Origin of the sequence: Hephaestia caeni, from assembly GCF_003550065.1 — a bacterium.
GTDB lineage: Bacteria > Pseudomonadota > Alphaproteobacteria > Sphingomonadales > Sphingomonadaceae > Sphingomonas > Sphingomonas caeni_A.
In genome coordinates this window covers 1-57,553 of the sequence record NZ_QXDC01000005.1, presented here as the reverse complement: position 1 = coordinate 57,553, position 57,553 = coordinate 1, and the positions used below count along the sequence as shown (strand labels likewise).

Here is a 57,553-nt window from a genome sequence, read left to right as displayed (position 1 = left end):
CTGCATCAGGCTGAGGATACCCTCCTGCATCCGCGCGCCGCCGCTGGCGGTGAATATGACATAGGGGCAATTGTCGGCGATCGCGGCTTCTACGCCGGCGACGAACGCCTCGCCGACGGCGAGCCCCATCGAACCGCCCATGAACGCGAAATCCTGGACGCCGACGATCGCCTTGCGGCCTTCGATCGTGCCGCGCGCTGTAATGAGCGCGTCCTGTTCGCCGGTGCTGGTGCGCGCGGCCTTGAGGCGATCGACATAACGTTTCGAATCACGAAATTTGAGCGGGTCCTCGGTGACCCTGGGCGTGGGTAGTTCGCTGTAGCTGCCCTCGTCGAACAGATAGGCGAACCGATGCGTCGGCCCGATCCGTTCATGGTGATCGCATTTGGGGCAGACGTAGAGGTTGTCCTCCAGTTCCTTGGTGAACACCATCTGGCCACAGCCCTTGCACTTGTACCAGAGATTCTCGGGTGTCTGCGCCTTGGGGACGAAAGGGAGCGCGTTACGGACGCGGGTGAGCCAGCTCATGGACGTTCCTTGTGGGCGGCACGGATCGCGGCCGCGAGGTCTGCTACATAGGCGCGAACGGGGCCGGGCGCATCCTCGCCGTGGCGCGCGATCAGATCGACGATCGCCGAGCCGACGACGACGCCGTCGGCGACGCGGGCGATTGCGGCCGCCTGTTCAGGAGTGCGGATGCCGAAGCCGACCGCGACGGGCAGGTCGGTCGCGGCTTTGAGGCGGCCGACCGCCTCGGCGACCGATGCCTGCGCCGCCTGCTGCTTGCCTGTAATACCCGCGACCGAGACGTAATAGATGAACCCGCTCGCGCCCTCGAGCACGGCGGGCAGCCGCGCGGCGTCAGTGGTGGGCGTGGCGAGGCGGATCGGGTCGATTCCCGCCGCCCTGAGCGCGGGGCCGAGCGCGTCGTCTTCCTCCGGCGGCACGTCGACGCAGATCACGCCGTCGATCCCGGCGTCACGCGCGGCGGCGGCGAACCAGTCCGGCCCCCGGCGCAGCATCGGATTGGCATAACCCATCAGCACGAGCGGGATATGCGGGTGGCGGGCGCGGAAATCACGGGCGATCGCGAGGATGCCCGCGGTGGTGGTGCCCGTGGCGAGGCTGCGCAGGTTCGCGGCCTGGATCGCGGGGCCGTCCGCCATCGGATCGGTGAAGGGCATGCCGAGTTCGATCACGTCGGCGCCGCCCTCGACCAGCGCATCGAGGATCGCCGGCGTGGCGGCGGGCGAGGGATCGCCGACGGTGACGAAGATGACGAGCGCGGGACGGCCTTGCGCAAAGGCAGCGGAGAGGCGGGTCATAAAACCCTCTCCCCTTCAGGGGAGAGGGAAGAGCCGCGAAGCGGCGACGGGAGAGGGGCAGTGTCGATCAGAATCTGCAAGTGCTGCACCACGCCTTCGAGATTTGTCATGACGTCTGAGTTCGTGAAACGGACCACGCGATAGCCTTCGGATTGGAGGAAAGCGGTGCGGCGGGCGTCATAATCCTGCTGCGATACATGGGTGTCGCCGTCAATTTCGATCACGAGCATGGGTGCGCGCGAGGAAAAGTCGGTGATGTAGCGGCCGATCACCTTCTGATAGCGGAACTTGATTCCGTTGAATCGCTTTGCTCTCAGCACGTCCCAGAGTCGCAATTCGGGTTCTGTCGGCTCTCGGCGCATTTTCTTGGCGTGGGCGATGAGGCGTGGGTCACGCATGCCCCTCTCCCAACCCTCTCCCCTGAAGGGGAGAGGGCCTTTTGCTGTTCATATCGCCACCCCCAGCGCGTCGGCGACGGTGAATATGTCCTTGTCGCCGCGGCCCGAGACGTTGACGACGATGATCTGATCGTCGCGATATTCGCGTGCCTTGGCGGGCAATGCGGCGAGGGCGTGCGAACTTTCGAGTGCGGGAATGATGCCTTCGGTGCGGCAGCAGAGCTGAAAGGCGTCGAGCGCTTCGGCGTCGGTGATCGGGATATAGTCGACGCGGCCGCTTTCGTAGAGCCAGCTATGTTCGGGGCCGATGCCGGGATAGTCGAGCCCGGCCGAGATCGAATGCGCCTCGGCGATCTGACCGTCCTCGTCCTGGAGGAGATAGGTGCGGTTGCCGTGGAGCACGCCCGGCACGCCGCCGTTGAGGCTCGCGGCATGTTCGCCGGTCGCGATCCCGCGCCCCGCCGCCTCGATGCCGAGCATCGCGACCGCGGCGTCGTCGAGGAAGGGGTGGAACAGGCCGATCGCGTTCGATCCGCCGCCGACCGCGGCGACAAGCAGATCGGGAAGGCGCCCTTCCGCTTTCAGAATTTGCGCGCGGGTTTCGGTGCCGATCACCGATTGGAAATCGCGAACCAGCTCGGGATAGGGGTGCGGGCCGGCGGCGGTGCCGATGATGTAGAAAGTGTCGTGGACGGTCGCGACCCAGTCTCTGAGGGCTTCGTTCATCGCGTCCTTGAGCGTCTGCGCTCCGCTCGTGACGGGCTGCACCTCGGCACCGAGCAGCTTCATGCGGAAGACGTTGGGCTTCTGCCGCTCGACGTCCTTGGCGCCCATGAAGATCGTGCACGGCAGGCCGAAGCGTGCGGCGACGGTGGCGGTGGCGACGCCGTGTTGCCCCGCGCCCGTCTCGGCGATGATCCGGGTCTTGCCCATGCGGCGCGCGAGCAGGATCTGGCCGATGCAATTGTTGATCTTGTGCGCGCCGGTGTGGTTGAGTTCCTCACGCTTGAAGTAGATTTTGGCGCCGTGGCCCGCGGGCGCGTCCTTGCGCAGCGTCTCGGTGAGGCGCTCTGCATAATAGAGCGGGCTGGGGCGGCCGACATAGTGTTCCAGAAGATCGTCGAACTCGGCCTGGAAGGCGGGATCGGCCTTGGCGGCACGATATTCGCGTTCGAGATCGAGGATCAGCGGCATCAGCGTCTCGGCGACGTAGCGACCGCCGAAGGTGCCGAAATGCCCGCGCGAATCGGGTTGCTGGCGCAGGCTGTTCGCCCGCGCGGGGGGCTGGGTGCGGAAGGAATTGGCGGTCATGATCGGTTCGCGGCTTTAAGGAATGCGGCGATCTTGTCCACATCCTTGACGCCGGGCGCGGATTCGACGCCCGAGGAGACATCGACCAGCCGCGCGCCGGTGCGCTCGATCGCCTCGGCGACGTTGTTTGGGGTGAGGCCACCCGACAACGCCCACGGCAGCGGGTGGCGGACGCCGTCGAGCAAGGCCCAATCGAAGCGCAGCCCCATCCCGCCGGGGACGGGCGCATCGTCAGGTGTCCTGGCGTCGTAGAGCAGGCGGTCGGCGGCGTCGGCGTAACGGCGGCCCGCATCGAGATCGGCGCGGGTCTTGACGGGGATCGCGGCCCAGACCTCGCGGCGCGTGCGGGCGCGGATTGCGGCGGTGCGGGCGGGCGAGGTCTTGTGGAGCTGGATGCCGTCGAGTTGAGCGGCGGCGATCGCGATATCGAGCAACGCGTCGTCGGGATCGACGAACACGCCGACTTTGGCGACGTGGCTCGGCACTCGCCCGGCGAGCGCGGCTGCTCGATCGGGCGTGACGTTGCGCGGGGAGGGCGGGAAGAACACGAAGCCGACATGGCTCGCGCCGCCTGCGATCGCGGCGGCGAGCGTATCCGGCGTCGAGAGGCCGCAGATTTTCGCGCTGGTCATGGCCGAGCGCTTAGCGCGCGGGGCGGCGGGGCGATAGGGGGCGGGTCAGAAGCTCGCGCCGTCGACCTTCTGGAGCGTCAACGCGTCGAGATCGATGCCGGGGACGCAGCGCAGGTTGATCGCGCGCACCTCGCTGCCATCGGGCGCTTTGCCCTCGGCGAAGGGCTGCGCGCCACAGATCGCGCAGAAGCGGTGCGTGATCGCGTGTTTGTTGAAGTGATAATCGGTCAGCGCGTCCTCACCCGAGGTCAGCGTGAAGACCTCGGCGGGCAGGAACGCGAGCAGGAAGCTCTTGCGGCGGCAGTGTGAGCAATTGCAGCTCAGCGCGGTTTCGGGCGCGTCGGCGTCGACCGTGAACGTTACCGCGCCACAGTGGCAGCTACCGTCGAAAGCCATCGGCGATCCTTTTTGCGTATCAGAGAGTGGCGCCGATCTCGCGTGCGGCGAGATCGGGATCGGGGGCGAGCGTGATCGGGCGGCCGACGACGATGATCGAGGCGCCCGCGTCGAACGCGGCGCGCGGTGTGACGACGCGCTTCTGATCGCCGGCCGCGCCATTGGCGGGGCGGACGCCGGGCACGACGAAGAACCCTTTGGGCCACAGCCGGCGCGCCTCCGCGACCTCGGCGCCCGAGCAGACGATACCGTCGATGCCCGATGTCATCGCGAGTTCGGTGAGGTGCAGCACTTGCTCGCCTGGTGCGCGATCGACGCCGATCGCCTTGAGATCGCGGTCGTCGAGGCTGGTCAGCGTCGTCACCGCGACCACCTTGGTGCCGAGCGGCGCGGCGGCCTTGGCATCCTCCAGCATCGCGCGGCCGCCGGCGGCATGGACGGTGAGGATCGCCGGTTCGAGCGGACGCAGCGCCTGGATCGCCTTGCCGACGGTGTTGGGGATATCGTGGAACTTGAGATCGAGAAAGATCGGCAGGCCGATCTCGTGCATCTCGTGGACGCCCGCGCGCCCGTTCGCCATGAAGAATTCGAGCCCCAGCTTGATCCCGCCGACATGGTGGCGGACGCGCGCGGCGATCTCCCTGGCCTTGTCGAGCGACGGCGTGTCGATCGCGACGTAGACGCGCGCCGTCATGCGGCCCCCGGCGGCAGGAGCGGCGGGGCATCGATATCGTCGGCGCGGGGCGCGGGCGTCACGGGTTCGGGCACCGGCGCGGCGACGGTTTCGCGCACCGCCGCCAGCGACCGTTCGGCCGCCGCCAGCCGCTGCTTGAGCCGCCAGCGCACCGCGTGCTGATAGGCGAGCGTCGGCAGCAGCCCGGCGAGGAAGCAGATCACGACGAGGATCGGCAGCTTCACATCGGCGACCAGATCGTTCCAGAGGCGGACGTGGGCAATCTCGTTCCAGTTGCCGAACACGAACGCCGCGAGGAGCACGGCGATGAGGAACCAGAACAGGCCCTTCAGAAACTGCATCGGGGGGCGGGCCTCCACATTCAATCAAACCGGCGCGCGAGCCTATTACGGCGGACGCGATTTGACCAGAGCCCAGGCAGCAGGGCGGTGCGGGCGTGGAAGCCAGTGACGTCGGCGCTACGTTCCCCCTGACTTGCCCTTCCCCGATTGCGGACATTGACGGGGCCGACGGATGCGGCGCGACGGCGCCGCGCGGCCGCCGTGCGGTCGCTTGCCCCTCACCCAGCTTCGACTAGGCGGCAAAGCCGCCAAGTCTGCGCAACCCTCTCCCACAAGGGGAGGCGTTTATCCCCTTCGGATACGTAAGCGCCGAAATACCCCTTCTTCCCACCCCGGCGAAGGCCGGGGCCCAGTTGCGCGCCGCCCGATGCTGGACCCCGGCCTTCGCCGGGGTGGTGAATGAAAATACGTATCCGAAGGGGATAGTCACCCAAGGGGAGAGGGGGTAACGGGTGCGGGTCGTGCGCAGGCGCTACGGCGCGCCGATTTCCTGACGGAGCGTGTCGATCAGGTTGCCGACGGAGCCGAGGCGATCCTGCTCCTCGTCGAGGATGGCGTGGAAGGCGGCGCGTTTGATCGCCGCGACCCGGCCGGGTTGCATCCGTGCGGTGGCGGGCAAGGTCGAGACGATGATGTCGATCATCCGCTCGGCGCCGTGGAGGCGGCCCCAGAGGTAGTCGTTCTCACGATAGGCGCGGCTGAAGAAGGCGCCGAAGCTGTTGAACTGGATGCCTTTGAGCGTCGCCTCGGCACCGCCCTCGCGGATCGAGCGGGCGTCGTCGGGGGCGATCCGATCGACCTGGATGGGATCGAACTCGCCGAGCCCGTCGCCTTGCAACAGCGGCAGCGTCGCGACGTCGTAATAGGAAAAGCCCAGATAGGTGAGCAGCAGCGGCCGGCGCGCCTCTTTGGGCAGCGCCGCAAGCGCGCCGGCGAGGCGTTCGTCGGTGACGTCGTCGAGATGGCGCAGATCGAGCGATTCGGCGAGGCGATCGAGCAGTGGCGCGGCGTCGTCCTTCAGCCGGCGCGCGTCGCCGCGCAGCCGCAAGTGGAAATCGGTGCGCTTGCGATCGAGATAGGCCGATAATGATTCGTACAAGGCCTCGCGGAACGGCGTGATGAGCGTCTCTTCATGGGCTTCCTCGATCTCGCTCAGCCGCCGCGCGACCAGCCGCAGCCGGCGGATGCGGAAGCCGAGATCGAAATCGCGCAGGAAAGCGATGGTGGCGTCGCTCGCGCCGCCGACGAAGGTCGGGCCGCCATCGCCGAAGCCGCGCGTGCGCACCGCGTGTTCGGTAAGGTCGCGTACCCGGTGCCAGCGATCCGGCCCCGTTTCGCCGCCGACCTGATAGAGCAGCAGCGCGATCGTATCGATCACGCTCGCGATCTTGAGCTGGCCGTAGCCGGCATAGCTGTAACCGGCCTTGCGCCCGGCGCCGATCTGCGCGCGGCGGCGCCAGCCCGCGAGCCGCGCGGCGGTGGGCCGATCGAAGAACAACGTATGGCCGAACAACGCCTCGATCTCGCCTTCGACCTCGGGCGCGATATCGGCGATCACGCTGCGCATCTGCTCGATCCGGCGCGAGCGTGCGGCGATCGCATCGAGATTGTCGCGGATCGGCTGCTTGCGCGGCAATTCCGAGATCGCGCCGAGGATCGTCTGGAAGAAGCCCGGCGTCCGGGCCTCGGAGCCTTCGGCGAGGTGGATCTTCATGCCCGGCGAGGGATCGATATAGACGAAGCGGCGATCGACCGGGCGCCGGGCCGGGCGTTCCCGCAGCGCGTCGATCGCGGGCTTGAAGGGGGCGTTGGCGAGCACCGATCCGTCGATCAGCGCGGCTTCCTGCGTGACGCCCGCGGCCGCCTGGCGCGGCAGCACGCGGCGCAGGAACGCGGCACGGCTCGGCCAGGCCTGGTCACGTTCGGCGAGCACGCCATCGAGTTCGCCGACGGTGAAGGGCGGGAAAGCGCCGGGAAAGCTCGATGTCGCGCGCGCGGCGAAGGCGAGTTCCGCCGCGTGGCCGAGCGCGTCGCCGCCTTCGCCGTGATCGCTGAACGGAAAGACGAGGCGATGCTCGGTCTCGATCACCTCGGGCGGCGAGTTGAGCCGCAACCGTTCGGGATGGCCGCGAAAATCGGTGACGGTCACGAACAGATCGAGCGGCTGGCGATCGGGCAGCAGGCGCGGGCCGACCGGCGCCGCCGCCATCGCGGCGAGCGCATCGAGCAGCATCCCGGTGAAGCGCGCGCCCCCGAACGGCGGCTCGAACCAGCGCGAACGGACGAAATGCGAGAGCTTGGCGCGGACTTCGTCGCGCGTGGCCGATTCGGTCACGTCTTCGAGATCCTGTTCGGATCGGCGCGCCGCCATCCACGCGAGCGGCAGCGCCCACACCTTCGAATAGCGCGACGATGGCGCGGCTTCGGGATCGATCAGCGCCTCGACATCGGCCTTTTCGAACCACAGGTCTGTGAGCGGTTCGAGGCTCTGCCCGGTCGCGATCGCCTGCGCGAGGAAGACGCCGTTGATCCCGCCCGCGCTGGCGCCCGCGACGATATCGATCAGGACACGCAGCCGCAGCTTCTGTTCGACCTCGATCTCCTCGAGCAGCGCGCGATAGACGCCCTGGCTGCCTTCCCCCGCCGTGTCGCCCGCGATGAACGCCTGGCTGGCGCGCGCGACCCGCCAGATTTCCTTGGTGATGCCGTGCATGTAGACGGCGAGGCTGATCCCGCCATAGCAGACGAGGGCGAGGCGGATTTCCTTTTCGCGCATATGGCCGCCACGTCCTTTCCGTTCGTGCTGAGCCTGTCGGGGTGCGGCTCGTTCGTTGCCGGGGTTTAGGAAGAAGTACGGTCCTTCGACAAGGCTCCCCTGAGCTTGTCGAAGGGCTCAGCGCGAACCGGGTTCGGATTTGCGCTCCAGCGTCGCCCAGATCGGCAGATGGTCGGAGGCCTTGCGCGCGGCGGGGCTGAAATGCACGCCGGCATCGGCGACGATCAGATCGCTCGACACCATGATCCGGTCGAGCCGTGCGATCGGGCGGCGGGCGTGGAAGCTAGGGCCGGTCTCGGCGAAGTGATAATCGCGCCCGAAATCGCGCAGGCAGCCCGCCATCGCGCTCCATTCGTTGAGATCGCCCATCAGTACGGTGGGATAGCGATCGGTGCTGACCTCGATATGCGCGATGATCGCCGCGGCCTGGCGGCGGCGCCACAGCCCCGAAAGATCGAGGTGCATCCCGATCACGCGGACGGTCTGGCCGCCGAGATCGATATCCGCCATCACCGCGCCGCGCGGTTCGAGCGCGGGCAGGTGGATCGGCTCGCAATCAAGGATCTCGGCCTCTTTGCGTACGAGGATCGCGTTGCCGTGCCACCCCATCGAGGCCGCGCGCGTTCCGAACGGCACCGCCTTCCACGGGCTGTGATCGGCGAGTAGATGGGGGGTGAGAACCTGGCTGCGCCCGCCGAAGCGGCGATCCGCCTCTTGCAGGCAGATGATGTCGGCATCGATCTCGCACAGCACGTCGAGCGTGCGATCGGGGCGGCGGCGGCGATCGGTGCCGATCCCCTTGCGCATGTTGTAGCTGGCGACCTTGATCATTCTGGGCTGGTAACGCTGTTCCGATTGTCGAAGTTTCACACAGACTCTAGGAAACCCGCATGAAGGGAATCGTCCTGAGCGCCGGCAACGGCTCGCGTCTGCTACCGCTGACGCGCGATATGCCCAAGTGTCTGGTCGAAGTCGATGGACGGTCGATTCTCGACTGGCAACTCGCCGCGCTGGCGGGGGCGGGGGTGACACGAGCGGTGGTGGTGGTCGGCTATCGCGCGCGGCGGGTGGGCGCGCATCTCGATGCTGCCGCGCCGCCGCTGCCGGTCGATCTCGTCTACAACCCGTTCTGGCGCGTCGCGAGCAGCATCGGCAGCGTGTGGGCGGCGCGCGACCATCTCGATGGGCCGTTCGTGCTGATGAACGGCGACACGGTGTTCGAGCCGCCGGTGATCGCGGGCGCGATTCGCGATGCGGGCGCGGGGCTGGGGCTGCTCGTCGAGCCGCTCAAGGGGCACGAGCAGGACGACATGCTGGTCGAGGCGAGCGACGGGCGGGTGCGCGCGGTCGCCAAGACGCTCTCGGCCGAGCATGCCACGCACCGCTCGCTCGGCGTGGTGCTGGCGCCGCGCGACGAGGATGCGGCGGCCTATCGCCGTGCGCTCGACGAGGTGATCGCCGCGCCCGACGGGACGCAATCCTATCATCACGATATCGTCGACTGGCTGGCCGGGACGGCCGGCGTTGGCGCGATTTTGCGGCAGCCGGGGGTGTGGCAGGAGATCGATCGCCCCGCCGATATCGCCCGCTGGACGCGCGGGCATCGCCACGCGTGACACGCCCCGTCGCTTTCCTCTTTCTCGGCGAAACGCTGCTTATCCCACATCTTTACCCGATCGTGGAGGCGCTGGCCGAGGCGGCGCCCGATCTGCCGATCGATCTGTGGGTATCGACGTCGCTCCACGAGGATTTGATCGGGGGCTGGATCAGCGACGCGGGGATCGCGTCGGTGCGGATTCGGCGCGCGCCGGGTTTCCGGTTGCTGGCAGGCTATGAGAATGGCCGCAATCCGCCGCTACCGGGCAAGCTGCCGATGCTGCTGCGGCTCGCGCCGCGGCTCAACCGCGCGGCGCTGGTGGTGTCGGCCGAGCAGACCAGCCTGTGGCTGCCGCGGCTGCTGCCGATGCGGCCGAAGTTCATCAACACGCTCCACGGCGCGGGCACGATGATGACGCGGGGCGACAAGCGGCGCAAAGCGGCGTGGAAGACACTGGTGCCGGCGGAAGGCGAGCGCGCGGCGCTGGCCGCGCACGGGGTCGATCCGGCTTCGGTTGTCCCGATCGGCTACGTCAAGGCCGCGTTCCGCCATCGCAGCGCGGCGCGCGCGCTGTTCGCCGACGCGCGGCCGATCGTGCTTTATGCACCACACTGGCAGCAGCACCGCTCATCGTGGTGGCAATGGGGGGTGGCGGCGATCGAGACCGTGCTGGCGAGCGGGCGCTACAATCTGATCTTCGCGCCGCATCAGCGGCTGGTGGAGAAGGCGCCCGAGGTTCGCGAGGTCGCCCACCGAATCGCGGGGCTTTCCAACGTTCATTGTGATCTCGACAGCTTCGCGATGGTCGACGGCAGCTATACCGCTGCGGCGGATATCTATCTTGGCGATACGTCGAGCCAGGTCGTCGAATTCCTGATGCGGCCGCGGCCGTGCGTCTTCCTCGATCCGCTCGGTGTCGCGTGGCATGACGATCCCTCCTACGCGATGTGGGCGGCGGGCGAGGTGGTGACCGATATCGAGGCGCTCGATGCGGCGCTTGGCCGTGCGCCAGCGCTTCACGGCGGGTTCGACGCGGCGCAACAGGCGTTCGCCGGGGCGCAACTTGGCGATGCGAGCGGCGCGGCGGCGGCACGCGCTGCCCGAGTCATCCTCGACGCGCTCGCTCAACAGGCCTATCGCGCCGCGCAATGACTACAGCAATCCCACAAGCGGCCGCGGCGATTCTGCCGATCGGCGACAATCCGACGCTCCTTTGGGGCATGACCGCGCGCGAACGGCTGCGGCGCATCGCCGCCGCGCACAAGCTCGCCTTCGATGCCGCCGCGCCGGGCAACGTGCTGCTTGCCAGCCTCGATTATGTGTTCGACCCCGCGTGGGTGGCGCATCTCGCCGACAAGCCCGGTACGGTGGTGACGCGCGACGGGGTGCCCGTGCTCGCGCATGTCGCCACCGACGCGCAAGGGAGCGCGGTGATCGCGGCGATGCAGGCGCGCAAGCGGTTGCGGCCGGCCGGTGGGCTGACGCTGCTGCCCGCCGAGGACGAAGCGGGCATCTTCAACGAGGCGCTGCGCAAGCGCGAGCGGCCGTTCGCCGAGCGGCTGGTGCCCGAGAACGTCCCCGCGATCGAGCGCGCGAGTTATGCGGGTGCGTACAAGGGCGTCACCGATCTGCTCACCAAATATCTGTGGCCGACCTGGGCGTTCCACCTGACGCGTCTTGCCGCGCGGTTCGGCATATCGCCCAACCAGGTCACTGCGGTCGGATCGCTGCTGTGCATCGTCGCCACGATCGCCTTCTGGACCGGCTGGTTCTGGACCGGGCTCGCCACCGGCCTTGCGTTCATGGTGCTCGACACCGTCGACGGAAAGCTGGCGCGGTGCACGATCACCTCGTCGGCGCTGGGCAATGCCTGGGATCACGGGGTCGATCTGGTCCATCCGCCGATCTGGTGGTGGGCCTGGGCGGTCGGTTGCGCCGCCTATGGACGTCCCTTGAGCGATACGATGTTCTGGGCAGTGATCGGCACGATGCTGTTCGGCTACGTCGCGCAGCGGCTGATCGAGGGCGCGTTCATCGTACGTTTCGGGATGCATATCCATGTATGGCGCCGATTCGACAGCCGGTTCCGGCTGATCACGGCGCGCCGCAATCCCAACATGGTGATCCTGTTCGCGCTGCTGCTGATCGGCCGGCCCGATTGGGGGATCATCGCGGTTGCGGGCTGGACGCTGATCTCGCTCGTCGTCCATCTCGTCCGACTCTTCCAGGCCGTGGAGGAGAAAGCGAGCGGGCACGAGATCAGGAGCTGGCTCGCCTGACGCCGACGGCACGACGTCGTCGGCACGAGGAGGTTGACGTGCGCGTGCATCGGTTGGTGGTTATGCTGGGGGGCTTTGCGGCGATCGCGCTGGCGACCCAGCCCGCGCGCGCCGCGGATGCGTGCGACGGCGTGGCCGGCACGGGCAAGGCCAAGCTGACGGTCGTCGCCGAGGGCGTGCGCAGCGCGGCCGGCGAAGTCGCCTTCACGCTCTACGACGACGACAAGAGCCGCTTCCTCGCCAAGGGCGGCAAGGCGGGCCGCGTGCGGACGGCATCGATCGCGCCGCGCACCTCGGCGTGCTTCTGGGTGACGCCGGGCCATTATGCGGTCGCGATCTATCATGACGAGAATGGCGACCGGAAGTTCAACCGCACGCTGACCACGCCGAAGGAGGGTTTTGGCTTTTCGAACGACGCGCCGACGACGTTCGGGCTGCCGTCGTTCGCCAAGGTGCGTTTCGTCGTGCCCGAGGGCGGCACGACGATACGGATCAGGATGCGCTACGCACGCTAGGGTCGATCGACATTCAGTCCATATCGGCCTGCAAATGGCGGTTTCCCGCGCTTCCGGTGCTCACGTACTGAAAGTACGCTGCGCTCCGGGTCACGGAAAACCACCATTTTCGACTCAACCTGAACTGAATGTCGATCGGCCCTGGAGTGGCGGGCGGCCGCGCCCGGTCTTGTCAATGGCCGTAATCCCGCCCATTTCTTAGGCCAAGGAACGAGCGCTCCCACCGTAGCGTATGTGGGAACGGTGACAATCATGATACAGGCGGTTGATTCTTGAGCAATGGACCTCACGCTTATGCGCGATTTGACGGCGGCGCGCTGATCGCGCGCGCGCGCCATGACGATCGCGTGGTGCGCCCCCTGGTGCTGTCGCGACCTTCGCCGGTCGTGCTCGCGCCGGGGCTGCACCCGCTGCCGCGTGTCGGCGTGGTCAGCAACCCCAAGAGCCACCGCAACCGCGCGCGCGCGCGCCGCGTGCTCGAGCTACCCGGCGACGTGCGGTTCGAGACCCCGGCGAGCTGGCCCGCGCTCAACGAGACGCTCGAACGGTTCGCGGCCGAAGGCGTCGACCTGCTCGTCGTCGATGGCGGGGACGGCACCGTGCGCGACGTGATCAGCGCGGCACCGGCGGCGTTCGGCGATCGGATGCCGCGCATGGCGATCCTGCCCTCGGGCAAGACCAACGCGCTCGCGCTCGATCTCGGCGTGCCGCTCGACTGGGCCGTGGCCGATGTCGTCGAGGCGGCGGCGCGCGGCCAGTTCGTTCGCCGCGCCCCGATCGAAATCTATCGCGACGGCGGCGGCCAGCCCGATGTGCGCGGGTTCCTGTTCGGCGCAGGGGCGTTCGTGCGCGCGACGAAGGTGGCGCAGCGCACGCATCGCTTCGGCGCGTTCAACGGTCTTGCGGTCGGCCTGTCGCTGGCGCTCGGCATCGCGCAGACCTTGTTCGGGACCGCAACCAATCCGTGGCGCGTGGGCGAACGGATGCGGCTCAAGGCCGACGGTGACCGTCTTGTCGACCGGTCGTTCTACCTGCTGTTCGCCTCGACGCTCGAGCGGTTGCCGCTGCACCTCAAGCCATTCGGTCGCCGCCGCGCGGGGCTGAAGCTGCTCGCGGTCGATGCGCCGCCCAAGCGGATGGCGCTGACGGTGCCTGCGCTGCTCGCGGGCTCCGAGGCGGCGTCGCTCGATCGCGCGGGCTATCGTCGCGCCGATCTGCACGCGTTCGACCTGTCGCTCGAAGGCGGGTTCATTCTCGACGGCGAACTATACCGGGGCGGCGACATCACCGTCCGCGCAGGGGCGCCGATCGATTTCGCGGTGCCGTGACGGCGCTCGGCGCCCTTGTCACGCACGAACTCGGCGTCGAGACCCCGCCAGCCGTTGCTACCGCCGCGCGCCTCCTGGCCGAGGCGGCGGGCGGCGTCGCGGTGCTGTTCTACGGATCGGTGTTGCGGACCGGCGACCTTTCGGGCGTGATCGATTTCTACGTGCTGACCGAGCGCGTGGGCGGGGGCAGGGTGCGCCGGCTGGCGAACCGCTGGCTGTGGCCCGAGGTCAGCTATCACGAGATCGCGGTGGGCGGCGAGACGATCCGCGCCAAGGTGGCGACGATGCCGCTCGATATTTTCGCGCGCGCCGCCGCCGGGGAGACGCTCGACACGACAATATGGGCGCGGTTCGTCCAGCCCTCGGCGCTGGTGTGGGTCCGCGATGACGCCAGCGCGACGCGCGTGCGTGCCGCCGTGGCGGCGGCGGCGGTGACGGCGGCGGGCTTCGCGGCGATGCTCGGGCCGACCGAGGGCGCGCCGCGGGCCTTCTGGAAAGCGCTGTTCGCCGAAACCTATCGCACCGAGTTCCGGGTCGAGAAGAAGGGCAGGGAGGATCAGATTCTTACCTTCGATCCCAAACACTTCGATGCCTTGTTGCCCGCGGCGTGGGAGGTAGCCGGGATCGGCTTCGAGGCCGGCGATGAAGGACTGAAGCCTCGGCTTGCACCCGATCGAGCGCGCGCGCTCAAACGGGCGTGGAAGGCGCGGCGGCGGATGGGCAAGCCGCTCAATTTCGCGCGATTGCTCAAGGCGGCGTTCACCTTCGACGGCGCCGCGCGCTATGCGCTATGGAAGATCGAGCGGCATACCGGGCTCGCGATCGCGCTGACGCCGTGGCGCGAGCGCCATCCGATCCTTGCCGCGCCCGGCGTGCTGTGGCGCGTCTGGCGGACGGCCGGATCGCGGTGAGCTTCAACGCGCTGGTGCTGGCGGGGTCGCGTGGCGGGCCAGATCCGGTCGCGGCCTATGCCGGGGTGTCGGACAAGGCGTTGATCGAGATCGACGGCGAAACGATGCTCGCGCGCGTCGTCGGGGCGTTGCGGGCGGCGGGCGCGGCACGGATCGGCGTCTCGGCGTCGGCGCCCGCCGTGATCGAAGCGGCGCGCGCGCTAGGGACGGAGATCGTGCCGGCCGCACCGGGGCCGAGCCAGAGCGCGGCGGTGGGGCTGGCGGCGCTCGGCACGCCGCTGCTGCTCACCACCGCCGATCACGCGTTACTGCGCCCCGAATGGGTGCGCGATTTCCTGAACCATGTACCCGCCGATGCCGATGTCGCGGTGCTACTTGCGCGGCGCGAGGCGATCGAGGCGGCGGCGCCCGCGACACGGCGGACCTATCTGCGCTTCGCCGATGGCGATTGGTCGGGGTGCAACCTGTTCCATTTCGCGAGCCCGCGCGCGGTGGCGGCGATCGATCTGTGGCGGCACGTCGAGGCAGATCGCAAGCGGCCGTGGCGGATCGTGCGGCGGCTCGGGCCGGGGTTGCTGCTGCGCTATCTGGTGCGGCGGCTGACACTGGCCGACGCGGTCGCGCATCTCGGGCGGCGCGCCGGCGTGGCGGCGCGCGTCGTGGCGGCGGAGGATGGGCGCGCTGCGATCGATGTCGACAAGCCCGACGACCTCGATCTGGTGCGTCAGCTCGTCGCGCGGGGCGGCTGATCGTCGGGCGATGAGCGCGTGCTGCGGGCGTAGCGGATGACCGCCGCGCCCAGCAGCAATGCGCCGGCGACCGACCCCGCAAGCACCCCGATCCCCGCGCCGACTTCGCCCATGCGCGGCAGCAGCGCGACGGTCGTCACCAGCAGCACGATGACTGCGGCGGTGCGCGCGACCATCGCCGTGCCGGCGCGATGGACCGCCATCAGCACGGGCTCGAAACTCACCGTCGCGAGATCGACGCAGCCCGCCGCCGCCAGCCAGAGCAGCAGCGGCCCGGCATCGGAGAAACTGTGTCCGCCGACGAGCACGAGGATAGGCTTGCCCGCCACCGCGACGATCGCGAGGATGACGAGCGCGGCGGCCGACGACGCCCAGAACAGCCGCGCGAGCATCCGCGGCAGGCGCGCCGCGGCGGGGGAGCGGACCGCGCGCACGATCTCGGGAAAGGCGGCGCGCGCGAGCAGTTGCGACAGCTTGGCGAGCGCCTGCGCGATCTGGAAGGCGAGCCGGAATGCGCCCGCCGCCGCCGGGCCGACATAGCCGCCGACGAGCAGCAGCGGCACATGCTTGGTCGACAGGCTGAGGGTGGAGCTGGTGTTGGTGCTGAGCGTGAAGCGGACCAGCCCCGGATTGTCGGCGAGCAGCCGCCGATCGGCGGGAGGGCGCCTCGTGAGCAGGCCCAGATCGCCGGTGCGCGCGAGGATGATCCAATACGCCCCCGCCGTCACCAGTTCGGCCGCCGCCCAGGCGAGCAGGAAGCCCTCCACCGTCGGCAGCAGCGCGAAGGCCAGACCCGCGCCGACGAAGCGGACGAGCGGCGTCATGCTGTCGGCAAGCGCCGAGAGCGAAAAGCGATCGCGCAGCCGCAGGATACCGAGCGGAGTCGACCGGATCGTGACGAGCTGGACGACCGCGAACAGCAAGGTGGCCCGCATCAGATCGGGGGTGATGCCGAAATCGCCCCCCCAGACGGCCAGGATCAGGATCGCGAGGCCGATCCCGACCAATGCGCTCAGCACATCGAGCCCCACGCAGGCACGCAGCAACGCGGCGAGGCCGATATCGTCACCGCTGTTGAGGTGATCGACCCCGTAGCGCACGACGATCTGCCACGTCTGGAACCCGACGAGCAGCGCGATCGCCTGCGAGGCGCCGGTGATGAGCGCGAAGCGGCCGAAATCGGCGGCGCCGAGCGTGCGCGTCGCGACCCCGAGATAGACGAGCGACAACACCGCGAGCACGCCCCGGCTCGCGAGCAGCCAGCCCAGATTGCGCGCCGCCGCGCGCACCCCTCGGGGCAAGCGGGCGAAGCCGCGGGTCGAGTGGTCGTTGTCCATGCGCGAAGGCCGACTAGAGGCGTATCGCCCGCCGGGCAAGCGAGCGATCGCCCGCTGCGCCGAACCGAACGTCCCGCGTCACGGCAGCAGCACCGTCGCGCCCTCGGTTGCGCCGGCTTCGAGCGCGCGGTGCGCCTGGGCGATATCCTCCAGCCTGAAAGTCCGGCCGATGCCTGCTGTGATCGCGCCGCCGGCGAGCATCGCGAACACGCGGTCGATCACCTGCTGGCGCTCGTCGCGCGTCACGACGTAATCGAACAAGGTCGGCCGGGTGACGAACAGCGAGCCTTTGCTCGCGAGCGTGCCGAGCGCGACACCATCGACCGGCCCGCTTGCACTGCCGAAGCTGACGATCAGCCCGCGCCGCGCCGCGCAATCGAGCGACTGTTCCCAGGTTGCCCGGCCAACGCCGTCGAAGATCACAGGGCAACGCTTACCGCCGGTGATCTCGCGCACGCGCGCCACGACATCCTCGCGGCTGCGGTCGATGACATGAGCCGCGCCTGCCTTGCGGGCGCGGACGGCCTTGGCGGGGTTGCCGACGGTGCCGATCACGATCGCGCCGATCGCGTTGAGCCAGCCGGCGAGCAACTGCCCGACGCCGCCCGCCGCGGCGTGGACGAGGACGGTCTGGCCGCGCTCCACCTTCGCGCAGCGTTCGATCAGGAACTGGGCGGTCGAGCCCTTGAGCATCAGCGCGGCGGCGCTCGCGTCATCGACGGTGTCGGGAAGCGTGGAGAGATGCTCGGCGGGGAGATTGCGATGCGTGGCATAGGCGCCGCGTTCGGGGCCGAAGGTCGCGACGCGATCGCCTTCGGCAAGTCCAGTCACCCCCGGCCCCACCGCTTCGACCACGCCGACGCTTTCCGATCCGAGCCCGGTGGGGAGCGGCAGCGGATAGTCGCCGCGCCGGTGATAGATGTCGATGAAGTTCAGCCCCACCGCCGTGGTGCGGATGCGGACCTCGCCGGGCGCGGGAGCGGGCAGATCGATATCGACCCACTGCATCACCTCTGGGCCGCCGGTGTGTTCGATACGGACGACGCGTGCCACGGAACCTCCTCGATGCGTGCCGGCTTCGGAAACGTCGCCGTGCGTTGCCGCTTGCAACGAATCGGCATCCGCCGCAACATACCCGATGTTCGAACAATCGGAGGCGAGGATGAAGCGCTATCCCAAGCAGTATATCGACGGCGCCTGGGTGGAAAGCGAGGGCGGCACGCGCCACGAGGTGATCAATCCGGCCACCGAACAGCCCTGCACCGAAATCACGCTCGGTTCGGCCGCCGATGTCGACAAGGCGGTGGCGGCGGCGCGGCGCGCTTTCGAGAGCTTCTCGCAGACCAGCGTCGAGGCGCGGATCGCGCTGCTCGAGGCGATCATGGCCGAATATAAGAACCGCAGTGCCGATATCGCCGAGCGAATCGCGACCGAAATGGGCTGTCCGATCTCGATGGCGGCGACCGCACAGGTCGGCTCGGGGGTCGGTCATTTGATGGCGGCGATCGCGGCGCTCAGGGATTTCCGGTTCGAGGAGCGGATCGGCGCCAACCGGGTGGTGCACGAACCCATCGGCGTCGTCGCGCTGATCACGCCGTGGAACTGGCCGATGAACCAGGTGCTCGCCAAGGTCGCGCCCGCGCTGGCCGCGGGCAATACGATGATCCTCAAGCCCTCGGAGGAAGCGCCGGGATCGGCCGCGATCTTCGCCGAGGTGATCGACAAGGCCGGCGTACCCGCGGGCGTGTTCAATCTGATCCAGGGGGATGGGCCGGGTGTCGGCACCGCGCTGGCGCGGCATCCCGGTATCGACATGGTGAGCTTCACCGGATCGACCCGCGCCGGCATCCAGGTCGCGAAGAACGCCGCCGATACGGTGAAGCGCGTGCATCAGGAACTCGGCGGCAAATCGCCCAACGTGATTCTCGAAGGCGCGCCGCTCGACAAGGCGATCCCGGCCGGGCTGATGGGGGTGCTGATCAATTCGGGGCAGAGCTGCATCGCGCCGACGCGCGTGCTCGTCCACAAGAGCCAGCACGATGAAGCGGTCGCGATCGCCAAACAGGTGATGGAGGCGACCGAGACCGGCGATCCGATGACCGAGGGGCGGCATATCGGCCCGCTCGTCAACAAAGCGCAGTGGGAGAAGGTTCAGGGGCTGATCGCCAAGGGGGTCGAGGAAGGCGCGACGCTGGAGGCCGGCGGCCCCGGCCGCCCCGAGGGCGTCGAGACCGGCTATTTCGTCAAGCCGACATTGTTCTCGAACGTCCGCAATGACATGAGAATCGCGCGCGAGGAGATTTTCGGCCCCGTCGTCACGATCATTCCCTACGAGAACGACGAAGATGCGATCCGCATCGCCAACGATACCGATTACGGCCTGTCGGCGGTGGTGTCGGGCGATCCGGCCAAGGCGAAGGCGTTCGTGCCGCGGCTGCGGGCGGGGATGGTCTATGTGAATACCGGCAATCCCGATCCTGGTCTGCCGTTCGGCGGCTACAAGCAATCGGGCAACGGGCGCGAATACGGCAAATACGGGCTTGCCGAGTTCATGGAGGTCAAATCGGTGATCGGCGATCTGGGCTAGCGCGGGGTTGCGTTCACGCGTGCGGAGGCGATAGTCGGGCGCCCGCAGACGATGCGGGAGGCCATCATCACCGATTACATTCCGACGACATTCGATTTCGCGCCGATCCTCGAATCCGCGCTCTGGCTGTGCGGCCTGTTCGTGGTGGCGGCGATCGGGAGCTGGATCGCGCGGCAAATCGTGCTGCGCGCGATCGCCCGGCTGCTCGACCGGCTGACGATCGACGATGCGATGCCGTCGATCCCCAAGGTGGTCGGGCGGCTGGCGCGTGCGGTGCCGGCACTCATCGTCGGCGGCGGCATCCATGTCGTGCCGCATCTGCCGGCGGAGGCGCGGGCGGTGGTGTCAGCGATCGCGGGCGCGTTCGTCGTGGTGGCGATCACGCGCGCGTTCAGCGCGGTGCTCGATTGCGTGAACGAGGTCTATCTCCGCCGCCCGGACGCCGCGCAGCGGCCGATCAAGGGCTATCTCCAGGTCGTCAAGATCATCGTCTGGTGCGCGGCGGCGGTGCTGATCATCTCGATCCTGATTGGCCAGTCGGTGCTGTTGCTGCTGTCGGGGCTGGGGGCGATGGCAGCGGTGCTGATGCTGGTGTTCAAGGATACGATCCTGTCGCTGGTGGCCTCGGTGCAACTCACCTCGAACGACATGGTGCGCGTCGGCGACTGGATCGAGATGCCGCAATACAATGCCGACGGCGACGTGATCGATATCGCGCTGCACACGATCAAGGTGCAGAACTGGGACAAGACGATCACCACCGTGCCGACGCACAAGCTGATCGCCGAATCGTTCCGCAACTGGCGCGGCATGCACGAATCGGGCGGGCGGCGGATCAAGCGATCGCTGATGATCGACCAGAACAGCGTGCGCTTCCTCTCGGCCGACGAGATCGCCGAGGCGCGGCGCTTCACGCTGCTCCATGCCTATCTCGACGAGCGCGGGCGGGAGATCGAACATTGGAACACCGGCCGCGACGCGCCTAACCGGCGGCAGATGACCAATATCGGCGTGTTCCGCGCCTATGTTGCCGCCTATCTCGCGGCGCATCCGGGCATCAACCAGGAGATGACGCAGATGGTGCGCCAGCTCGCGCCCGGCCCCGCCGGCCTGCCGCTCGAACTCTATTGCTTTACCGCCAGCACGGCGTGGCGCGATTATGAGGCGGTGCAGGCGGATATCTTCGACCACCTGCTGGCGGTGATGCGTTCCTTCGGCCTCAGGCTGTTCCAGCAGCCGAGCGGGCAGGATCTGGCAGCGGCACTGCAACGCGACTCGGCATAATCACGTCACCGGCCAGAAGAACAGGATCAGCGGCGTGCCGAACGCGATCACCAACAGCGACAGCGGCGCGCCGAGCCGGGCATAATCCTGGAATTTGTAACCGCCCGGCCCCCAGACGAGCGTGTTGCACTGGTGCCCGATCGGGGTGAGGAAATCGCACCCCGCGCCGACCGCGGTCGCCATCAGGAAGGCATCGGGATGATAGCCGAGATCGCGGGCGAACACCGCCGCGATCGGCGCCATCACGAGCACGGTGGCGGCGTTGTTGAGGAACGGCGTCACCGCCATCGCCACCGTCAGGATCATCGCGACCGCGCCCCAGGGCGGCAGCCCCGACGCGGTGCCCGACAGCCAGGTCGCGATCAGATCCGACGCGCCGGTGGTGCGCAGGCTTTCGCTCACCGGGATCAGCGCGCCGAGCATGATCAGGATCGGCCATTCGACATGTTCATAGGCCTCGCGCACCGGCAGCGCGCCGGTAGCGATGACGAGCCCGGCGGCAGCGAAGAACGCGACCGCCACCGGCACCAATCCGCCTGCGGTCGCCGCCATCGCGACGCCGAGGATGACCACCGCGAGCAGCCCCTTGCGCTTGCTGCCCAGCCGCAGCGGGCGTTCGGCGAGCGGCAAAGCGCCGAGATCGCGGAGCTTTTCGGGGAGTTCGTCGAGCGCGCCCTGGAGCACGACGACGTCGCCCGCGCGCAGCACGGTGTTGCCCAGACTCTTGACCAGCCGTTCGCCGCGCCGCGACACCGCGATCAGATTGACGCCGTAGCGTTCCTGAAGCCTCAGGCGCCCGGCGGACTGCCCGATCAGCGGCGATTCGGTGTTGATCACCGCCTCGATCACGCCGATCTCGCTGCCCTTCTTCTCGTCCTTCTTCTTCTTTTTGTCGCGATCCTGGCCGGTGAGCGCGAGCTTGTCGCGCGAGATCGCGCGTTCGAGCACGTCGGGCTCGCCGCCCAGGATCAGCGTGTCGCGCTCGCGCAGCACGGTGTCGGCGAGCGGGATACTGCGCATGCCGGCGCGCAGGATGCTCGTCACGGTGATTTCGTGATCGTGGCGCGCGACGAACTCGGCGATCGTCTCGTCGATCGCGGGCGAGCCTTCGGCCAGCGTCGCCTCGGTGACGTAGCGCTGGACGTCGAGCGCCTCGCCCATCGTCGGCGTCGCGCGGCGATCCCGCGGCAGCAGGCGATAGCCGAAGCGCAGGAAGACGAGCCCCATCAGCAGCAGGCACAGCCCGACGGGCGTGTAATCGAACATGCCGAAGGGCTTGCCGATCATATCCTCGCGCACGCGGCTGACGATGATGTTGGGCGAGGTGCCGACCAGCGTCATCAGTCCGCCGAGCAGGGCGGCGAACGACATCGGCATCAGGAAGACCGAGGGCGGCGTCTTGTTCTTCTTCGCCATCTGGAACGCGGCGGGCATCAGCATCGCCAGTGCGCCGACATTCTTGACCAGCGCCGACGCGAACCCGACCGAGGCGGTGAGCACGACGAGCTGGGTGCTGACGCGCTTGACGCGGCGCGAGACCAGGGCCTGCGCGCTTTCGATCACCCCCGATCGCTGGACCGCGCCCGACAGCACCAGCGCCGAGCCGACGATGATGACGAGATCGTCGGAAAAGCCCTTGAACGCTTCCGCAGGGGAGACGATGCCGAGCGCGAGCGCTGCGAGCAGCGCGAGGATCGCCACCACATCATACCGGAACCTGCCCCAGACGAACATCGCCATCATCGCGACGAGGGTGACGACGGAGAGGATCTGGGGCAGCGTCATTCGGCCTCGCGGATGGAAAGGGTGGCGGCGTAACTATCCAGCGCCACACTGTTTCCCTCGCCGCCCCCACGCAAGCGATTCAGGTGTGTTGGTTGGAGGAAGACCGCGCCGGGCGAGCGGGCCGGCGCCGCAGAATCGGATATCCTCAGCGGCAGACGACTTGCTGCTGGTTCTGTTCGACCGCGCGCCCCGCCAGCGCGCCCGCAGCACCACCCAGAAGCGTGCCGAGGATGCGCGAATGACCGCCGTCGATGACATTGCCGAGGATGCCGCCCGCCGCGCCGCCGACGATGAGGCCGGTGGTGCCGTCGTTCCGCTTGCAATAATAGCGGCCGTCCTCGCCGGCATAGACGCGCTCGTCGGGGCGCATCACGCGCGACTGATATTGCGCGCCCGAGCGATAATCGCGCGCGGGATCGTAGCCGTTCTCGTCGCGGTCATAGGCATCGGCACCATAGCGATCGTCATAGGAGGGATAGGGAACGCGCGCGGCGGCGCCGCGGTCGTAATAGCCGTTGCCGCGGTCGCGCTGCTGCGCGGCGCGATAGCGATCGAAGGCATCCTGAAAGCGCGCCAGCTCCGACTGGAAGCGCGTCTGCGCCTCGGCGAAGCGCGCCTGTTCCTCGATCGACTGCGCCGAGGCGGGCAATGCCGCGGCGGCGGCGAGGGCAGCGGTGGCGAGGATGAGGGGCTTGAGCATGAAACGACGTCCTTCTTGTTCGGGGGCGATGCGGGCGAGTCAATCTCGCGGCGGGCTAACGGGGGCTGAACGGGCGTGCGGCGAACCGGCGGATTGCCGCAGGAATCGGGCGGGGCGAGCGTTCTGCGCAGTGGCTTTCGACGACGCCAAAGTTGTCGGTTCGGCGGGGCGCGCGGCGATGGAAGGTGAGGCGAAGGTTAGGCCAAGAGGCGTGCTTGCGATCGGGGTAGGCGTGGCGTGCGGGGAGCGTGCGCATGGGGTGAGGCGCGATCGAGACGGGCCGGACGAGCATCGTTTGCGAGTTAAGCATAAATGGGGCTTGTAGGACAGCGGACACGAATGCCGACGCCGTGGCGTAATGGTTCATCGGCGATATAGGCTTGCAAAGCGTAAATTGACGGTTGACGATACGCGCGGCTTCGAATAGGCTCCATGCGTGGAGATCGGCAATATCCGACACAAGGCGTTGCGATCGTTCGCGGAGACGGGAAAGGCCAAGGGATTGCCAGGTAATCTGGTCGATCGGTTGCGTAACATGCTGGCCTATCTGGTCGCGATCGACGCGGTCGAAGAACTGTGGATTCCGCCCAATTTTGGCGCGCATCTGCTGACCGGGGACCGTGCGGGAATTTGGTCGCTGACGGTAACCAAGAACTGGCGGATGACGTTTCGCATCGGCGAGACGGGGGCGATCGAAGACCTCGATCTGGAGGATTATCACTGATGACGATCACGCTGCATTCGAGCTTCGCGGTACACCCCGGCCCGTGGTTGCGCGCTGAATTAGTGGAGCCGCACGGGCTGAGCGTCACCGAGACAGCAGCGAAGCTTCACGTTACGCGTCAGGCAATGAGCAACCTGCTCGGTGGGCGGGCGGGGTTGTCGGCGGAAATGGCGATCCGCTTCGAAAAGGCATTCGGGGTGCAGGCCGACACGCTGATACGGATGCAGGCCGCCCACGATCTGGCGCGGGCGCGGGCCGGCGAAGATGCGATCGAGGTGGAGCGGGTGGCGGCATAGGCTCTGGATTCCCGCCTTCGCGGGAATGACGGGGCTGGGGTTAGGCCGGGTCACCCCAGGCTCACGAAGCTATCCATCACCCGCTTCCTGCCGGCTTGTTCGAAATCGATCTCGAGCTTGTTGCCTTCGATTTCGGCGATTTCGCCATAGCCGAATTTCTGGTGGAAGACGCGCATGCCGATCGCGAGGTCGTCACGGCCCTTGTTGCCGAGGCTGACGGCCGAGGCGCGGGCTTCGACGATGCGGGTGGGCTCGCGGGTGAAGGTGCGGGGCTTGAAGCCGCCGCCGGGGTTCTTGAGGTCGATACCCGCCGCGCGTTGCCAGCCGGGGCCGCGGCCGGTGCCGCGGGCGACGTCGGCGAAGGGATCGGCGCGCTCGGACCAGTTGGCGCGCCACAGGCTCTCGCCGCCCGACATCGTGCTTTCGCTCTCGATATGCTCTTGCGGAAGTTCCCCGACGAAGCGGCTGGGGATGCTGCTGGTCCACTGGCCGTAGATGCGGCGATTGGCGGCGTGGAGGATGGTCGCGCGGCGGCGCGCGCGGGTGATCGCGACATAGGCGAGGCGGCGTTCCTCCTCGAGTGACGCGAGACCGCCTTCGTCGAGCGCGCGTTGCGAGGGGAACAGCCCTTCTTCCCAGCCGGCGAGGAAGACGGTGTCGAATTCGAGCCCCTTGGCGGCGTGGATCGTCATGATCGTGACCTTGGCCTCGTCGGTAGTCGCGTCGTTGTCCATGACGAGGCTGACGTGTTCGAGGAAAGCGCCGAGGGTTTCATATTCCTCCATCGCGCGGACGAGTTCGGTGAGGTTTTCGAGGCGGCCGGCGGCCTCCGCGCTCTTGTCCGCCTGGAGCATCGCGGTGTAGCCCGATTCGTCGAGGATGATCTGGGCGAGTTCGGGGTGGGGGAGAGGGGCGCCATCTACCCCTCTACCGTCGCTGCGCGCCGGTCCCCCTCCACCACCCGGCGCCGCCGGGCGGTCCCCCTCCCCGAGCGAGCTCGGGGAGGAACTGGCGATGTCGCGCCATCGGACCAGGTCGGCGACGAAATTTCCGAGGCTGCGGCGGGCTTGCGGGGTCAGTTCGTCGGTGTCGAGGATGCGCGCGGCGGCGATCGAGAGCGGGACGCCTTGCGCGCGGGCGAGTTGATGGATGCGGGCGATTGCCTTGTCGCCGAGGCCGCGCTTGGGCGTGTTGACGATGCGTTCGAAGGCGAGATCGTCTGCCGATTGGTGGACGAGGCGGAGATAGGCGAGCGCGTCGCGGATCTCGGCGCGCTCGTAGAAGCGGAAACCGCCGACGATGCGATAAGGCATGCCGATCGCGATGAAACGGTCTTCGAACTCGCGGGTCTGGTGTTGGGCGCGGACGAGGATGGCGGTGTCGTTGAGGCTGGCGCCCGCGCGTTCGGCGGCCTCGATCTCCTCGCCGACGCGGCGGGCCTCCTCGGGGCCGTCCCACACGCCGACGACGCGGACCTTGTCGCCGGCGTCGAGTTCGGTCCACAGCGTCTTGCCGAGGCGCCCGGCGTTCTGCGCGATGACCCCCGAGGCGGCGCCGAGGATGTGCGGGGTCGAGCGGTAATTCTGTTCGAGCCGGATGACAGAAGCGCCGGGGAAATCCTTCTCGAATTTGAGGATATTTTCGACCTGCGCACCGCGCCAGCTATAGATGCTCTGATCGTCATCGCCGACGCAGGCGATGTTCTTGCGGCTCTGCGCGAGCAGGCGCAGCCAGAGATATTGGACGGCGTTGGTGTCCTGATATTCGTCTACCATGATGTATTTGAAGCGCGCCTGATAGTGCTCCAGCACGTCGCGGTGCGTCTTCAGGATGACGAGCATGTGGAGCAGCAGATCGCCGAAATCGCAGGCGTTGAGGGTTTTGAGCCGCTGCTGATATTGCGCATAGAGCTCGCCGCCGCGACCGTTGGCGTAGCGTTCGGATTCGCCCGCGTCGATATCGGCGGGGGTGAGCCCCTTGTTCTTCCACTGATCGATCAGCCCGGCGAGCTGGCGGGCGGGGAAGCGCTTTTCGTCGAGATCGGCGGCGGTGATGAGCTGCTTCAACAGGCGGAGCTGATCGTCGGTATCGAGGATCGTGAAATTGCTGTGGAGCCCGACCAGTTCGGCGTGGCGACGGAGCATCTTCGCGCCGATCGCGTGGAAGGTGCCGAGCCACGGCATGCCCTCCACCGCCTCGCCGACCAGCCGGCCGACGCGCGCCTTCATCTCGCGCGCGGCCTTGTTGGTGAAGGTGACGGCGAGGATTTCGCTCGGCCAGGCCTTCCGGGTGTAGAGCAGGTGGGCGAGGCGCGCGGTGAGGCACGCCGTCTTGCCTGTGCCCGCGCCGGCGAGGACGAGCAGCGGGCCTTCGGTGGTCAGCACCGCCTCGCGCTGGGGGGCGTTGAGGCCGTTCAGGTACGGCGGATCGGCAGGCGTTGTCGGACTCTGGGGCACTGGCAGACTCATCCGTGAACAGGTAGGGAACGGAGACGAGAGGAGCAAGCATATGATCGAAGGCGGATGCCAGTGCGGCAAGGTTCGATATGCGATTGAGGGCACGCCGGTGCGGCATGCGGTGTGCACGTGCCGCGATTGCCAGCGTGCGGCGGGCGCGCCGCTGGTCGCGTGGGCGGTGGTCGATGACGACAAGTTGCGCGTCACCGGCGAGATGGCCAGCCACAATTCTTCCGGCGACGTGCAGCGGCAGTTCTGCCCCAATTGCGGGACGGGGCTGTTCTATCGCAGCGAAAGCATCTTTCCCGGGCAGGTCGACGTGCAATCGGCGACCTTCGACGATCCCGATGCGGATCCGCCGACGATCCGGGTACAGCTTGCCGAGGCGCCCGCGTGGCTGGCGGGGTTGAACGCGCTGCCGGGGCACGCGCGTTATCCGGGGTGAGGTTCGTTCTCAGGCGCGGTCGCCCTCACCCCTCTCCCGCTGGGAGAGGGAAGGGGCCCGCGAGGCGCAGCCGAGGGGGAAGGGTGAGGGCGCTTGATAGCCGGGGACGATTTCAGCTCGCGCCCCACGCCTCGAAGGGCATGCCGAATGCTTGCGCCACGGCGTGGTGGCGGATTTTGCCGGCGGAGACGTTGAGGCCGGCGGCGAGGTGGGGATCGGCCTTCATCGCGGCCTCGGCGCCCTGATTGGCGAGCTTGAGGACGAAGGGCAGGGTCGCGTTGTTGAGCGCGAAGGTGGAGGTGCGCGCGACCGCGCCGGGCATGTTGGCGACGCAATAATGGATCACGCCGTCGATCTCGTAGACCGGATCGTCATGGGTGGTGGCGTGGCTGGTCTCGAAACAGCCGCCCTGATCGATCGCGATATCGACGAGCACCGCGCCGCGCTTCATCGTCTTGAGCATGTCGCGGGTGACGAGCTTGGGCGCGGCGGCGCCGGGGACCAGCACCGCGCCGATCACCAGATGCGCCTTTTCGACCGCCGCGGCGATCGCCGCCTTGCTGGCGTAGGCGGTCTTGATCTGGCTCGAGAAGAACATGTCGAGTTCGGCGAGGCGATCGTTGTCGATGTCGTAGATGGTGACGTCGGCGCGCATCCCGACCGCCATCTGCGCGGCGTTGACCCCGGCGATGCCGCCGCCGAGGATCGCGACGCGCGCGGGCGCCACGCCCGGCACGCCGCCGAGCAGCACGCCGCGCCCACCGGGCTCCTTTTCGAGATAATGCGCGCCCACCTGCACCGACATCCGCCCCGCAACCTCCGACATCGGCTTGAGCAGCGGCAGCCCGCCTTTGGGCGAGGTGACCGTTTCATAGGCGATGCAGGTCGCGCCCGATGCGATCAGCCCTTCGGTCTGGGGCTTGTCGGCGGCGAGGTGGAGGTAGGTGAAGAGCAGATGGCGCGGCTCGATAAGCGCGATCTCCTGCGGTTGCGGCTCCTTCACCTTGACGATCATGTCGGCGGCGGCGAACACCGCGCGCGCATCGGGCAGGATCGTGGCGCCGACATCGACATAGTCCTGATCGTCGAAGTCGATCCCCGCGCCCGCGCCCGCCTCGACGACGACTTCATGGCCCGCGGCGATCAGTTCCGCCACCGAGGGCGGGGTGAGCCCGACACGATATTCGTGGTTCTTGATTTCCTTCGGCACGCCGATCCGCATCGTCTCTCTCCTGTCGCTTCCCCGACGATCGCCGGGCGTCGCGTTGGAGAACGCACCGCCCCGTCACCGGAGCCGTTTACCCTGTGCCGTTCCCAAAAAGGAAAGGAGGCGCGGGCCGGGCGGCGGTTCTCATTGATGCAGAGAATATCGCGTCGCGAGGTAAGAATCTCTGCAAAGTTGATTGCTTTATAACAAATCGACGCATGGATTTGCGATTGATCCGTGTTAGGATGCGAGAAGGATGCAAATCGATCGGATCGACCGCCATATCCTCGAACTGCTCGCCGCCGACGCGCGGATGGCGGTGAGCACGGTCGCGGGCGCGGTGGGGCTGTCGCAATCGGCGGCGACGCGGCGCATCCAGGCGCTCGAGGCGGCGGGAATGATCGAGGGCTATACCGCCCGGCTCGGCGCGCGGCGGCTGGGCTTCGCGGTGACGGCGCTGGTCGATATCACGCTGGGGACGCAGATCGAGGAGGATCTCGCGCGGTTCGAGGCGGCGGTGGGGGCGATCGACGGCGTGGTCGATTGCGCGCTCGTCTCGGGTGCGCAGGATTACCGGCTGCGGATCGTTTGCCGCGACCTCGACGATTACGAACGGCTGCACCGCGAGCATCTGGGGCGGCTGCCGGGGGTCACCACGATCAGCTCGCGCTTCGTGCTGCGCCCGGTGCCGACGCGCAGCGAGGCGGATGCGTTGTTGGGAGGGGGAGGGCGGCAGGGCTGATAAAGGGTGGCCTGACCCTAGGGTCCGGACCCATTGATTGCACGGTCGTGACGGAGGCGGGAAAGATGGCGCGAGAAGGCGCGAGTGCGGGTCATAGCAGCGCTATGGCCCAATCGAGCAACGCCCTCGCGGCGCTTTCCCGCCCCGCCCTTCGGGTGTCGCCATGCAGGCCCGTGGCAGCGTCGACGCGTCTCGACGGGGGGAAATCCCCGCCTTCGTCGCTTCTCCTCGCCACGAACCCGCATCGCGACATCACGATCCGCGCAATCAATGGGTCCTGACCCTAGAATTCTCCCGCCACGCCGACGCGCAGTGCGTTGTTGCCGTGGCCGCCGTAGGCGAAGCCGGCGGTGACGGCGAGGGGGGCGTCGGTGGCGAAGCGGTGGGCCATCGCGCCGCCGATCGCTTGCGCGTCGCGGAACAGCCCGCCGTTGAGCGCATAGCTGGTGCGGCCCGGCTCCGAGGGCATCGGCGCATAGCCCATCGCCATCGCCGCGGCGATGCCGGCGCGCGCGTCGCGGCGATCGCGGCGGAGCGCGTTGTCGAGCGCGAGGATGTCGCTGGGGCCGAAATCGGAGAGCGCGAGATTGCCGCCCGCGTCCGAGGTGACGAAGCCGACCGCCCCAGATTGCGCCGCGCTGCTCGCCGCCGAGCCGATGCCGGCGAACGTGTAGGTTGACGCGGAGGAGCCGAGCGCGACCTGGCTCGCGCGTGTTGCGTGGGCATCGGCGCCGATCGCGATGCTGCCCGCCGCGCCGGCGACGGCGTTGCTGCCGAGCGCGATCGCCGCGTCGCCGTTGGCGATATTGTTGCTGCCGATCGCCACCGCGCCGGTGCCGGTGGCGGTGTTATTGTCGCCGAGCGCGACTGCGCCCCGGCCGATCGCGCTGTTGGGATCGCCGATCGCGACCGCACCCTCGCCTGAGGCGATATTGCCCGCGCCGATCGAGACCGAAGCGCCGTTTTCGGCAAGCGCACCGGTGCCGATCGCCACCGACGAATCGCCGCTCGCATCGGCGCCCGACCCAAGCGCGATCGCATTCGCGCCGGTCGCGGTCGGGCGCGCGCCCGCGCCGTTGATCGCGAGATAATCGGTGCGCGCCAGCGCTTCGTTCGCGGTCTGCTGCGCGGCGGCGGCGTTGGCGACGGCGCTGTCGGCGACCGATCGGGCGAGTTCGGCATTGGCCCCGGCGGTGTCGGCGGCCTGTTGCGCGGCATCGGCGCGGACGCGCGCGTCGTCCGCCGCATTCTGGGCATTGGCGGCGTTGGCGAGCGCAAGATCGGCGGTCGCCTGGCTGGCATTGCCGGCGCTGAGCGCACGATCGGCGAGCGCGTGCGCGGCGTCCGCGCGTTGCTGCGCGGCGGCCGCCTCGCTGCGCGCGGTGGCGGCTTCGTGCGCCGCGCCGTCGGCGGTCGTCTGCGCGGTCGCGGCGTTGGCCAGCGCATTGTCGGCGGTGGTCTGCGCTGCGGCGACGTTCTGATTGGTCGCGTTGAGTTGATCCCCCGTCACCGCATCGGTCGAGCCTGCCGCAATGACACCCGCACCGAGGCCGGTCAGCACACGCGGCCCCGCGGTTCCGCCGAAATCGACGATGTTGCCGTCGGTGGCCGCACCGACGGTGATGGCGCGGCTTGCCGGATCTTGCTGGACGAGACCGATCGACCCGCCGGCGATCTGGCCCTGGAGCGTGGAGATCGCACCGCTGTTGCTCGCCACCTGCCCGCCGAGCGTGGCGATTGCGCTCGTGTTCGTCGTCACTTGTCCGCCGAGCGCGGTGATTGCGCCCGTGTTCGTTGCCACTTTTCCGTCGAGCGTGGTGATCGCACCGGCAACGGCGGCGACGTTCTGGTTGGTCGTGTTGAGCTGGTCGCCCGTCACGGCGTCGGTCGATCCCGCCGCCACGGTGCCGTTGGCAACATTGACGATGCGGCGCTCGGCGCCGGTCTTGCCGACCGACACGGTGTTCGTCTGATCGGCGACCGAACCTTGCCCCAGCGCCACGGCGCCGGAGGCGGAGGCGTCGGCGCCCTGCCCGAAGGCGGAGGCGCTGGCGGCACTGGCTTGGGCGTCAAAGCCGACGGCGGTGGCGTTGGTCTGCCCGGCGGCGCCTGCGCCCGCCTGTGCATTGGCGCCAAGTGCGGTCGTACCGGAGTTGGTGAAGCCGTTGAAGAACGTGCCCCCGGCTTTCGCGTTGTAGCCGTTCGCGGTGCTGGACTCGCCCGCGGCGATGGCGGATGTCCCGATAGCGGTGCTGATGATCCCCGAGGCGAAGCTGGTCGTCCCGACCGCGGTGCTACCGTCGCCCTTGGCGCGCGCGCCGGTTCCGAAAGCGCTGGAGTAGATGCCCGTCGCCTCCACCGTTTCGCCGGCGTCGATGGCGCCGTTGAGATTGGTGTCGACCCAGCCGCCGACCGCCGTGCTGCCGTCACCCAAGGCCTTCGCACCCTGTCCGGTGGCGGTGCTGCGGGCGCCGCTTGCCGTTGCATTGGTGCCGACCGCTACGCTCCCGGTGCCGGTGGCACTCGGCGCCACGTACCCAATTGTGTTGTTGTTGGCGATTGGCACGCTGGCGATCGCCGTATTGAGCTGGCCGAGATTGACCGCGTCGGTGGCGCCGGTGCCGTTGGCGACGTTGACGATGCGGCGCTCGGTGCTCGCCGCGCCGACCGACACGGTGTTCGCCTGATCGGCGACCGAACCCTGCCCCAGTGCCACTGCGTTCGTGGCGGAAGCGTTCGCGCCTTGCCCGAAGGCCGAGGCGTTGGCGGCATTGGCGAGGGCGCTTTCGCCGACGGCGGTAGCGCTGGTTTGCCCGGCGGCGGTGGTGCCAGCCTGCGCGTTGGCGCCGAGCGCGGTCGCGCCCGCATTGGTGACGCCGTTGGAGAAGAGCCCGCCTGCCGCGGCGCTGGCGCCGTTTGCAGTGCTGTTGGTGCCGAGCGCGAGCCCGAAATTGCCGGTTGCGGTGCTGCTGGTGCCCGAGGCTTTGCTCAGCACGCCGGTTGCGGTGCTGTTCGCGCCCGTGGCTTTGCCGAACGCGCCGGTCGCCGTGCTTCCCGAGCCCGAGGCTTCGCTGCCCACCCCGGTTGCGGTGCCGCTGTCGCCGGTGGCGGCGCTTGCCTGCCCGGTTGCGGTGCTGTTGGCGCTCGAAGCCTTGCTGCCCGATCCGGTCGCGGTGGCGCCGGTGCCCGAAGCTTTGCTGCCCTGTCCGGTCGCGGTGCTTCCAATTTTCGATGCCACGCTGCCTTGCCCGGTCGCGGTGCTGCCGGTTTCGGACGCCTGGCTGCTCTGCCCCGTCGCGGTACTGTTGCTTCCGCTTGCGGTGGCGCCCGTTCCGATCGCGAGGCTGTTGGAGCCTGTGGCGTTGCCGCCCGAAACCGATTGCGCGCTGGCCGGGGTCGCCGCGAACCCCATCGCCAGCGCGCCGGCCGCGCAGCCGCGCAGCAGGAAGCGGCGGCACCGCGTCGATTGCCTGGATACCGGATCGGTAGCGGCCCGATCGATGAAGGTCGGCATGGCTCAATTCTCCCCGGCTCGTGTCTGTTGAAATGGGCCGGGAGATGGCACGACCGCCGCCGCGGCCGTTAGGCCGGGTGTTTCATCGCGTTCGTCCGATCGTCTCAGAGACGATTGACGGGTGCGATGGCGGCGCTAGAATTTCGTCTCCTGGGGAGGGCTAAGGGGTGAGCCGCGACGGGGGGCTTGATTGGCACGGCGCGCGTTTTACGCGCGTTACGACCGATGTCGCGCCGGCCGGCGAGCGGTTCGATTTCTGGCATGCGCTGTTTCCGGGCATCGAGTTGCGCCACACCGTGCGTGAACACGGCTATGGCGCAGCGGCGCTCACCTGCGCGGGCGACGACGGCATCGCCTTCACCGATCTTTCCTGTGCCCCCACTGCGTCGCGCTTCTTCGACGGGCGGCTCGATCACATGCAGCTTTGCCTCGTCACGGAAGGGCAGTTCGGCTTTACCCACGGCAGCGACGAACGCGAGCAGCTCGGGCCCGGCCCGGGGCTTTACCTGTTCGATTGCCACCGCGCGGCCCAGACCTATTCGGAAGCACGCTATCGCGCGTTCCACATCACCTTGCCGCGCGCGCTCGTCCATCGCACGATGGGCGCCGATCCGATCGGCGGCGACCGATCGTTGCGTACGCTTCCCGATACGCCGCTCGGGCTGCTGCTCAAAAGCCAGCTCCACGCGCTTTCGGTCTATGGGCCGGCGATGGACGCCGAGGAAACGGCGGCGGCGATGGACGCGATGAGCGGCCTCACGCTTGCCTATCTGAACCGGTTCAACCCCGCGCGCGCGGATGCCGGGGACGGCGCGCTCGACGACGCGATGTTCGCCGCCGCGTGCCGCTATATCGACGCCCGCAAGGACCGGCCGGACCTGACCGCCGCGACGATCGCGCGCGCGATCGGCTGCTCACGCGCGGGGCTCTACCGGATGTTCAACCGGCGCGGCCTCGCGGTCAGCGACCATGTCCGCCAGGTCCGGCTCAACCACGCCCGCCGGCTGCTGCGCGAGACCGCGCTCGACATCGGTGAGGTCTCGCTGCGCTGCGGCTATGGCGACCTGTCCGCCTTCGGCAAGGCGTTCCGCCGCCGCTTCGGCATGACGCCGCGCGACTGGCGGCTGTCGATTGCTTGAGGGATTGTTTGATGCGCCTTTGGCGCATTGCAGCACCGGCCCGCTCCCCCACCCGGCCACCCATAGGATAATCGCATTGGGTGGTCGGGTGGGGGAGCGGGCCGGTGCCGCTTCAAAAATCGCTCTTTCGCGATTTCCCAAACACGCTCCGCACAAACACGCTCTCGGCAAGCCTGCCCGGCCGGGAGCAAAGCGCGGCGGCCTTCGTTGCATTTGCGCAAGCGACCATGCTGATGTAGAGGCGCCGCCGATGAACAGGGGCAAGGCTGACGATCCGGCCTCGGATCACCTCCTCGGCAATCGGGCGCGAAGCATCCTCCAGTGACGAGCAGCAACGACAGCGGGACGCCTTCCGCGGTGCCCCTCGGCGATCATGCGGTGCAGGTCGGCCAGGCGCCTCATTCGCAACAGGGGCTGCTCAAGCTGGCGGCGGGCGCCGTCGGCGTCGTGTTCGGCGATATCGGCACCAGTCCGCTCTATGCTTTCCGCGAGACCTTCGCGGGCCACCATCCGCTGACGCTCGACGCCGCGCACATCATGGGCGTCGTCAGCCTGATGTTCTGGTCGATGATGATCGTCGTGACGCTCAAATACGTCTCGATCATCATGCGCGCCGACAACAAGGGGGAGGGCGGCAGCCTGGCGCTGCTCGCGCTGGTATCGGGGCGCACCAAGACCAAGCGCTGGACGCGCGGGATCGTGCTGCTTGGCGTGTTCGCGACCGCGCTTTTCTATGGCGACAGCATGATCACGCCCGCGGTGTCGGTCCTGAGCGCGGTCGAGGGGCTGGCGGTGGCGGCGCCGGCGTTCGGCGCACTGGTGCTGCCGATCGCGGTTGTCATCCTCGTGTTTCTGTTCGCGATCCAGCGCAGCGGCACCGCGCGCGTCGGCGCTCTCTTCGGCCCCGTCATGTTGTGCTACTTCGCGGTGATCGCGGTGCTTGGAATCATCAGCATCATCCAGACGCCGGGCATCCTGTGGGCGTTCTCCCCCACCTATGCGATCCGGTTCTTCGTATCAGACAGCGTGCGCGCGTTCCTCGCGCTGGGATCGGTGGTGCTCGCGGTGACGGGGGCCGAGGCGCTGTACGCCGATATGGGGCATTTCGGGCGCAACCCGATCCGCGTTTCGTGGCTGGTGTTCGTGCTGCCGGCGCTGATCTGCAATTACATGGGGCAGGGGGCGTTGCTGTTCCGCGAGGGCGTGACCGCGCTCGAAAGCCCGTTCTACATGCTCGCACCCGACAGTTTGCAGTTGCCGCTCGTTTTCCTGGCGACCGCGGCGGCGATCATCGCCAGCCAGGCGGTGATATCGGGCGCGTTCTCGGTGACGCAGCAGGCGATCCAGCTCGGCTTCATCCCGCGGCTGCGTATCGAGCACACCAGTGCGGCAACCGCGGGGCAGATCTATATCCCACTGATCAACTGGCTGCTGATGGCGATGGTCGTGCTGCTGGTGCTGTTCTTCCAGACCTCGTCCAACCTGACCTCGGCATATGGGATCGCGGTGACCGGGGCGATGCTGATCGACACCTGCCTGCTCGGCGTGGTGCTGTTCCGGTTGTGGAACTGGCCCGCCTATTTCGCGATTCCACTGCTTGCGGTGTTCTTCCTCGTCGACGGGGCCTATTTCGCGGCCAATTTGACCAAAGTGCCGTCGGGCGGCTGGTTCCCGCTGCTGATCGGTTTCCTGGTGTTCACGGTGCTGACGACCTGGGCCAGCGGGCGCCAGTTGATGATCGCGCGGCTGCGCGAAGCCTCGATGCCGATCAAGGTGTTCATCCAATCCGCCGCCAACGCCGCGACGCGCGTGCCCGGCACCGCGGTGTTCATGACCTCCAGCGCCGATGGCGTGCCGCATGCGCTGCTCAACAATCTGAAGCACAACAAGGTGCTGCATGAACGTGTCGTCCTGCTGACGGTCAAGATCGCCGACGAGCCGTTCGTCGCCGAGGCGGACCGGATCGTGCTCGAGGACATGGGGCAGGGGTTCCACCGCATGATCATCCGCTACGGCTTCATGCAGGAGGCCGACGTCCCCGCGGCGCTGGCGCGCGTCGACAAATGCGGCGGCGCGTTCAAGATGATGGACACCAGTTTCTTCCTCGCGCGCCAGACGCTGCTGCCCGCCGAGCGGCCGGGGATGATGCTGTGGCGCGAGAAGCTGTTCGCCTGGATGCTGCGCAACGCCGAAAGCGCGATGGAATTCTTCCGCCTGCCCACCAATCGCGTGGTCGAACTGGGCAGCCAGGTGGAGATTTGAGCCCGGTCGGATTCGGCCTTAAAATGCCGCTTCGGGTCGCTTGACCGGAGGGTGGCGGCTTTCTATAGCCCGCGCCTCACGAACAGTGTGGCGGAGTAGCTCAGCCGGTTAGAGCAGCGGAATCATAATCCGCGTGTCGGGGGTTCAAGTCCCTCCTCCGCTACCAACAAACCCCACACGGGTTTATGCGCGTATGCCTTGGCAGGGCTATGCAATCCCTCAAAATTCACCATGAACACATGAGGATGGGATGATGAAGATGCGTGGTCTTTTTCTCGCCGGCTGCCTTGTGGCTATTGGCGGCTGTTCCGCGCCCGACGCTACCGAGGCGCCGCCAAAGACCGGGATCGCCAATCCCGCATCTGAATTTTGCGTGCAGCAGGGCGGCCGCGTGGAAATCAGAGATGGCGCCAATGGTCAGACTGGTTTTTGCCATCTGCCAGACGGCAAGGTGATTGAGGAATGGGAATATTTCCGCGCGAACCAACCACCCGCGGAAAGCTGATGCGGCCTTCATTCCGGGCAGGTGCAGGCCGGCCAACTCGCCTTGAGGTTGGCTAGTCCGCGGCCTCACCTGACCAGAAAAGAAGGACGCCGCATCACGGGCGCGATAATCGGTCAGAAGCGATAGTTCGCACCGATGGTGACGTTCCTTGGCGCGCCGTAGCGATACTGGCTGTAGAAGCCGATCTGGCTGAAATAGCGCTTGTCGAGCAGGTTCTCGACATTCGCCTGGAGCTGCAACCGCTCACTCACCGCGAAACGCGCCATCAGGTTGACGAGCGTATAGCCGTCCTGCTGGAACCGGAACGGCGCGCCGGTGACCGGGTTGTCGCCCTCCGAATAGGCCTTGCTGCGGTAGTTGACGCCGCCGCCGATCGTCAGCCGATCGAGCGCGCCTGGAAACGTGTAGGTCGTGAACAGCTTGAGCAGGCGGCGGGGCTGGTCGGCATTGGCCTTGTTACCGTCGGCATCCTCCGCGTTGAACTGGCTGTAGCCGAAATTGACGTTCCAGCCTTCGAGCGGCCGGCCGGTGATCTCGACCTCGAAGCCCTTGCTGACCACGCCGTCGGCGGCGATGTAGGTCTGCTGCGGGATGCCGCCGCCCGGGGGCGGAACCGGTGCCCCGTCGGGCTGCGCCACATTGTCCTGCTCGATGCGGAACAGTGCGATCGAGGTCTGGAGCGCATCGCCGAAGAAGGCGCTCTTGAGGCCGACTTCATAGGCCTTGCCGTCGAGCGGATCGAGTTGCCGGAAATCGCGGTCGAGCGCGCTCTGGGGCTGGAAAATCGTGGTGTAGCTCGCATAGAGGCGATGATTGGAGGCCAGATCGTAGAGCGCGCCGACATAGGGGATGAACACATCGTCATCGCCATAGTCGCTGCTCACGTTGTAGCTGAAGCCGTTCTGCTTCCAGCTCGCCAGCCGGCCGCCGCCGATCAACTTCAATGAATCGGCGAGGTTGAGGCGCAGCGCCCCATAATAGCCGGTCTGCTTGATCCGCTCCTTCACCTGGAGCGACGGCACGTCCGAAAAGCCCGGATAAGGGTAGGAATCGCCGTCCCAATTGTTGAAGTCTCCTGCCGGCGGGAAGGAATAGGGGTTCGCCGGGTCGGTGATGTTGAGCGGCTGGAACGTGTTGGTGTAGCGGTTGATCGTGCTGTCGAGCGCGCCGAGCACGATGTCGTGATCGCGGCCGAACAGGCGGATCCTGCCCTTGATCTGGGCGTCGTAGCTGTTCTGGATGCTTTCGCCTTCGTCGGCGAAAGGGTTACTGGCGAGGCCCAGCCCGGTGTCCTTGTCGACCGTTCCGTAGATGTAGAGGATGTTGGTCCTCTCCGCGTTGCGCAGGCGGTTGTAGTTGACTTGCGCGCTCCAGCCGCTGCCGAAATCGTGGCGCAGCGTGGCGAAGAAGTTCTGGTTGGTCGTGTCCCAGAACGCCCAGTCGGCCGACGCGGTCTTGGAGCGCGGCCAGGCGGCGAAGCTGCCGTCGCCGTAGAAAGAGGGGAGGGCGCCCCAGGCGGGCGCGTCGGGCCGCCCCTGCTGGTGGCTGAAGCCGACCCGGAGCAGCGTGTCGTCGGTCACGTCCGCGTCGAGCGTGCCGTAGAGGACCAGCTTCTTGTTGCGGTAGAGATCGATATAGCTGTCGCCTTGCTCGTAGCGGCCCACCGCGCGGATGCGCAGGCGGCCGTCCGCGGTCACCGCGCCGCCGATGTCGCCCGACACCTGCCACGTATCCCAACTGCCGTAGCTGGCGTTGACATAGCCGCCCCAATCGGCGCGATCGGCGTGCTTGCGAACGAGATTGACCGAGGCGGACGGATCGCCCGCGCCACTCAGCAGCCCCGTCGCGCCGCGCACGATCTCGACACGATCGTAGATCGAGACGTCGGCAATGGTCTCGCCTGCGCTGCCGGCCAGCGCCCAGGCGGTGGGCACGCCGTCGATCTGGTAGTTCTGGATCTTGAAGCCGCGCGCGAAGAAACTGTTACGCACGTCGTCGATCTCGGTCATCGTCACGCCGACGCCGTTCTCGACCACATCGGCGACGCTGCGCAGATTCTGATCGATGATGCGCTGGGCGGTGATGATGCTCACCGATTGCGGCGTCTCGCGGACGGTGAGACCGAGTCCGGTCGCGGTATCGATCCTGTCGGGCAGCGTATAGCGGCCGGTGACGATGATTTCCGCTCCATCCTGGATGGCGCCTTCGGACTGGCCGGGCGGCGTTGCCGCGCCGTCTTCCGTGGCGGCCGTCTGCGCGATCGCGGGCGTTGCCAAGGCGGCAAGCGCGCCACCCAGGAGAAGCATGAACTTAAACGTCATCGAAGAAACCCCCAATTAATTCGGCCACATAGGCGCGGTTCGCGGCGGTGCATTTGCTGCTGCCATACATTGTCGAAGCGCAATATGCGGCTGATCCGCAATCGCGAGGCATTCGCAATAAAGGTAGAAATATATCGAATCAAGAGTTGCGATCGATTCTCAATAGCTTTAATCGGTGCTGCGAATCGCAAAGGGGGAATTGGTGGTGCGTCTCGGAATCGGTCTGCCGGCTGTCGTTGCTTTATGTCTTCCGGCGGTGCCCGCGAGCGGGCAGGACGCGGGCACGCAAGACGCATCGAGCCGTCACGCCGACATCGTCGTCACCGGCCTTCTTCCCGACGGGAGTGCGTCTGCATCCAAGGCGGACATTCCGGTTCTCGAGACATCGCAGGCGATCTCGATCCTCTCCGAACAATTGATCGAGGATCAGGGTGTGCGCCGGCTCGGTGACGCGCTCTACAACGTCGCGGGCGTGTCGCGCAGCAACACCTACGGCTTTTTCGACGGCTTCAAGATCCGCGGATTCGAGGCCTCGTCGGGCGCCACCTATCTCGACGGCCTGCGCGAAGATGCGGGTTATGCGACGACCGAACTGGCGGGGCTCGAGCGGATCGAGGTCGTCAAGGGGCCCGCGTCGGGGCTGTTCGGGCAGGGGCCGCTGTCCGGCATTGTCAACCTCGTGAGCAAGCGGCCGCGCGAGGACGCGTTTCTCGACGTCTCGCTCGCGGGCGGTTCGTATGACCTGTTCGAGCTTCAGGTCGACGGCAATGCCCCGCTGACCCGCGACGGCAGCCTGCTCGCGCGGGTCGCCGCCGTCTATCGCGACCAGGATTTCTTCGTCGATTATTCGGGGCAGCGGCGCCTGTTCATCGCGCCCGCGCTGACGTGGAAGCCAGGGCCGGACACGAGCCTGACGCTGCTCGGCCGCTATGTCGACGACAAGATCAATCCCTGGTCGCCGACCACGGCCTATGGCACCGCGCTGCCCAATCCCAACGGGCCGTTGCCGATCGATCTGTCGATCAATGACGGTGATTATCCGGCGATCCAGGAAAACGACAACTGGAACCTTGGCTACGTCTTCGATCACGCCTTCAGTGACGCGATCGCCGTTCACCAATCGCTGCGCTATCAGAATTTCCACAACACCTGGGATCACTGGCTGTTCGTCAGCAGTATCTCCGATGACTTCCGAGAGGTCGGGCGCTTCTATTACGGCCCGTTCGACGAGCATGGTGACAATTTCGCCGTCGATACCAATGTAAGCCTGCGCTTCGCGACCGGGCCGATCGGCCATTACGTCCTCGCCGGCCTCGATTACGGAAGGCGCGAGAGCAACCAGACCAACCTGTTCGACGGCGGGCCGTACTGGCTCGATCTCTACGATCCGGTCTATGGCACCGTCAGCGGACCAGATCCCGATGTGGCCGGCACCACCTATGCCAGCCTCACCAGGCAACGCGGTTTCTATCTTCAGGATCACCTCACGCTCGGCGACGTGCTGACCGTCACGCTCGGCGGTCGCTGGGATCGTGCGTCGAGCGCGATCAACAATGATGGAACCGCCAGTCCGAAGGTCGTGGACACCGCCTTCAGCCCGCGTGCCGGCGCGACGCTGGCGATCGGCAAGGCGGTGTCGCTTTATGTGAACTACGCCAAATCCTTCAATCCGCAGGGCAGTTATCGGGCGTCGGACGGGTCCACGCTGCCGCCCGAACATGGCGTCAATTACGAAGCCGGGGTGAAGGTGGCGCGGGCGGACGGGACGCTGACGGGGATCGCGACCGTGTTCGAGCTGACCCGCACCAACGTCGCCACCGCCGACCTGTCGCCCGATGCGCCGCCGAACACCTATGTGCTGACCGGTGAGCAGCGAACGCGGGGAATCGAGTTGGAGGCGGCATGGCGACCGCTGCCGGGTGTCGAGTTGAGCGGTGCCTACAGCTTCCTCGACGCCAAGGTTACCGCCGATTCGCGTCTGCTGGTGGGCGCGCGTCTTTCCAGCGTGCCGCGCCATGTCGTCAATCTCTGGGGGCGTTACACGGTTCAGAAGGGGCCGTTCGCCAATCTCGGCGCCGGGCTGGGCCTGCATCATGAAAGCAACCGGCCCGCGAGCACAGCCTCGGCGACCTCGATGCCGTTCTATCTCGACAGCTATACGCTGGCGGATGCGGCGATCTTCTACACGTTCGGCGACTGGTCCGCGCAGGCGAACGTCCGCAACATCTTCAACGAACGCTATTTCCCGACCGCTTCACTGACACGCACGACTCCCGGTGAGCCGCGCACGTTCGTGATCAGCCTGTCGCGGCGGTTCTGAGCGATGGCGACGACCGCGCTCCGCCGCCGACGCGTCAGCCGCTGGGGCGTGGCCGTCCGCGTGCTGGCCGCGATCCCGGCCAATTATCTGCTGACCTCGCTCGCGACCGCGTGTCTTGCCCGGGTGCTCGCGATGCCGCCGGCCGAAGCGAGCGTCGCCGCGACGTTATTCTCCTTCGCGTTGTTCGCCATGCTCGCGCTGACCGCTTTCGCGATGCGATCGATCGTCCGCCTCTGGCTGTGGATGATCGGTGCCGGGATCGTGCTGGGCGGTGGCCTCTGGCTTTCGCTGGCGACGGGAGGGCGGTTGTGAAGGAAAGCCTCCGTCAATCGATGGCATGGCTGCATACCTGGGTCGGGCTGCTGTTCGGCTGGCTGCTGTTCGCCATGTTCGCGACCGGCACCGCCGCGTATTTCCAGGAGGAGATCACCCGCTGGATGCAGCCGGAGGTCAGCGGCACCGCCGATCCGGTCGTCGCGACCGAGGGTGCGGTCCGTTACCTCGCATCGATCGCGCCCGATGCGAAGACCTGGTTCATCACCCCGCCGAACAGTCGCAGCGCGACCACGCAGGTTTTCTGGCAACCCGCCGAAGGGCGCGGAGGCCGGGGCGAAACCAGCGCCGTGCTCGACGGCAGCGGCCATAAGGTCGAGGCGCGCCAGACGCGGGGCGGCTTCTTCCTCTACCGCTTCCATTTCGACCTGCATTACATGCCGGTGATCTGGGCGCGCTACCTCGTCGGCATCGCGGCGATGTTCATGCTCGTCGCGATCCTTTCGGGCATCGTTACCCACAAGAAGATCTTCGTCGATTTCTTCATGCTGCGCTTCGGCAAGGGGCAGCGAAGCTGGCTCGATGCGCACAATGTGACGGCGGTGCTCGCGCTGCCCTTCCACCTGATGATCACCTTCACCGGCCTGGTGACGCTCGCGACGCTCTATATGCCTTGGGGGATCGCCGCGAACTATGCCGATCCGGGCACCTTCTTCAACGCCGTCTTCGCCCAGCCCGCGCAGGTAGAACGCAGCGGGCGGAGCGAACCGCTCGCGCCGATCGGCACCATGATGCGCACGGCTTCGGCCGAATGGGGCGGGGCCGATGTCGGGTATCTGAACGTCATCAATCCCGGCGATGCGACCGCCACCGTCACGCTGACCCGCGCGCCCGAGGACGCGATCGGGTCGCGCGGCGAGACGCTGACGCTGAACGGCGTCACCGGACGCCCGTTGGAGGCCGGGCTCACCAAGGGGCCGGCGTTGGAGACCGAAAGCGTGATGATCGGCCTTCATGCCGGTCGCTTCGCCCAATGGGGCCTGCGCTGGCTCTATTTCCTGTCGGGCGTCGCGGGCACGATCATGGTGGGCAGCGGGCTCGTCTTGTGGACGGTCAAGCGCCGCGCCAAGCTGCCGAACCCCGATCGGCCGCATTTCGGTTTCCGGCTCGTCGAGCGGCTCAACGTCGCGGCGATCGCCGGGCTGGGTGCGGGGCTGGCGGTCTATTTCCTCGCCAACCGATTGCTGCCGTCGGGCATGGAAAACCGTGCCGATTGGGAAATCCATGCGCTCTTCATCGCCTGGGGTGCGGTGCTGGCCTGGGCGATCGTCCGCCCGACCCGGCGGGCCTGGGTGGAAGGGCTGGCGGCGGCGGCGTTGCTGTACACGGCCGTGCCGGTGGTGAACGCGCTGACGACACCACGCAATCTGTTCGCGAGCCTTGCCGCCGGGGACTGGCTGTTCGTCGGGTTCGATTGCGCGATGCTGATGCTGGCGGCGGGCTTCGGCTGGGCAGCGCGCAAGGCCGCGCGCGTGCGGGCTGCCCCGGCGCCGCGCCGGCGGACGGCGGACAACGCGGATGTGATGGCGGCGGCATGAGCCATCTGTTTGCCCTTTCGCTCGCGCTCGCGGGGTTCGCGCTCATCGCGTTGTCGATGGGCCGGCATCAGGGGGATATGACGGGGCGTCGGCTCGGGCGGGTCGCTTCGAAGCGCGCGCGTCGGCGGCTATGCGTTGCTGGTGCTGGTCTTCGTGCTCGATCTGGCCGCCTTCGGCCCGGCCTATGGCGCGATCGCCTGGTTCGGCCATCTCAGCATCGGTGCCTGGAGCATCGTCGCCTGGCTCTGCGTGCGTGCAGGCCGCCGCGCGCATTCCGTTTCAATGAGCAAACCGCCCACCGTTTCCAAAGGAGAAGATTGATGCGTATCGCCTTGCCGTTCGTCATTGCCGCCCTGGCCTTCGCGATGCCTGCCGCTGCGCATGAAGTGTGGGTCGAGCGCGATGGCCAGGGGACGGCCCGAATTTACCTCGGCGAGCCGGCGCTTCCCATACCCGACGGCGGCGACCCCGAATGGCACCGCCTGAAGCAGCCGGTGGTGTTCCTGTCCGATCCGGCGCGCCCGCTCGCAACCACGCGGCACGCCGACCATCTCGAAGCCGTGCCCGGCGACGCAGGGGACGTGCGCGTCCGCGACGACAGCATCTTCGATCCGTGGAAAACCGACGCAGGCATGACGGGGGCGATCTTCTATGCCCGCGCGGGCCGCGCCGAGAGCGAGGCGAAGCTCGATCTCGAACTCGTGCCGGTCAGCGCCGGCGCCGATGCATTCACCGTGCAGTTTCGCGGGCGGCCTGTCCCCGGCGCGGCCGTCAACGTGATCACGCCCGATCGCTGGCAGAAATCGTTCACGGCGGATACCGACGGCCGCATCGTCGTGCCGGACCTGGGCGCGGGCCGATACATTCTCGGCGTTTCGCACAGCGAAAGCGCCCCCGGTACGGTCGCGGGAAAGCAGGTCGACCGGCTTGAGCACATCTCGACCCTGACATTCGTGCGGTGATCGGCACGCTCCAGGCAGCCGCAGCCCCCTCGATTCATGGAGCCCGGCATCCGGGCCGTTCCCGCCTGCTTCGGGTGAGGCGCTTACGCGTCAGAATTCCCCGGCCACGCCGACACGGACGGCATTGTTGCCGTGGCCGCCGTAGGCGAAACCTGCGGTGAGTGCGAATGGTTCGGCAGTGTCGAGCCGATGGGAAATGGCGCCGCCGACTGCCTGGGCTTCACGGAACGTCGAGCCGTTCAGCGCATAGCTGGTCCGCCCCGGCGCCGACGGCATCGGCGCATAGTCCATTGCCATCGAGGCGGCGATCCCGGCACGAGCGTCGCGCCGATCGCGGTCGAGATCGAAACGAATTGCCGCGATATCGCCCGGTCCGAAATCGGCCAGCGCGAGATTGCCCGCCGCGTCGGACGTCACATAGTTCACCGCGCCGGATTGCGCCGCCCGGCTCTCCGTGGAGCCGATCCCGGCCAGCGTGTAGGTCGAGGCCGCTGAGCCCAACGCGACCTGGCCCGCACGGTTCGCCACCGCGTTCTCGCCGATCGCCACCGCGCCGTTGGCGGTCGCCTGGGCGTTGCTGCCGAGCGCGATGGCGGATTGCCCTTCGGCCACGCTGTCCGCGCCGATCGCCACCGCGGCAAGCCCGGTCGCGCTGTTGTCCGCGCCGATCGCGACGGCGCCGCGCCCGGTTGCGTGATTGGGATCGCCGATCGCCACCGCGCCGTCGCCCGAGGCGACATTGCCGAGCCCGATGGCGACCGCGGCACCGTCGGTCGCCTGCGCGCTGGTGCCGAGCGCGACCGCATCATCCCCGCCGGCGTTCGCCCCCGAGCCCATCGCGATCGCGTTGGCGCCGGTTGCGGTCGGCCGATCGCCGCTGCCGTTGACGGCCAGATAGTCGGTGCGCTTCAGCGCTGCGTCGGCGGTGGCCGAGGCGCTTTCGGCAACCGAGCGGGCGAGGTCGGCATTGGTCTGCGCCGTTTGGGCAACTTGCGTGGCGGCGTCGGCGCGCTCGGCGGCGGAATCGGCTGCGGTCTGGGCATTGCTGGCGTTGGTGAGCGCCAGTTCCGCGGTCTCGCGGGTCACCGCACCGCTGGCGACTGCCTGATCGGCGAGGCTGCGCGCCTCCTCTGCGCGCGTCTGCGCGGTGGCGGCCTCCGCCCGTGCCAGTGCTGCGTCGTTCGCGGCGTCGTCGGCGGTAGCCTGCGCGGTGGCAGCGTTTGTGAGTGCGGTATCGGCCGTATCCTGCGCCGTCGCCGCGTTGCTCAATGCCGTGTCCGCCGTACTCTGGGCGGTTGCCGCGTTGGCGAGCGCGGTATCGGCCGTCCCCTGCGCGGCGGCGGCGTTGGTGAGCGCCGTGTCGGCAGTCGTCTGAGCGGCGGCGGCCTTGCTCAATGCGGTATCCGCCGTGCCTTGCGCCGTTGCTGCGTCGGCAAGCGCGGTATCGGCCGTCGTCTGCGCCGTATCGGCCGAGGTTTGTGCAGCGGCTGCGCTGCTCAGCGCGGTATCGGCGGTGTTTTGCGCCGTTGCCGCGTCGGCAAGCGCGGTATCGGCCGTCGTCTGCGCCGTATCGGCCGAGGTTTGTGCAGCGGCTGCGCTGCTCAGCGCGGTATCGGCGGTGTTTTGCGCCGTTGCCGCGTCGGCAAGCGCGGTATCGGCCGTCGTCTGCGCCGTATCGGCCGAGGTTTGTGCAGCGGCTGCGCTGCTCAGCGCGGTATCGGCGGTGTTTTGCGCCGTTGCCGCGTCGGCAAGGGCAGTATCGGCCGTCGTCTGTGCCGTGGTCGCGGTTGCTTGTGCTGCCGTGGCGCCGGCGAGCGCACTGTCTGCCGTATTCTGCGCCGCAGCAACGGCCTGGTTGGTGTCGTAAAGCTGCCCGCCCGTCACCGCATCGGTCGAGCCCGCGGCGATAATGCCGTCGGCGGCGTTGACGATGCGCCGCTCGGCGCCGACTCTGCCCACCGATACCGTGTTCGCCTGATCCGCAACCGAACCCTGCCCCAGCGCCACCGCGCCATCGCCGGTGGCGCTTGCGCCCTGACCGAAGGCGGAAGCGCCGACGGCATGGGCTTTGGCGCTTTCACCCACGGCCGTCGCATCGGTCTGTCCGGCGGCGGTTCCCCCCGCTTCGGCATTGGCGCCGATGGCGGTGGCGCGGGCATTGAAATAGGCTTGGCCGGTCCACGTACTGCCGGCCTGGGCGGAATAGCCGATCGCGGTGCTCGATTCGCCGGCAGTAAGGCTCCGGGTACCGTTTGCGGTGCTGCTATCGCTGTAGACAAAGCTGTCTTGCCCGACCGCGGTGCTGTTCGTGCCAGTGAGGTTTGCGCTTTGCCCGACCGCGGTGCTGTTGTCGCCATGAACAATGCTGAACTGTCCGATGGCGGTGCTATTCGCGCCATAAGCGCGGCTGTCTTGGCCGACTGCGGTGCCGTTCACTCCCTCGGCACGGCTTATGGTCCCGATCGCGGTGCTGTGTTCGCCCGAGGCGATACTGTTGTAGCCGACCGCGACGCCATCCAGCCCGCCCGCAGCACTTCCCCTGCCAGTGGCGGTGCCGTGGTAACCGCTGGCGGTGCTGCTCGCGCCGATGGCGGTTGCGGCCTCGCCGGTGGCACGGGCGTTCTCGCCGCATTCCAGAGTTTCGGGCAAGTCGTCGAGGTTCCCCGGCGTACCGTCCGGCCCTGCGTTCACGTTGCATTCCGCTGTTGCGTCGGCCCGGGCCGCCGAAGGCAGCATCAGCGCGGCGGCGATGGCAAGGGGAGTCGCGGCGGCAAGCAATTTTAGGCGTGTAGGACGCATGATACTCTACCCCTCATTTCTGGCAGCAGGCCGTCGTCAGCATGAACGGAGCGCATTTTCCTGTGTGGGTGCTGTACGTTGCGCGCGCCCTTATGCGGGCGTTGCAGCGACGCCCGCGTTACATCGTTTCAGGGCTTGGTTAGGCGTGCGAGAGCCGGCAATTCCACCGATCAATTCTATTGAATTCTAATCAAATCTTGCAGAACACCCAAGCACTTGCCTTCGCGCGCGACGCCTGCGAGGCTTGGCGTTCGCGCCGTGTGAGGGAGGCGGGAGATCGGCTCAGTGTACATTTTCAGCGATGCTTGATCTCAAGACGGTTCTCGTCGTCACGTTCGCAATCGCGAGCTTGCAGGCCGTGGTGTGGACTTTCGTCTGGCGGGCCTGGCGTCATCTGTATGAGTTGAGGTTTCTCGCGGCGGGCTTCATCGCCATCGCGGCGGGTCTATTGCTGATGGTCCTGCGCGGGGAACAACCCGTGGCGTGGGAAATTGTGCTCCACAACACCGCGATCAAGCTGGGCCTCGTGCTGCTGGCCGAAGGGCTCGCCCGCTTCCTCGGGCAGCCGCGTTATAGTTGGCTCGGCATGTCGCTCCTGGTTTTCCAATTGCTGGCCTGGAGCGCTGCCCTCGCCATCGATCCGGGTGATATTGCCAGCCGCATCCACGTCTCGACCCTGTTCACCGTGGTCATCATGTCGATGATGTGTCTGGGCCTTATCCGCGACCGGACGCAACCGGCGCTGCTGCGATGGATCACCATCGCGGTGCTCGCCGAATATATGATCGCGAGCCTCGTCCAGAGCGCGATCGAAGTCGGTCTGCCGGCAGACTTTAAAAGCGGCCCGATCCTCGCGGACCGCAATGCCTGGTATCTCTTGCAGGGCACCTTGTTCCTGATCACGTTCTTCGCGTGCCTGCTGTTCATGGTCAGCTCGCGCCTGTCTGCCGACCTGCGCGAGAAGAACCGGGCCTTGTTGGAGGAGGTGACCGAACGGCGGCGGCTGGAAAGGCAGCTCAACACCAGCATCGAAGTCGAGCGCGCGCTTCGCGAGGAGCAGGCCGATTTCATGCGGGTCGTCAGCCATGAGTTCCGCACGCCGCTTGCCGTGATCCGCAACGCTGCCGACATGATCGGTCTGGTCGGCGACCAATCGCCCCAAGCCACGCGCGAACGGCTCCTGGGCATCGGTGAGGCACTCAACCGCCTATTTTCCCTCATCGACCGTTTCATGACCGACGATCGGGAAAACGCCTACCAGCCCGAGCGGATGCAGGTCGGCTCGCTGCTAGGGGATGTACGGCTGCATTTCGAGATGACCGCGCGCGGCGACCGTCTGCGCTTCGGCACCGAAGACCCGGTGGTTTATTTTTGTGTCGACCCGGACATGCTCGCGACCGTCATCATCAACCTCATCGACAATGCCCTAAAATATTCGCCCGATGATCAATTGATCCACATCGCGGCCCGAGAGGAACAGGAGTCGGTCGTGATCGAAGTCCGCGACCGCGGCATGGGCATCCCCGGCGGCGAACTCGGCAAGATCGGGCGCCGATTCTTCCGGGCTTCCAACGCGAAAGGCCTCACGGGAACCGGGCTGGGGCTTTATTCCGCAAGAAGGCTTCTGGACTATCACGGCGCAACGTTGCAGCTATGTCCAAGCGACGAGGGGGGAACGATCGCGATCGTGCGCATACCGATGCCCACGGAAACGTCTGGCGAGACCCCATTGGAGGTCGAGGCGGCGTGACGCATATTCTGATTGTTGAGGATGAGGAGCGGCTGCGCAAAGATATCGTCGACTTCCTGGCGCTGAGCGGCTTCAAGGCCAGGGGTGTCGGAACGGCGCAGGGCATGCGTAGGGATCTCGCTGAGGCGCCGCCGCCGGCCGTCGTCATCCTCGATGTCGGGTTGCCAGACGGCAACGGGTTCGATCTCGCCGCCGAGATCCGCCGGTCTCACGCTTGCGGCATCATCATGCTGACTGCGCTCGGCGAAAGCGACGATCGTATCCGCGGTTTCGAAAGCGGTGCCGATATCTACCTCGTCAAGCACAGCACCCTGCGCGAAATCGAAGCGGCTGTCCGCAGTCTTTTGAGGCGGATGGGTGATCAGCCGGGCACTGAGAACGGTCATGATGACCCGTGGGTGCTGGACAATGCCAACTGGACGTTGACCGCACCGAACCAGCACGTGCTTAAACTGACGGCTACCGAGTTCGCCTTCATGAGCGCCTTGTTCCTTCGCAGCGGCGACGTGTGCGAGCGCGAGGCGCTGGTGGCGATGCTCGCCAGACCGCGGGCCAGCTTCGACAACCGCCATCTCGACGCGGTCGTCAGCCGGCTACGCCGCAAGATAGAACATCATTTGAAGCTGCGTGCCCCCATCGAGGTCGTTTACGGCGTAGGCTATACCTTCACGGCGCCCGTCGTGGTCGAGTGAAGGGCCGGGACATGTTCCAAAACAAATCTAAGCATGGCCCATCATGGCGTCGAGCGCGCGCATGAAATTGGCGCGGCGCGTGAGGCTGGCTTCACCCACGGGCCGGAATTCCTTGCTGGGCAAGGCCGAGAGAATGACGATGACGGATTTGTTCGCGGGATGGATCCGCAGCGTCTGGCCCGCGAAACCCTGGGCGGCGAAAGAGCCGTCCGTCGATGTCCACCATTGATAGCCATAGCCGCCGCCGGCGGGGTCTTCCCGCGGAGCCGAGGGTTTGGTTGCTTCTACCACCCAACCTTCCGGCAGCACTTGCCGTCCGCCCGCGATCCCGCCGCCGAGGATGAACTCTCCGAAGCGGGCATAGTCACGCAACGTCGCGCTCGCGCTGCTGCCGGCGACTTCCTGCCCGTCGTCGGATTCGAGCAGAAACAGCGCATCCTGTTCGGTGCCGATGCGTGACCAGATGCGGTTCGAAAAATAATCGGCCAGATGACCGCCGATAGCGGCTGTCAGCAGGCAACCGATCACGAACGTGTCGCCGGTATTGTAGTGGAAATAAGTTCCGGGCGGATGCGCGCGGGGCAGCGTCGCGAGATGTGCGAGGATGCCACCCGCCTGCCGGTCCGCGATCACCTTCTCATAATGCAGGTTCACGTCGGCCTGCGGATTCATGTAGTTTTCGTCCCACTGGATGCCCGAGGTCATCGTGAGGAGTTGGCGCAGCGTGACGTCCGCATAGGCCGATCCCTTCAACACGCCCACGTAACGCGCCACCTCGACATCGAGGCTCGGGACGAGACGATCGTGAAGTGCGCAGCCGACGATGGTCGATGTGATCGATTTGACCATCGACATCGACGTCCAATGCTCGGTCGGCTTCAGCCCGAGGCCATAGCGCTCGAGCCGGATCACGCCGTCGCGAATGCCGATGATTCCGGCGACGTGTTCCAGCTTCATGAAATCGTCGAGCGTCTCGGTTCTCGTCTGATCCTGATAGGTGAGCGGGCCGATCTCCTTGCGCGGAAAGGTGCGGACGCTCGCTCCCCGACGGATCGGGCGGGTCGCCAGGATACGCTCGAGGCTCTTGTAGCCCTCCGGCTGGACGTTGGGCGACCAGAACAATTTGTCCCGCCCCAGGAGCCGGGCAAGGAAGCGCTCGTTGGTTTCCGCCTTTCCCGCCGCGCCGTCCGGTGTGGCGGCAGCGGCGTTTGCCGCGCCCGCCATCCCCAAGTCGCCCAGCGCCGCCAGCGACACCGCCCCGGTTGTTGCGGTCAGCATGTCGCGTCTGGAAATCGGCATCGTCATTCCCCTTGTGATGGTGTGCGCCGTCAGAAGTTGGACGAGATCGTGACGCCGATCGTGCGCGGCCGGAAGGTGTAATCGGTGTAGATCGGCTGCCCGCGCGAACGGCTGAGCCCCAAATGCGGGTGCGCGTTGAAGACATTGTCCATGAACAGCGACAGCGAAATTCGATCGAAGAAAGTGCCGCCGACACGCGCGTTGAACAGCGTATTTTCCGGCACCGGAGACATCATGGGATCATAGGAGATCGTCCCCGGATCGGTGCTTCCCGTCCGGCGCTGGCGGCTGTTGTACGTGAGATCGCCGCGGATGAAGGGCTCGATGTCGCCGCCGACCGGCAGCATGTATTGGGCCGATGCCGTCACAGTCCAGGGCGCGCCCGAATTGGGGACGGCCGACCCTTCCGTAATCGTGGTCTTGCCGCTGAGCACCAGCGGCTCGTCGAACTTCGCCAGCGTGTGCCCGACCGCCAGATTGAGGCTGAGACTGTCGAGCGGGTTGAGGTTCACCTGTACGTCGAACCCGCGGCTCGAGGCACTGGCGGCGTTCGCGACAAAACTGTTGGCGCACGACGACAGCGAGACGCTGGTCTGGATGTTGCGCCAGCGAATGTAGAAGGCGCTCGCGGCGAGGTTGATGGCGCCGCCCGCCAGCCGGCTCTTGGCGCCGGCTTCATAGCTCCACAGCGAATCCGACTTGTAGGTCGCGGGCGATCCCGTGAAGCCGAGTTCCGCCAATTGCGCGTTGCACAGCGTGGGAAGCGCCGATTGCGCACCGCCGATCCGATAGCCCTTGGTCGCGGAGACGTAGAAGAGGTTGTTCTGATCGGCCTGATACGAAAGCCCGAACTTGGGCGTCACCGGCGTTTCCGACGACGAAGAGCCGCCGTCGCCATAAGCGGGGGCGAACGGGCCTTCGCCGGGTGCATAGGCGCCGACCGGCACGGGGACACACGGCGAGGAATTGGGCACGCACGCGAGGCCGTGGGGCGCATTCTGGTTGAGATTGGCGCCGCTATAGCGGGCGTCGTAGGAAAATTTGGCGCGCTCGACACGAACACCAACCGTAGCCTTGAGGCGGTCGGTGATCTTGAAATCGGCCTGCGCGAAACCCGCCAGATGCTGTTCGTCGACCCTGAGCCGGCTCTTGTAGGAGACACCGTCGATCAGGCCGATACCGTAATAGTTGACGAATGCACTATAGCCTGGCCCGAAGGGTGCTCCGTCGGTGACAGCGGCCCCCAATTTGGGGATCGAATAGATGAAGTTCGGGTGCGCCTCTTGCGTGGCGAGCTGTCTGGTATCCGCGAAATAGGCGCCGACGACCCAGTTGAACCGCGCATCGGGATCGGCTGCCTGGAGGCGGACTTCCTGGACGAAATTATCCTGATCGTTGCCGAAGAAGGTGATGGCGCGATCACCCGGCACGGGCACGGAGCGGCCCGCATAGATGCGCTCGTAGATGGTTGTATAGTCGCTCGTGAACGTCTGCCGGCGACTGAAATAGGACGTGTTGGAGATCAGCCGCGCCCCGCCGAAATCCCACTCGACGTTGAGGCTGGGGAGAAGGAACTTGTCGTTCAGCGGCTCGTAAAGCGGCTCGTTCTCGATCGCGATATGATCGGCATCGATGGTGCTGACCCATTGCGGGGTGGAGAAATCGCCCGACGCATAATCCGAGGTTTCCGGCCAAAAGCTCGATGTCGCGTCGTGGACATAGCGCTTCTGGTAAAACAGGGCAGGGGTGATCGTGAGGTTATCGGTCGGCGCCCAGGTCAACGCGCCGCGCAGCGCGGTCGTATTCTCCCAATTGACGTCGGCGTAGCCTGTTCCCGTCTTGTCGAAATGCAGCGAATCCGTGGGCCCCGCTGCACCGGTCCGGTCGACGATCGAGGGGGTACCGATGATCTTGTCGATATAGCCGCCGCTGTGGCGGAAGAAGGCACTGAGGCGAAATGCCAGCCGGTCCGCGATCAGCGGGCCGCCCACCGCCGCGCCGGCCTCGTAGCTCGCCGCGCCCGACTGGGTGGTCGCGACTTCAGCGCGGGCATAGCCGCTATAGCCGGTGAGATCGGGCTGCGGCGTGATGAATCGGATGGCGCCGCCCTCCGCGCCGGCACCGAACAGCGTGCCCTGCGGGCCGCGCAGCACCTCGACCCGCTGGAGATCGAAGATCGTCGGATAGGGATTGCTGGCGCTGAAGCCGAGCGTGCGCACCTGGACCGGCGTATCGTCGATATAGATCGCCGTCGTCGCGGCGCCGACCGAAGAGGCGATGCCGCGGACCGAGATGTTCGTCGTCCCTTGTCCGCCTTGCGAAAAGGCCACGCCCGGCGTGAGGCGCTGAACGTCTGCCACCGATTTCACGCCCTGATTGTCGAGCGTTTCCTGGGTGAAGGCCGACACGCTGAGCGGCACGCGCGAGAGCAGTTGCGATTGGCGCGAGGCTGTGACGACGATGTCGCCCGCGGCAACCTCTCCCGCCGATGGAGGTTGCTCGGAAGGCTGGGTCGGCTCGGCTTGCACCGTATCATGATCGGGCGGCGGCGATGCCTTGGTCTGCGCGTGCGCCGTGCCTGCCACTGCCATCATCATCGTGGTTCCCGCGAGAAGATCGGCGCGGATTCCAAGCCAGTTGACCATCGGTTCCTCCCCTTATGATCGTGCCGGGCCTCACTTCATGAGGTCTGTCCGACGAGTGTCTGATCACATCGACATCGTGCCCCGTCGCTTGCTCGCGGACGGACGCTGCGATGTCGGTAGCGGTGTATTGGTTGAGGATTGTTTTTAGAAATATAATGATTGGATGATCTAATCAGGAAATTGATATAATCTCGATATCGAGAAGCTGGGCCCCGAGGGTCTTGCCGTGCGCATCGAGGGCGAGCGAGCGGGTGACGCCGCCGGAGAGCGCTCCGCGCAACACGAAATTCAGCGCGCCCAGTTCGGGTAGCTCGTACCGCTCGCCGCTGAAGATCGGCAACGCACATAAATGGCGGCGGATGACCTCCACTGACAATCGATCGGCCAGCAGCGCATAATTCTCGATGTCGTAAAGGATCACCGAAATCTGCGATATGTCCCCTTTGTCGCCGGTGCGAACGTGGGCGAGGTCGCGTAACAGCATCATGCCACCTCGTACAGCACGGCCGGGGCGACACGGTCGCGCGGCAGCAGAACGGATGTGACCGCCAGCACCTGGCGGACGCTGGCGACGGCACCGCCGCCGCCCGACGGCCCATTGGTATATAGAGCCTCGACTTCCGCGCCGATCCGCCCGGCCGCATAGGCCGAGCGGGATCGGCCGACGGCGCGCGCGCGCACCTCTCGCGGTTCGATGCCGGTCCGGCCGGTCCGATCGACCGCGTCGAGACCGATCAGCTCATATTGCAGGTCCTCGGCATCGATTCCGGTGATCGCCAGCCGGTCACGCACGATGTCGAGCGCCAACCGGCCGCGCGCGACGGCACCCAAACCGGCATAGGAAATCTGACCTTCCCCGATGAACCCGTCCTGATAACCGATCGAAACCTTTAACATGTCGGGCCGGGCCCGACCCGAACCTCCGGTGACGCGGACGCGATCCGGCCCTGCCATCTCGAACCGCACCGTCCGGAAATCGGCGACGACATCCGCCTGTAGATAGGCGCCGGGATCGAGGATCTCGTAAAGCAGTTGCTCCTTGCAGCAGGCCACGCTCAGGCGACCACCGGACCCCGGCACCTTGGTCAGGAGGGCTGAGCCGTCGGGCGATACCTCCGCCAGCGGAAAGCCGAGCCGGGCGAGGTCGGGCACGTCCTTCACGCCGGGGTCGGCGAAATAGCCGCCGGTAAGCTGGCCCGCGCATTCGAGCAGATGGCCGATCACGGTCCCGCGCCCCAGAATATCCCAATCGTCGGCGGACCAGCCGAATTCGTAGGCGAGCGGCCCGAGGAACAGCGCGGGATCGCCCACGCGGCCGGTCACGACGACATCGGCGCCGCCGGCCAGCGCCTCCACGATCGGCGCCATGCCGAGATAGGCGTTGGCCGAAACGACCGAATCGCCCAGATCGGCGGTCGTGCCGTCGTGCTCGCTCAGCGACCGGGGCTGCTCGCGAATCTGATCCAGCACGTCATCGCCGATCACTGCCGCCACCTTGAGGCCGGCCATCCCCAGTTCCCGCGCGATACGGACGATCGCGCGCGCCGCGCTCGCCGGATTGGCCGCGCCCATGTTGGTGACGATCCGCACCCCGTTCGCGCGACAAGCGGGCAAGACCGCACGCATCCTTTCGTCGAGCAGCAGGTCGAAGCCCTGTTCCGGGTCGGCTCGGCGGCGGGCCTGCGCAAGCGCGATCGTCCGTTCGGCAAGGCACTCGAAGACGAGATAATCCAGCTTTCCTTGTTCGGCGAGTTCGACCGCTGGCTCGATGCGGTCGCCCGAATACCCCGCGCCGGCGCCGATTCGGATGGTTCGGCCGGTCACAACGCGAACACTCCGAACGCGACGGCAGCGATGGTCATCACCACCGATGCGCCGAACAGCCAGGGGATGGAAAAGCGTTGATGTGCCCCCAACTCGATTCCGGAAAGTCCGGCGACCAGGAATGTCGCGGGCGTCAGCGGGCTGACAGGAAATCCGGTCGTCATCTGACCGAGCAAGGCGGCTTGCGCCACGCTGACCGGCGCCACCCCGAAATGGGCGCTGACCTCGGCAATGACGGGCAACACCCCAAAATAGAAGGAATCGGGATCGAACAGCAGACTGAGCGGCATTCCGATCACCCCGAGGATCACCGGAATGCGCGGGCCGAGCGCATCGGGCACATGCCCGGCCGAAGCCTCGGCAAGCGCTTGGATCATACCCGAGCCGGTCATGATCCCGGTGAAGGCGCCGGCGGCGAACAGGATGCTCGCCATCAACAGCGCGGCGCGTGCATGCGCGTCGATCCGTGCGCGCTGCGCCTCCGCCGAAGGATAGTTGACCAGCAGCGCGACTGCGGTGCCAACCATGAACGCGACGACCGGCTCAATCAGTCCCGCAACCATGATGGCGATCACCATTAATGTCAGCGCGAGATTGAACCACCACAGTCCCGGCCGACGAAGCGCCAGTTCCTCCGCGCTTGCGTCGACGACCGGCATCGCGCCAGGCCGGAATCCAGCGGTTGTCGTGTTGACGAGCCCCAGTCGTCTTTCCTCGCGAACACCCAACCACCAGGACACCGTGAAGACAAATGCAAGCCCAACCGCCTGCACCGCGATCATCGGCGCAAAGATCTCGGTCGTACTCAGCTTCAGCGCGGCGCTCGCCCGCAGGGTCGGGCCGGTCCAGGGCAGGAAATTGACGCCGGCCGCCAGCGAGGCCGTGCAGGCAAGGACACGACGATCCATGCCGAGGCGATCGTAGAGCGGTCTCAGCGCCGGTATCGTGACGATGAAGCAGACGGCACCCGACCCGTCGAGGTGAACCAATAGCGCGAGGAGGGCCGTCCCCACCGTGATCCTGGAAGGACGCTCGCCGACGAGCCGCAGGATGCGCGCGACGATGGGCGCGAGCAGCCCGGCGTCCGTCATCACGCCAAAAAACAGGATCGCGAACACGAACATGCCCGCGACCGGTGCGATCTTGACGATCCCCGACACGATCAGGCCGGGTGTTTCACCGCCCAGGCCCGCCGCCACTGCACCGATGATCGGTATCAGCACCAGCGCCGCGATCGGTGAAACGCGATTGGAAAGGATGGCGGCGAGAAGCGCCAGGATCGTGATTGCAGCGATCGCTGCCAGCATAGTCTACCCCCCGGGCGCTTTTGGGCGTCCATGCGATATGCCGTTAATAGACCTATACAGCAATTCGAAATAACTTATCGACTTATCCAATATATTTAAGAGTTTCCGCCTCCATTTCGAGGGCGGAAAGGTGCCGTGCCAAGAGCGCGGCACTGGGAGACAGCGACCGGTTGGCCAAATGTGCGATCCCGATCGTACGGGTCGCCTTGGGTTCCCTCAACGGAACCGAAGCGATCTCGACCCGGCTCAGCAGCGGCAACGTGGTGCGCGGCAGCGCGCTAATCCCGAGTCCGGCGACGATGAGTCCGCCCACGGTTGCCAGGTGCGCGCACTCGAACAGCGGTTTGGCGGTGACGTTCGCCCGGATCAGCGCGGCGTCCGTCAGCCTCCGCACGCTGCTGCTGGGCGCCATCGCGATGAAGGGGCGTTCTGCGAAGATGCTCCAACTCGCAGGGCCGCCTTGCGCCAGCGGATCGCCATCGGCGCAGACGAGCACGCATTCGTCGATCATCAGGGGCTGGAATGCGAACACCTCAGGCTGTTCGGGCGGTGTGGTAATCGAGAAATCGACCTGCCGTTCGCGCATCTGCTGATAGAGCGTTCCCGAAAGGCTATCTCGCACGATGACCTCGACTTCGGGGTAATCCATCTGGAACCGGGCCATCGCCAGCGGCAGCAGGTTAGCAGCCACCGACGGCAGCGCTCCGATCACGACCCGGCCGCGCTTCCCCGAAAGCGCATGTTCGAGTTCCGAAAATGTCGCCAGGAAATCGCCAACCAGTCGCTCGACCGCAGGAAGCAACATTTCGCCCGCGGCAGTGAGGTTGACGTTGCGGGTGTCCCGGTCGAACAGCCGGACCGAAAGCTCCTCTTCGAGCAGCCGGATCGTGCGACTGAGCGCCGGTTGCGAAACGCCCATCGCGCGCGCGGTGTCGCTGAAGCTGGAACTCTGCGCCACCATCATGAAGAGCCGTAGGCTCGAAAGGCTGGGAACTCGCTGCATACAGATCTTTCCAGTTACGCCATCGGGGACGAGTGACGATAGCGATATAGACGGATCATCGGTATCGCCGGCAGGGTGCCACGCTCAAATGAACGATCGGCCGCTTTCGAGATGAATTCGAGAAGCTCTGAACGGCCAAGTTGAAGCGCACAGCCGACGTCGGAAACGCGCGACGGGCAGGCCGATCACACCCACAACGTAGCGAGCGGGTATCCTGACGATCGCAGGCATCGCCGCTACCAGTCCGCCAGTTCCGTTCGGAATGCTCATTTGGTTGACACTCTTCTTCTAGATGATAATCATATTCATGAAATGGCATTTCTGCACCTGTTTGCGAGCGTGCTGCCGGGGCGGTCAATGGGGAAGCGAATTGCAACAGTTCGACTGGGCGGACGCGTTTTATCTCGACGACCAACTCACCGACGACGAGCGGATGATCCGCGATACCGCGCGCGCCTATGCGGTCGACAAGCTCGCCCCGCGCGTGATCGAGGCGTTCAACGACGAGATCACCGATCCCGCGAT

Annotated in this window: 47 protein-coding genes, 1 tRNA gene and 2 pseudogenes (1 of these 50 cut by a window edge); 25 read left to right on the top strand and 25 right to left on the bottom strand. The window is 66.9% G+C overall.

Features of this window, described 5'->3' with window-relative positions; translation table 11 throughout:
* From accD to DFR49_RS19280, 10 genes are all read right to left on the bottom strand, one after another.
* Positions 1-528, bottom strand: the 5' portion of a protein-coding gene (gene accD / locus DFR49_RS19325; RefSeq protein ID WP_119037368.1) for an acetyl-CoA carboxylase, carboxyltransferase subunit beta. It extends 330 nt beyond the left edge of the window; 528 of the gene's 858 nt are visible here — the first part of the coding sequence; its start codon is at positions 526-528; its stop codon lies off the left edge, out of view.
* A complete protein-coding gene (trpA, locus tag DFR49_RS19320; RefSeq protein ID WP_119037367.1) occupies positions 525-1,325 on the bottom strand; it encodes a tryptophan synthase subunit alpha in 801 nt (266 codons plus the stop codon). The genes accD and trpA overlap by 4 nt, the downstream gene beginning before the upstream one ends.
* On the bottom strand, positions 1,322-1,723 hold the full coding sequence (locus DFR49_RS19315; protein ID WP_119037366.1) for an endonuclease domain-containing protein: 402 nt from the start codon (positions 1,721-1,723) through the stop codon (positions 1,322-1,324). The genes trpA and DFR49_RS19315 overlap by 4 nt, the downstream gene beginning before the upstream one ends.
* A 48-nt stretch (positions 1,724-1,771) precedes the next feature.
* On the bottom strand, positions 1,772-3,034 hold the full coding sequence (gene trpB / locus DFR49_RS19310; protein ID WP_119037365.1) for a tryptophan synthase subunit beta: 1,263 nt from the start codon (positions 3,032-3,034) through the stop codon (positions 1,772-1,774).
* A complete protein-coding gene (locus DFR49_RS19305; protein ID WP_119037364.1) occupies positions 3,031-3,666 on the bottom strand; it encodes a phosphoribosylanthranilate isomerase in 636 nt (211 codons plus the stop codon). The genes trpB and DFR49_RS19305 overlap by 4 nt, the downstream gene beginning before the upstream one ends.
* A 45-nt stretch (positions 3,667-3,711) precedes the next feature.
* A complete protein-coding gene (locus DFR49_RS19300) occupies positions 3,712-4,062 on the bottom strand; it encodes a GFA family protein (RefSeq protein WP_119037363.1) in 351 nt (116 codons plus the stop codon).
* Positions 4,063-4,081: 19 nt separating this feature from the next.
* Positions 4,082-4,756, bottom strand: a complete 675-nt coding sequence (gene pyrF, locus DFR49_RS19295; RefSeq protein ID WP_119037362.1) for an orotidine-5'-phosphate decarboxylase — start codon at positions 4,754-4,756, stop codon at positions 4,082-4,084.
* A complete protein-coding gene (locus tag DFR49_RS19290; protein WP_119037361.1) occupies positions 4,753-5,097 on the bottom strand; it encodes a hypothetical protein in 345 nt (114 codons plus the stop codon). The genes pyrF and DFR49_RS19290 overlap by 4 nt, the downstream gene beginning before the upstream one ends.
* Before the next feature lie 472 nt (positions 5,098-5,569).
* On the bottom strand, positions 5,570-7,873 hold the full coding sequence (locus tag DFR49_RS19285) for a patatin-like protein (protein ID WP_119037360.1): 2,304 nt from the start codon (positions 7,871-7,873) through the stop codon (positions 5,570-5,572).
* Between the two features lie 117 nt (positions 7,874-7,990).
* Positions 7,991-8,704 carry an endonuclease/exonuclease/phosphatase family protein gene (locus DFR49_RS19280; protein WP_119037359.1) on the bottom strand — a complete coding sequence of 238 codons (714 nt, stop codon included), beginning with the start codon at positions 8,702-8,704 and terminating at the stop codon, positions 7,991-7,993.
* Positions 8,705-8,763: 59 nt separating this feature from the next.
* Between DFR49_RS19280 and DFR49_RS19275 the strand changes: the two genes are divergently transcribed.
* The 7 genes from DFR49_RS19275 (at position 8,764) to DFR49_RS19245 (ending at position 15,252) form a co-directional block, all read left to right on the top strand.
* Positions 8,764-9,489 (top strand): phosphocholine cytidylyltransferase family protein, encoded by a 726-nt coding sequence (locus tag DFR49_RS19275; protein WP_119037358.1) that lies wholly within the window; start codon positions 8,764-8,766, stop codon positions 9,487-9,489.
* Positions 9,486-10,622: a hypothetical protein gene (locus tag DFR49_RS19270; RefSeq protein WP_119037357.1), complete on the top strand. Its 1,137-nt coding sequence runs from the start codon at positions 9,486-9,488 to the stop codon at positions 10,620-10,622. Before DFR49_RS19275 ends, DFR49_RS19270 begins: the two co-directional genes overlap by 4 nt.
* The gene (locus tag DFR49_RS19265) at positions 10,619-11,749 is read left to right on the top strand and encodes a CDP-alcohol phosphatidyltransferase family protein (protein ID WP_119037356.1); all 1,131 of its coding nucleotides are present in this window, start codon (positions 10,619-10,621) and stop codon (positions 11,747-11,749) included. Before DFR49_RS19270 ends, DFR49_RS19265 begins: the two co-directional genes overlap by 4 nt.
* 38 nt (positions 11,750-11,787) lie before the next feature.
* Positions 11,788-12,264 carry a DUF2141 domain-containing protein gene (locus DFR49_RS19260; protein ID WP_245968655.1) on the top strand — a complete coding sequence of 159 codons (477 nt, stop codon included), beginning with the start codon at positions 11,788-11,790 and terminating at the stop codon, positions 12,262-12,264.
* Between the two features lie 272 nt (positions 12,265-12,536).
* Positions 12,537-13,592: a diacylglycerol/lipid kinase family protein gene (locus DFR49_RS19255; RefSeq protein ID WP_119037354.1), complete on the top strand. Its 1,056-nt coding sequence runs from the start codon at positions 12,537-12,539 to the stop codon at positions 13,590-13,592.
* Positions 13,589-14,503, top strand: a complete 915-nt coding sequence (locus tag DFR49_RS19250) for a hypothetical protein (RefSeq protein WP_119037353.1) — start codon at positions 13,589-13,591, stop codon at positions 14,501-14,503. Before DFR49_RS19255 ends, DFR49_RS19250 begins: the two co-directional genes overlap by 4 nt.
* Positions 14,470-15,252 carry a nucleotidyltransferase family protein gene (locus DFR49_RS19245; RefSeq protein ID WP_170151066.1) on the top strand — a complete coding sequence of 261 codons (783 nt, stop codon included), beginning with the start codon at positions 14,470-14,472 and terminating at the stop codon, positions 15,250-15,252. The genes DFR49_RS19250 and DFR49_RS19245 overlap by 34 nt, the downstream gene beginning before the upstream one ends.
* Here DFR49_RS19245 and DFR49_RS19240 read toward each other — a convergent pair.
* Both DFR49_RS19240 and DFR49_RS19235 read right to left on the bottom strand, forming a co-directional pair.
* On the bottom strand, positions 15,228-16,589 hold the full coding sequence (locus DFR49_RS19240; RefSeq protein ID WP_119037351.1) for a lipopolysaccharide biosynthesis protein: 1,362 nt from the start codon (positions 16,587-16,589) through the stop codon (positions 15,228-15,230). The two genes, DFR49_RS19245 and DFR49_RS19240, sit on opposite strands and share 25 nt — an antisense overlap.
* A gap of 78 nt (positions 16,590-16,667) precedes the next feature.
* Positions 16,668-17,642 (bottom strand): quinone oxidoreductase family protein, encoded by a 975-nt coding sequence (locus tag DFR49_RS19235; protein WP_245968654.1) that lies wholly within the window; start codon positions 17,640-17,642, stop codon positions 16,668-16,670.
* 109 nt (positions 17,643-17,751) lie between these two features.
* Between DFR49_RS19235 and DFR49_RS19230 the strand changes: the two genes are divergently transcribed.
* Positions 17,752-19,176: an aldehyde dehydrogenase family protein gene (locus DFR49_RS19230; protein WP_119037521.1), complete on the top strand. Its 1,425-nt coding sequence runs from the start codon at positions 17,752-17,754 to the stop codon at positions 19,174-19,176.
* A 51-nt stretch (positions 19,177-19,227) separates the two neighbouring features.
* Entirely contained in the window at positions 19,228-20,460 is a 1,233-nt protein-coding gene (locus tag DFR49_RS19225; protein ID WP_119037349.1) for a mechanosensitive ion channel family protein, read from the top strand.
* Here the strand turns inward: DFR49_RS19225 and DFR49_RS19220 are convergent, their stop codons facing one another.
* The gene (locus DFR49_RS19220; RefSeq protein WP_119037348.1) at positions 20,461-22,245 is read right to left on the bottom strand and encodes an SLC13 family permease; all 1,785 of its coding nucleotides are present in this window, start codon (positions 22,243-22,245) and stop codon (positions 20,461-20,463) included.
* A gap of 145 nt (positions 22,246-22,390) precedes the next feature.
* Entirely contained in the window at positions 22,391-22,945 is a 555-nt protein-coding gene (locus tag DFR49_RS19215) for a glycine zipper 2TM domain-containing protein (RefSeq protein ID WP_119037347.1), read from the bottom strand.
* 436 nt (positions 22,946-23,381) lie between these two features.
* Here DFR49_RS19215 and DFR49_RS19210 point away from each other — a divergent pair, with 436 nt between their 5' ends.
* Positions 23,382-23,669 (top strand): type II toxin-antitoxin system RelE/ParE family toxin, encoded by a 288-nt coding sequence (locus DFR49_RS19210; RefSeq protein WP_119037346.1) that lies wholly within the window; start codon positions 23,382-23,384, stop codon positions 23,667-23,669.
* Positions 23,669-23,965 (top strand): HigA family addiction module antitoxin, encoded by a 297-nt coding sequence (locus DFR49_RS19205; RefSeq protein ID WP_119037345.1) that lies wholly within the window; start codon positions 23,669-23,671, stop codon positions 23,963-23,965. The genes DFR49_RS19210 and DFR49_RS19205 overlap by 1 nt, the downstream gene beginning before the upstream one ends.
* A gap of 50 nt (positions 23,966-24,015) precedes the next feature.
* Here the strand turns inward: DFR49_RS19205 and DFR49_RS19200 are convergent, their stop codons facing one another.
* Positions 24,016-26,433, bottom strand: coding sequence for an ATP-dependent helicase (locus DFR49_RS19200; protein ID WP_119037344.1), 2,418 nt, complete (start codon positions 26,431-26,433; stop codon positions 24,016-24,018).
* Between the two features lie 40 nt (positions 26,434-26,473).
* Between DFR49_RS19200 and DFR49_RS19195 the strand changes: the two genes are divergently transcribed.
* Positions 26,474-26,866: a GFA family protein gene (locus tag DFR49_RS19195; protein ID WP_119037343.1), complete on the top strand. Its 393-nt coding sequence runs from the start codon at positions 26,474-26,476 to the stop codon at positions 26,864-26,866.
* Positions 26,867-26,978: 112 nt separating this feature from the next.
* Here the strand turns inward: DFR49_RS19195 and ald are convergent, their stop codons facing one another.
* Complete coding sequence (gene ald / locus DFR49_RS19190; RefSeq protein WP_119037342.1) at positions 26,979-28,088, bottom strand: alanine dehydrogenase; 1,110 nt, start codon at positions 28,086-28,088, stop codon at positions 26,979-26,981.
* Positions 28,089-28,329: 241 nt separating this feature from the next.
* Here ald and DFR49_RS19185 point away from each other — a divergent pair, with 241 nt between their 5' ends.
* Positions 28,330-28,815 carry an Lrp/AsnC family transcriptional regulator gene (locus tag DFR49_RS19185; RefSeq protein WP_245968653.1) on the top strand — a complete coding sequence of 162 codons (486 nt, stop codon included), beginning with the start codon at positions 28,330-28,332 and terminating at the stop codon, positions 28,813-28,815.
* Between the two features lie 283 nt (positions 28,816-29,098).
* Here the strand turns inward: DFR49_RS19185 and DFR49_RS19180 are convergent, their stop codons facing one another.
* Complete coding sequence (locus DFR49_RS19180) at positions 29,099-32,329, bottom strand: beta strand repeat-containing protein (protein WP_119037341.1); 3,231 nt, start codon at positions 32,327-32,329, stop codon at positions 29,099-29,101.
* Between the two features lie 167 nt (positions 32,330-32,496).
* On the opposite strand from DFR49_RS19180, the gene DFR49_RS19175 reads away from it, so the two are divergent.
* From DFR49_RS19175 to DFR49_RS19160, 4 genes are all read left to right on the top strand, one after another.
* Entirely contained in the window at positions 32,497-33,468 is a 972-nt protein-coding gene (locus DFR49_RS19175) for a helix-turn-helix transcriptional regulator (RefSeq protein WP_119037340.1), read from the top strand.
* Positions 33,469-33,846: 378 nt separating this feature from the next.
* Positions 33,847-35,730, top strand: a complete 1,884-nt coding sequence (locus DFR49_RS19170) for a potassium transporter Kup (RefSeq protein WP_245968676.1) — start codon at positions 33,847-33,849, stop codon at positions 35,728-35,730.
* A gap of 89 nt (positions 35,731-35,819) precedes the next feature.
* Positions 35,820-35,896: transfer RNA gene (locus tag DFR49_RS19165), tRNA-Met, on the top strand.
* An 84-nt stretch (positions 35,897-35,980) separates the two neighbouring features.
* Positions 35,981-36,235 (top strand): putative hemolysin, encoded by a 255-nt coding sequence (locus tag DFR49_RS19160; RefSeq protein ID WP_245968652.1) that lies wholly within the window; start codon positions 35,981-35,983, stop codon positions 36,233-36,235.
* Positions 36,236-36,348: 113 nt separating this feature from the next.
* Here the strand turns inward: DFR49_RS19160 and DFR49_RS19155 are convergent, their stop codons facing one another.
* Complete coding sequence (locus tag DFR49_RS19155) at positions 36,349-38,556, bottom strand: TonB-dependent siderophore receptor (protein WP_119037339.1); 2,208 nt, start codon at positions 38,554-38,556, stop codon at positions 36,349-36,351.
* A 202-nt stretch (positions 38,557-38,758) separates the two neighbouring features.
* Here DFR49_RS19155 and DFR49_RS19150 point away from each other — a divergent pair, with 202 nt between their 5' ends.
* From DFR49_RS19150 to DFR49_RS19130, 5 genes and pseudogenes are all read left to right on the top strand, one after another.
* Complete coding sequence (locus DFR49_RS19150) at positions 38,759-40,876, top strand: TonB-dependent siderophore receptor (protein ID WP_170151068.1); 2,118 nt, start codon at positions 38,759-38,761, stop codon at positions 40,874-40,876.
* A gap of 3 nt (positions 40,877-40,879) precedes the next feature.
* Positions 40,880-41,188, top strand: coding sequence for a hypothetical protein (locus DFR49_RS19145; RefSeq protein WP_119037337.1), 309 nt, complete (start codon positions 40,880-40,882; stop codon positions 41,186-41,188).
* A complete protein-coding gene (locus DFR49_RS19140) occupies positions 41,185-42,747 on the top strand; it encodes a PepSY-associated TM helix domain-containing protein (protein WP_119037336.1) in 1,563 nt (520 codons plus the stop codon). Before DFR49_RS19145 ends, DFR49_RS19140 begins: the two co-directional genes overlap by 4 nt.
* A 117-nt stretch (positions 42,748-42,864) precedes the next feature.
* Positions 42,865-43,068 (top strand): annotated as a pseudogene (locus DFR49_RS19135) (hypothetical protein); the annotation flags it as partial.
* On the top strand, positions 43,068-43,709 hold the full coding sequence (locus DFR49_RS19130; protein WP_119037334.1) for a DUF4198 domain-containing protein: 642 nt from the start codon (positions 43,068-43,070) through the stop codon (positions 43,707-43,709). The pseudogene DFR49_RS19135 and the gene DFR49_RS19130, both read left to right, overlap by 1 nt.
* A gap of 90 nt (positions 43,710-43,799) precedes the next feature.
* Here the strand turns inward: DFR49_RS19130 and DFR49_RS19125 are convergent, their stop codons facing one another.
* Positions 43,800-46,508, bottom strand: a complete 2,709-nt coding sequence (locus tag DFR49_RS19125) for a YadA-like family protein (protein ID WP_119037333.1) — start codon at positions 46,506-46,508, stop codon at positions 43,800-43,802.
* A 301-nt stretch (positions 46,509-46,809) separates the two neighbouring features.
* Here DFR49_RS19125 and DFR49_RS19120 point away from each other — a divergent pair, with 301 nt between their 5' ends.
* Both DFR49_RS19120 and DFR49_RS19115 read left to right on the top strand, forming a co-directional pair.
* Positions 46,810-48,258: a sensor histidine kinase gene (locus tag DFR49_RS19120; RefSeq protein WP_119037332.1), complete on the top strand. Its 1,449-nt coding sequence runs from the start codon at positions 46,810-46,812 to the stop codon at positions 48,256-48,258.
* On the top strand, positions 48,255-48,950 hold the full coding sequence (locus DFR49_RS19115; RefSeq protein WP_119037331.1) for a response regulator transcription factor: 696 nt from the start codon (positions 48,255-48,257) through the stop codon (positions 48,948-48,950). The genes DFR49_RS19120 and DFR49_RS19115 overlap by 4 nt, the downstream gene beginning before the upstream one ends.
* A gap of 27 nt (positions 48,951-48,977) precedes the next feature.
* Here DFR49_RS19115 and DFR49_RS19110 read toward each other — a convergent pair whose 3' ends face one another.
* The 6 genes from DFR49_RS19110 to DFR49_RS19085 form a co-directional block, all read right to left on the bottom strand.
* A complete protein-coding gene (locus tag DFR49_RS19110; protein WP_170151067.1) occupies positions 48,978-50,249 on the bottom strand; it encodes a serine hydrolase domain-containing protein in 1,272 nt (423 codons plus the stop codon).
* 29 nt (positions 50,250-50,278) lie between these two features.
* Positions 50,279-52,894 carry a TonB-dependent receptor gene (locus DFR49_RS19105; protein WP_119037329.1) on the bottom strand — a complete coding sequence of 872 codons (2,616 nt, stop codon included), beginning with the start codon at positions 52,892-52,894 and terminating at the stop codon, positions 50,279-50,281.
* Between the two features lie 172 nt (positions 52,895-53,066).
* The gene (locus tag DFR49_RS19100; protein WP_211325948.1) at positions 53,067-53,381 is read right to left on the bottom strand and encodes an AtuA-related protein; all 315 of its coding nucleotides are present in this window, start codon (positions 53,379-53,381) and stop codon (positions 53,067-53,069) included.
* Positions 53,378-54,718 (bottom strand): acyclic terpene utilization AtuA family protein, encoded by a 1,341-nt coding sequence (locus DFR49_RS19095; protein WP_211325947.1) that lies wholly within the window; start codon positions 54,716-54,718, stop codon positions 53,378-53,380. Before DFR49_RS19095 ends, DFR49_RS19100 begins: the two co-directional genes overlap by 4 nt.
* Positions 54,715-56,025, bottom strand: coding sequence for a CitMHS family transporter (locus tag DFR49_RS19090; RefSeq protein WP_119037328.1), 1,311 nt, complete (start codon positions 56,023-56,025; stop codon positions 54,715-54,717). Before DFR49_RS19090 ends, DFR49_RS19095 begins: the two co-directional genes overlap by 4 nt.
* A gap of 82 nt (positions 56,026-56,107) precedes the next feature.
* A complete protein-coding gene (locus DFR49_RS19085) occupies positions 56,108-57,028 on the bottom strand; it encodes a LysR family transcriptional regulator (RefSeq protein WP_119037327.1) in 921 nt (306 codons plus the stop codon).
* 307 nt (positions 57,029-57,335) lie between these two features.
* Here DFR49_RS19085 and DFR49_RS22305 point away from each other — a divergent pair.
* Positions 57,336-57,553, top strand: a pseudogene (locus tag DFR49_RS22305) (hypothetical protein); the annotation flags it as partial.

What these genes read in the sequence shown, in the direction of transcription:
- trpA (WP_119037367.1), bottom strand. Translation starts at nt 1,325, where the DNA reads ATGACCCGCCTCTCCGCTGCCTTTGCGCAAGGCCGTCCCGCGCTCGTC.
- DFR49_RS19315 (WP_119037366.1), bottom strand. Translation starts at nt 1,723, where the DNA reads ATGCGTGACCCACGCCTCATCGCCCACGCCAAGAAAATGCGCCGAGAG.
- trpB (WP_119037365.1), bottom strand. Translation starts at nt 3,034, where the DNA reads ATGACCGCCAATTCCTTCCGCACCCAGCCCCCCGCGCGGGCGAACAGC.
- DFR49_RS19305 (WP_119037364.1), bottom strand. Translation starts at nt 3,666, where the DNA reads ATGACCAGCGCGAAAATCTGCGGCCTCTCGACGCCGGATACGCTCGCC.
- DFR49_RS19300 (WP_119037363.1), bottom strand. Translation starts at nt 4,062, where the DNA reads ATGGCTTTCGACGGTAGCTGCCACTGTGGCGCGGTAACGTTCACGGTC.
- pyrF (WP_119037362.1), bottom strand. Translation starts at nt 4,756, where the DNA reads ATGACGGCGCGCGTCTACGTCGCGATCGACACGCCGTCGCTCGACAAG.
- DFR49_RS19290 (WP_119037361.1), bottom strand. Translation starts at nt 5,097, where the DNA reads ATGCAGTTTCTGAAGGGCCTGTTCTGGTTCCTCATCGCCGTGCTCCTC.
- DFR49_RS19285 (WP_119037360.1), bottom strand. Translation starts at nt 7,873, where the DNA reads ATGCGCGAAAAGGAAATCCGCCTCGCCCTCGTCTGCTATGGCGGGATC.
- DFR49_RS19280 (WP_119037359.1), bottom strand. Translation starts at nt 8,704, where the DNA reads ATGATCAAGGTCGCCAGCTACAACATGCGCAAGGGGATCGGCACCGAT.
- DFR49_RS19275 (WP_119037358.1), top strand. Translation starts at nt 8,764, where the DNA reads ATGAAGGGAATCGTCCTGAGCGCCGGCAACGGCTCGCGTCTGCTACCG.
- DFR49_RS19265 (WP_119037356.1), top strand. Translation starts at nt 10,619, where the DNA reads ATGACTACAGCAATCCCACAAGCGGCCGCGGCGATTCTGCCGATCGGC.
- DFR49_RS19240 (WP_119037351.1), bottom strand. Translation starts at nt 16,589, where the DNA reads ATGGACAACGACCACTCGACCCGCGGCTTCGCCCGCTTGCCCCGAGGG.
- DFR49_RS19230 (WP_119037521.1), top strand. Translation starts at nt 17,752, where the DNA reads ATGAAGCGCTATCCCAAGCAGTATATCGACGGCGCCTGGGTGGAAAGC.
- DFR49_RS19225 (WP_119037349.1), top strand. Translation starts at nt 19,228, where the DNA reads ATGCGGGAGGCCATCATCACCGATTACATTCCGACGACATTCGATTTC.
- DFR49_RS19220 (WP_119037348.1), bottom strand. Translation starts at nt 22,245, where the DNA reads ATGACGCTGCCCCAGATCCTCTCCGTCGTCACCCTCGTCGCGATGATG.
- DFR49_RS19215 (WP_119037347.1), bottom strand. Translation starts at nt 22,945, where the DNA reads ATGCTCAAGCCCCTCATCCTCGCCACCGCTGCCCTCGCCGCCGCCGCG.
- DFR49_RS19205 (WP_119037345.1), top strand. Translation starts at nt 23,669, where the DNA reads ATGACGATCACGCTGCATTCGAGCTTCGCGGTACACCCCGGCCCGTGG.
- DFR49_RS19200 (WP_119037344.1), bottom strand. Translation starts at nt 26,433, where the DNA reads ATGAGTCTGCCAGTGCCCCAGAGTCCGACAACGCCTGCCGATCCGCCG.
- DFR49_RS19195 (WP_119037343.1), top strand. Translation starts at nt 26,474, where the DNA reads ATGATCGAAGGCGGATGCCAGTGCGGCAAGGTTCGATATGCGATTGAG.
- ald (WP_119037342.1), bottom strand. Translation starts at nt 28,088, where the DNA reads ATGCGGATCGGCGTGCCGAAGGAAATCAAGAACCACGAATATCGTGTC.
- DFR49_RS19185 (WP_245968653.1), top strand. Translation starts at nt 28,330, where the DNA reads ATGCAAATCGATCGGATCGACCGCCATATCCTCGAACTGCTCGCCGCC.
- DFR49_RS19180 (WP_119037341.1), bottom strand. Translation starts at nt 32,329, where the DNA reads ATGCCGACCTTCATCGATCGGGCCGCTACCGATCCGGTATCCAGGCAA.
- DFR49_RS19160 (WP_245968652.1), top strand. Translation starts at nt 35,981, where the DNA reads ATGATGAAGATGCGTGGTCTTTTTCTCGCCGGCTGCCTTGTGGCTATT.
- DFR49_RS19155 (WP_119037339.1), bottom strand. Translation starts at nt 38,556, where the DNA reads ATGACGTTTAAGTTCATGCTTCTCCTGGGTGGCGCGCTTGCCGCCTTG.
- DFR49_RS19145 (WP_119037337.1), top strand. Translation starts at nt 40,880, where the DNA reads ATGGCGACGACCGCGCTCCGCCGCCGACGCGTCAGCCGCTGGGGCGTG.
- DFR49_RS19130 (WP_119037334.1), top strand. Translation starts at nt 43,068, where the DNA reads ATGCGTATCGCCTTGCCGTTCGTCATTGCCGCCCTGGCCTTCGCGATG.
- DFR49_RS19125 (WP_119037333.1), bottom strand. Translation starts at nt 46,508, where the DNA reads ATGCGTCCTACACGCCTAAAATTGCTTGCCGCCGCGACTCCCCTTGCC.
- DFR49_RS19120 (WP_119037332.1), top strand. Translation starts at nt 46,810, where the DNA reads ATGCTTGATCTCAAGACGGTTCTCGTCGTCACGTTCGCAATCGCGAGC.
- DFR49_RS19110 (WP_170151067.1), bottom strand. Translation starts at nt 50,249, where the DNA reads ATGCCGATTTCCAGACGCGACATGCTGACCGCAACAACCGGGGCGGTG.
- DFR49_RS19105 (WP_119037329.1), bottom strand. Translation starts at nt 52,894, where the DNA reads ATGGTCAACTGGCTTGGAATCCGCGCCGATCTTCTCGCGGGAACCACG.
- DFR49_RS19100 (WP_211325948.1), bottom strand. Translation starts at nt 53,381, where the DNA reads ATGATGCTGTTACGCGACCTCGCCCACGTTCGCACCGGCGACAAAGGG.
- DFR49_RS19090 (WP_119037328.1), bottom strand. Translation starts at nt 56,025, where the DNA reads ATGCTGGCAGCGATCGCTGCAATCACGATCCTGGCGCTTCTCGCCGCC.
- DFR49_RS19085 (WP_119037327.1), bottom strand. Translation starts at nt 57,028, where the DNA reads ATGCAGCGAGTTCCCAGCCTTTCGAGCCTACGGCTCTTCATGATGGTG.